At 63.5% G+C, this 54,817-nt stretch carries 54 protein-coding genes, 3 tRNA genes and 2 pseudogenes (1 of these 59 cut by a window edge); 32 read left to right on the forward strand and 27 right to left on the reverse strand.

Going from position 1 to position 54,817, the window contains the following annotated elements; genetic code table 11:
* The first annotated feature begins 360 nt into the window (after positions 1-360).
* Entirely contained in the window at positions 361-1,206 is an 846-nt protein-coding gene (locus tag H0485_RS10810) for an inositol monophosphatase family protein (RefSeq protein WP_226935446.1), read from the forward strand.
* A 64-nt stretch (positions 1,207-1,270) separates the two neighbouring features.
* On the opposite strand, the gene H0485_RS10815 is transcribed toward H0485_RS10810, so the two are convergent.
* The gene (locus tag H0485_RS10815; RefSeq protein WP_226935447.1) at positions 1,271-1,741 is read right to left on the reverse strand and encodes a hypothetical protein; all 471 of its coding nucleotides are present in this window, start codon (positions 1,739-1,741) and stop codon (positions 1,271-1,273) included.
* A gap of 226 nt (positions 1,742-1,967) precedes the next feature.
* Here H0485_RS10815 and H0485_RS10820 point away from each other — a divergent pair, with 226 nt between their 5' ends.
* Positions 1,968-2,282, forward strand: a complete 315-nt coding sequence (locus H0485_RS10820) for a hypothetical protein (RefSeq protein ID WP_226935449.1) — start codon at positions 1,968-1,970, stop codon at positions 2,280-2,282.
* 239 nt (positions 2,283-2,521) lie between these two features.
* Positions 2,522-4,276, forward strand: coding sequence for a divergent polysaccharide deacetylase family protein (locus H0485_RS10825; RefSeq protein WP_226935451.1), 1,755 nt, complete (start codon positions 2,522-2,524; stop codon positions 4,274-4,276).
* Between the two features lie 102 nt (positions 4,277-4,378).
* On the opposite strand, the gene H0485_RS10830 is transcribed toward H0485_RS10825, so the two are convergent.
* The 3 genes from H0485_RS10830 to pyrC form a co-directional block, all read right to left on the reverse strand.
* The gene (locus tag H0485_RS10830; RefSeq protein ID WP_226935453.1) at positions 4,379-5,890 is read right to left on the reverse strand and encodes a replicative DNA helicase; all 1,512 of its coding nucleotides are present in this window, start codon (positions 5,888-5,890) and stop codon (positions 4,379-4,381) included.
* A 263-nt stretch (positions 5,891-6,153) separates the two neighbouring features.
* A complete protein-coding gene (locus H0485_RS10835) occupies positions 6,154-6,831 on the reverse strand; it encodes an orotate phosphoribosyltransferase (protein ID WP_226935455.1) in 678 nt (225 codons plus the stop codon).
* 105 nt (positions 6,832-6,936) lie between these two features.
* The gene (gene pyrC / locus H0485_RS10840) at positions 6,937-7,980 is read right to left on the reverse strand and encodes a dihydroorotase (RefSeq protein ID WP_226935456.1); all 1,044 of its coding nucleotides are present in this window, start codon (positions 7,978-7,980) and stop codon (positions 6,937-6,939) included.
* Between the two features lie 205 nt (positions 7,981-8,185).
* Here pyrC and H0485_RS10845 point away from each other — a divergent pair.
* Positions 8,186-8,602, forward strand: a pseudogene (locus H0485_RS10845) (lysozyme inhibitor LprI family protein).
* Between the two features lie 31 nt (positions 8,603-8,633).
* Here H0485_RS10845 and H0485_RS10850 read toward each other — a convergent pair.
* Entirely contained in the window at positions 8,634-9,641 is a 1,008-nt protein-coding gene (locus tag H0485_RS10850) for a phosphoadenosine phosphosulfate reductase (protein WP_226935458.1), read from the reverse strand.
* Positions 9,642-9,938: 297 nt separating this feature from the next.
* On the reverse strand, positions 9,939-11,159 hold the full coding sequence (locus H0485_RS10855; protein WP_226935460.1) for an acyl-CoA dehydrogenase: 1,221 nt from the start codon (positions 11,157-11,159) through the stop codon (positions 9,939-9,941).
* A 105-nt stretch (positions 11,160-11,264) separates the two neighbouring features.
* On the opposite strand from H0485_RS10855, the gene H0485_RS10860 reads away from it, so the two are divergent.
* The 6 genes and pseudogenes from H0485_RS10860 to H0485_RS10880 all read left to right on the forward strand — a co-directional run bounded on the left by H0485_RS10860 (position 11,265) and on the right by H0485_RS10880 (position 16,468).
* Positions 11,265-12,164 carry a LysR substrate-binding domain-containing protein gene (locus tag H0485_RS10860; protein ID WP_226935462.1) on the forward strand — a complete coding sequence of 300 codons (900 nt, stop codon included), beginning with the start codon at positions 11,265-11,267 and terminating at the stop codon, positions 12,162-12,164.
* 163 nt (positions 12,165-12,327) lie between these two features.
* Positions 12,328-14,193 carry an OmpA family protein gene (locus tag H0485_RS10865; RefSeq protein ID WP_226935464.1) on the forward strand — a complete coding sequence of 622 codons (1,866 nt, stop codon included), beginning with the start codon at positions 12,328-12,330 and terminating at the stop codon, positions 14,191-14,193.
* A gap of 166 nt (positions 14,194-14,359) precedes the next feature.
* Positions 14,360-15,109, forward strand: a complete 750-nt coding sequence (locus H0485_RS10870) for a heparan-alpha-glucosaminide N-acetyltransferase (RefSeq protein ID WP_226935466.1) — start codon at positions 14,360-14,362, stop codon at positions 15,107-15,109.
* Positions 15,110-15,224: 115 nt separating this feature from the next.
* Positions 15,225-15,506 (forward strand): annotated as a pseudogene (locus H0485_RS22005) (IS110 family transposase); the annotation flags it as partial.
* Between the two features lie 25 nt (positions 15,507-15,531).
* Positions 15,532-15,759, forward strand: a complete 228-nt coding sequence (locus tag H0485_RS22010; RefSeq protein ID WP_435531502.1) for a hypothetical protein — start codon at positions 15,532-15,534, stop codon at positions 15,757-15,759.
* A gap of 256 nt (positions 15,760-16,015) precedes the next feature.
* A complete protein-coding gene (locus H0485_RS10880; protein ID WP_226935469.1) occupies positions 16,016-16,468 on the forward strand; it encodes a GNAT family N-acetyltransferase in 453 nt (150 codons plus the stop codon).
* A gap of 176 nt (positions 16,469-16,644) precedes the next feature.
* Here H0485_RS10880 and H0485_RS10885 read toward each other — a convergent pair whose 3' ends face one another.
* Positions 16,645-17,790: a type III PLP-dependent enzyme gene (locus H0485_RS10885; protein WP_226935471.1), complete on the reverse strand. Its 1,146-nt coding sequence runs from the start codon at positions 17,788-17,790 to the stop codon at positions 16,645-16,647.
* A gap of 209 nt (positions 17,791-17,999) precedes the next feature.
* On the opposite strand from H0485_RS10885, the gene H0485_RS10890 reads away from it, so the two are divergent.
* Positions 18,000-18,431, forward strand: a complete 432-nt coding sequence (locus H0485_RS10890) for an Lrp/AsnC family transcriptional regulator (protein WP_226935473.1) — start codon at positions 18,000-18,002, stop codon at positions 18,429-18,431.
* 206 nt (positions 18,432-18,637) lie between these two features.
* Here H0485_RS10890 and H0485_RS10895 read toward each other — a convergent pair whose 3' ends face one another.
* Entirely contained in the window at positions 18,638-19,927 is a 1,290-nt protein-coding gene (locus H0485_RS10895) for a citrate synthase (protein WP_226935475.1), read from the reverse strand.
* A gap of 115 nt (positions 19,928-20,042) precedes the next feature.
* On the reverse strand, positions 20,043-21,449 hold the full coding sequence (gene gltX, locus H0485_RS10900) for a glutamate--tRNA ligase (protein WP_226935477.1): 1,407 nt from the start codon (positions 21,447-21,449) through the stop codon (positions 20,043-20,045).
* A gap of 105 nt (positions 21,450-21,554) precedes the next feature.
* Here gltX and H0485_RS10905 point away from each other — a divergent pair, with 105 nt between their 5' ends.
* Positions 21,555-23,696: a ComEC/Rec2 family competence protein gene (locus tag H0485_RS10905; protein ID WP_226935479.1), complete on the forward strand. Its 2,142-nt coding sequence runs from the start codon at positions 21,555-21,557 to the stop codon at positions 23,694-23,696.
* Here H0485_RS10905 and lexA read toward each other — a convergent pair.
* From lexA to H0485_RS10945, 8 genes are all read right to left on the reverse strand, one after another.
* Positions 23,690-24,442 (reverse strand): transcriptional repressor LexA, encoded by a 753-nt coding sequence (gene lexA, locus H0485_RS10910; protein ID WP_226935481.1) that lies wholly within the window; start codon positions 24,440-24,442, stop codon positions 23,690-23,692. The genes H0485_RS10905 and lexA overlap by 7 nt on opposite strands.
* Before the next feature lie 144 nt (positions 24,443-24,586).
* Positions 24,587-25,753 (reverse strand): molybdopterin molybdotransferase MoeA, encoded by a 1,167-nt coding sequence (locus H0485_RS10915; RefSeq protein WP_226935739.1) that lies wholly within the window; start codon positions 25,751-25,753, stop codon positions 24,587-24,589.
* Between the two features lie 38 nt (positions 25,754-25,791).
* The gene (gene moaC, locus H0485_RS10920; protein ID WP_226935483.1) at positions 25,792-26,271 is read right to left on the reverse strand and encodes a cyclic pyranopterin monophosphate synthase MoaC; all 480 of its coding nucleotides are present in this window, start codon (positions 26,269-26,271) and stop codon (positions 25,792-25,794) included.
* Positions 26,272-26,283: 12 nt separating this feature from the next.
* Entirely contained in the window at positions 26,284-27,102 is an 819-nt protein-coding gene (trpC, locus tag H0485_RS10925; protein WP_226935485.1) for an indole-3-glycerol phosphate synthase TrpC, read from the reverse strand.
* Positions 27,103-27,240: 138 nt separating this feature from the next.
* Positions 27,241-27,966, reverse strand: coding sequence for a uracil-DNA glycosylase (locus tag H0485_RS10930; protein WP_226935487.1), 726 nt, complete (start codon positions 27,964-27,966; stop codon positions 27,241-27,243).
* 2 nt (positions 27,967-27,968) lie between these two features.
* Entirely contained in the window at positions 27,969-28,982 is a 1,014-nt protein-coding gene (trpD, locus tag H0485_RS10935) for an anthranilate phosphoribosyltransferase (protein WP_226935489.1), read from the reverse strand.
* A complete protein-coding gene (locus H0485_RS10940; RefSeq protein ID WP_226935740.1) occupies positions 28,979-29,566 on the reverse strand; it encodes an anthranilate synthase component II in 588 nt (195 codons plus the stop codon). Before H0485_RS10940 ends, trpD begins: the two co-directional genes overlap by 4 nt.
* A gap of 235 nt (positions 29,567-29,801) precedes the next feature.
* On the reverse strand, positions 29,802-30,173 hold the full coding sequence (locus tag H0485_RS10945) for a hypothetical protein (protein WP_226935491.1): 372 nt from the start codon (positions 30,171-30,173) through the stop codon (positions 29,802-29,804).
* 639 nt (positions 30,174-30,812) lie between these two features.
* Between H0485_RS10945 and tauA the strand changes: the two genes are divergently transcribed.
* The 3 genes from tauA (at position 30,813) to H0485_RS10960 (ending at position 33,455) form a co-directional block, all read left to right on the forward strand.
* Entirely contained in the window at positions 30,813-31,799 is a 987-nt protein-coding gene (gene tauA / locus H0485_RS10950; protein WP_226935493.1) for a taurine ABC transporter substrate-binding protein, read from the forward strand.
* 70 nt (positions 31,800-31,869) lie between these two features.
* Complete coding sequence (locus H0485_RS10955) at positions 31,870-32,667, forward strand: taurine ABC transporter ATP-binding protein (protein WP_226935495.1); 798 nt, start codon at positions 31,870-31,872, stop codon at positions 32,665-32,667.
* Positions 32,664-33,455, forward strand: a complete 792-nt coding sequence (locus H0485_RS10960; RefSeq protein WP_226935497.1) for an ABC transporter permease subunit — start codon at positions 32,664-32,666, stop codon at positions 33,453-33,455. Before H0485_RS10955 ends, H0485_RS10960 begins: the two co-directional genes overlap by 4 nt.
* 64 nt (positions 33,456-33,519) lie before the next feature.
* Here the strand turns inward: H0485_RS10960 and H0485_RS10965 are convergent, their stop codons facing one another.
* Positions 33,520-35,133: a trimethylamine N-oxide permease gene (locus H0485_RS10965; RefSeq protein ID WP_226935499.1), complete on the reverse strand. Its 1,614-nt coding sequence runs from the start codon at positions 35,131-35,133 to the stop codon at positions 33,520-33,522.
* Positions 35,134-35,653: 520 nt separating this feature from the next.
* Between H0485_RS10965 and zwf the strand changes: the two genes are divergently transcribed.
* From zwf to pgi, 3 genes are read left to right on the forward strand one after another with little or no spacing between them, the layout of a single operon-like run.
* Positions 35,654-37,108, forward strand: a complete 1,455-nt coding sequence (gene zwf / locus H0485_RS10970) for a glucose-6-phosphate dehydrogenase (protein WP_226935501.1) — start codon at positions 35,654-35,656, stop codon at positions 37,106-37,108.
* On the forward strand, positions 37,105-37,779 hold the full coding sequence (gene pgl, locus H0485_RS10975; protein WP_226935503.1) for a 6-phosphogluconolactonase: 675 nt from the start codon (positions 37,105-37,107) through the stop codon (positions 37,777-37,779). The genes zwf and pgl overlap by 4 nt, the downstream gene beginning before the upstream one ends.
* 18 nt (positions 37,780-37,797) lie before the next feature.
* Positions 37,798-39,402, forward strand: coding sequence for a glucose-6-phosphate isomerase (gene pgi / locus H0485_RS10980; protein ID WP_226935505.1), 1,605 nt, complete (start codon positions 37,798-37,800; stop codon positions 39,400-39,402).
* A 121-nt stretch (positions 39,403-39,523) separates the two neighbouring features.
* Here the strand turns inward: pgi and H0485_RS10985 are convergent, their stop codons facing one another.
* From H0485_RS10985 to H0485_RS10995, 3 genes are all read right to left on the reverse strand, one after another.
* The gene (locus H0485_RS10985) at positions 39,524-39,877 is read right to left on the reverse strand and encodes a RidA family protein (protein ID WP_226935507.1); all 354 of its coding nucleotides are present in this window, start codon (positions 39,875-39,877) and stop codon (positions 39,524-39,526) included.
* A gap of 97 nt (positions 39,878-39,974) precedes the next feature.
* Positions 39,975-40,394: a hypothetical protein gene (locus H0485_RS10990; RefSeq protein ID WP_226935509.1), complete on the reverse strand. Its 420-nt coding sequence runs from the start codon at positions 40,392-40,394 to the stop codon at positions 39,975-39,977.
* A gap of 155 nt (positions 40,395-40,549) precedes the next feature.
* Positions 40,550-41,425, reverse strand: a complete 876-nt coding sequence (locus H0485_RS10995) for a hypothetical protein (RefSeq protein ID WP_226935511.1) — start codon at positions 41,423-41,425, stop codon at positions 40,550-40,552.
* A gap of 353 nt (positions 41,426-41,778) precedes the next feature.
* On the opposite strand from H0485_RS10995, the gene H0485_RS11000 reads away from it, so the two are divergent.
* A tRNA-Thr gene (locus H0485_RS11000) sits at positions 41,779-41,854 on the forward strand.
* Between the two features lie 552 nt (positions 41,855-42,406).
* Here H0485_RS11000 and H0485_RS11005 read toward each other — a convergent pair.
* Positions 42,407-43,336 (reverse strand): IS5 family transposase, encoded by a 930-nt coding sequence (locus H0485_RS11005; RefSeq protein WP_226935512.1) that lies wholly within the window; start codon positions 43,334-43,336, stop codon positions 42,407-42,409.
* Between H0485_RS11005 and H0485_RS21855 the strand changes: the two genes are divergently transcribed.
* Positions 43,324-43,641, forward strand: coding sequence for a DUF4238 domain-containing protein (locus H0485_RS21855; protein WP_226935514.1), 318 nt, complete (start codon positions 43,324-43,326; stop codon positions 43,639-43,641). The two genes, H0485_RS11005 and H0485_RS21855, sit on opposite strands and share 13 nt — an antisense overlap.
* A gap of 134 nt (positions 43,642-43,775) precedes the next feature.
* On the opposite strand, the gene H0485_RS11015 is transcribed toward H0485_RS21855, so the two are convergent.
* The 4 genes from H0485_RS11015 to H0485_RS11030 all read right to left on the reverse strand — a co-directional run bounded on the left by H0485_RS11015 (position 43,776) and on the right by H0485_RS11030 (position 46,163).
* On the reverse strand, positions 43,776-44,438 hold the full coding sequence (locus H0485_RS11015; protein ID WP_226935516.1) for a hypothetical protein: 663 nt from the start codon (positions 44,436-44,438) through the stop codon (positions 43,776-43,778).
* Between the two features lie 76 nt (positions 44,439-44,514).
* Positions 44,515-45,888 (reverse strand): site-specific integrase, encoded by a 1,374-nt coding sequence (locus H0485_RS11020; protein ID WP_226935518.1) that lies wholly within the window; start codon positions 45,886-45,888, stop codon positions 44,515-44,517.
* Between the two features lie 80 nt (positions 45,889-45,968).
* A tRNA-Thr gene (locus tag H0485_RS11025) sits at positions 45,969-46,043 on the reverse strand.
* A gap of 45 nt (positions 46,044-46,088) precedes the next feature.
* Positions 46,089-46,163, reverse strand: a tRNA-Thr gene (locus tag H0485_RS11030).
* 106 nt (positions 46,164-46,269) lie between these two features.
* Between H0485_RS11030 and H0485_RS11035 the strand changes: the two genes are divergently transcribed.
* The 6 genes from H0485_RS11035 to H0485_RS11060 all read left to right on the forward strand — a co-directional run bounded on the left by H0485_RS11035 (position 46,270) and on the right by H0485_RS11060 (position 50,811).
* Entirely contained in the window at positions 46,270-46,461 is a 192-nt protein-coding gene (locus tag H0485_RS11035; RefSeq protein ID WP_226935520.1) for a hypothetical protein, read from the forward strand.
* A 10-nt stretch (positions 46,462-46,471) separates the two neighbouring features.
* Complete coding sequence (gene murA, locus H0485_RS11040; protein WP_226935522.1) at positions 46,472-47,743, forward strand: UDP-N-acetylglucosamine 1-carboxyvinyltransferase; 1,272 nt, start codon at positions 46,472-46,474, stop codon at positions 47,741-47,743.
* An 18-nt stretch (positions 47,744-47,761) separates the two neighbouring features.
* The gene (locus H0485_RS11045) at positions 47,762-48,238 is read left to right on the forward strand and encodes a DUF2948 family protein (RefSeq protein WP_226935524.1); all 477 of its coding nucleotides are present in this window, start codon (positions 47,762-47,764) and stop codon (positions 48,236-48,238) included.
* A 186-nt stretch (positions 48,239-48,424) separates the two neighbouring features.
* Entirely contained in the window at positions 48,425-49,729 is a 1,305-nt protein-coding gene (gene hisD, locus H0485_RS11050) for a histidinol dehydrogenase (RefSeq protein WP_226935526.1), read from the forward strand.
* A 147-nt stretch (positions 49,730-49,876) separates the two neighbouring features.
* The gene (locus H0485_RS11055; protein WP_226935527.1) at positions 49,877-50,356 is read left to right on the forward strand and encodes a UPF0262 family protein; all 480 of its coding nucleotides are present in this window, start codon (positions 49,877-49,879) and stop codon (positions 50,354-50,356) included.
* Entirely contained in the window at positions 50,353-50,811 is a 459-nt protein-coding gene (locus H0485_RS11060) for an arsenate-mycothiol transferase ArsC (RefSeq protein ID WP_226935529.1), read from the forward strand. The genes H0485_RS11055 and H0485_RS11060 overlap by 4 nt, the downstream gene beginning before the upstream one ends.
* Positions 50,812-50,858: 47 nt before the next feature.
* Here the strand turns inward: H0485_RS11060 and H0485_RS11065 are convergent, their stop codons facing one another.
* Entirely contained in the window at positions 50,859-51,257 is a 399-nt protein-coding gene (locus H0485_RS11065) for a winged helix-turn-helix transcriptional regulator (protein ID WP_226935531.1), read from the reverse strand.
* 96 nt (positions 51,258-51,353) lie between these two features.
* Here H0485_RS11065 and H0485_RS11070 point away from each other — a divergent pair, with 96 nt between their 5' ends.
* The 6 genes from H0485_RS11070 to H0485_RS11095 form a co-directional block, all read left to right on the forward strand.
* Positions 51,354-52,187: an SDR family oxidoreductase gene (locus tag H0485_RS11070; RefSeq protein ID WP_226935533.1), complete on the forward strand. Its 834-nt coding sequence runs from the start codon at positions 51,354-51,356 to the stop codon at positions 52,185-52,187.
* 111 nt (positions 52,188-52,298) lie between these two features.
* Complete coding sequence (locus tag H0485_RS11075) at positions 52,299-52,709, forward strand: ketosteroid isomerase-related protein (protein WP_226935535.1); 411 nt, start codon at positions 52,299-52,301, stop codon at positions 52,707-52,709.
* Positions 52,706-53,293, forward strand: a complete 588-nt coding sequence (locus H0485_RS11080; protein WP_226935537.1) for a GNAT family N-acetyltransferase — start codon at positions 52,706-52,708, stop codon at positions 53,291-53,293. Before H0485_RS11075 ends, H0485_RS11080 begins: the two co-directional genes overlap by 4 nt.
* Before the next feature lie 222 nt (positions 53,294-53,515).
* On the forward strand, positions 53,516-53,734 hold the full coding sequence (gene infA, locus H0485_RS11085; RefSeq protein WP_045389309.1) for a translation initiation factor IF-1: 219 nt from the start codon (positions 53,516-53,518) through the stop codon (positions 53,732-53,734).
* 3 nt (positions 53,735-53,737) lie between these two features.
* A complete protein-coding gene (locus H0485_RS11090) occupies positions 53,738-54,313 on the forward strand; it encodes a Maf family protein (protein WP_226935539.1) in 576 nt (191 codons plus the stop codon).
* On the forward strand, positions 54,310-54,817 hold the beginning of the coding sequence (locus tag H0485_RS11095; protein ID WP_226935541.1) for a ribonuclease E/G. It continues 533 nt past the right edge of the window; the window shows 508 of its 1,041 coding nt (coding positions 1-508); its start codon is at positions 54,310-54,312; the stop codon falls past the right edge of the window. The genes H0485_RS11090 and H0485_RS11095 overlap by 4 nt, the downstream gene beginning before the upstream one ends.

Consider the following 54,817-nt stretch of genomic DNA (forward strand, 5'->3'; position numbering starts at 1 on the left):
GGTCGCAACGTCCGGGAATGGTTTGCCGCCCGCAACCAGTTCGCCATAATGTTCGGCGAGCGCTTCGCCGCTTGAGTATCTGAAACCGCATGGACCGGCCCAGATACACAGACTTCAGGACAGTCCCCGGCAGCCCTGGTCAGAACAAAGCCAGGGTGCCGGTCCCACCCGGTCTGATTTCGCAGGGCCTCACCATGCCCGGCCTGACCTGGCTGCTGAGCGCTCTGCGCTGTCAGACGGGGCGGGCAGACAGGGCGGGCACGCCATGCACTTGCAGCCGTTCCCCCGCCTCTCCTCGCTTGACGCAGTCTGCCCTGGCAAGTAGCGGCTGGGCTGAACCGTTTTCAGGAGCGCGCCGCCATGCCCCAGTCTCCCCGCCAGTCTTCAGCCCAGCCGCTCTGCGCTGCCGATCTGTCTCCGGCGCTGATCGATGAGCTGACCACCACCGCCCATGCCCTGGCCGATGCGGCGCGCAAAGCCTCGCTGCGCTGGTTCCGCCATCCCGGGCTGGCGGCGGAGAGCAAGGAAAGCCAGCGCTTTGACCCGGTGACGCTGGGCGATCGTGAGGCCGAGATTGCCATGCGTGAAATCCTCGCCCGGCTGCGGCCGGATGATGCGGTTTTTGGCGAGGAACAAGGCGTGACCGAAGGCAGCAGCGGGCTGACCTGGGTGCTCGATCCGATTGACGGTACCCGGGGTTTTCTCAGCGGCACGCCGACCTGGGGCGTGCTGATCGCGGTCGGCGATGCCTCGGGCCCGCTCTACGGGCTGATTGATCAGCCCTATATCGGTGAAAGATTTGAGGGCGGTTTCGGCCGTGCCCGGCTGCAGGGGCCGCAGGGCGAGCAGCCGCTGGCCTGCCGTGGCCCGCGCGGCCTTGATCAGGCGATCCTGTTCTCGACCTTCCCCGAAATCGGCAGCCCGGCCGAGGCTGCGGCCTTCCAGCGGGTGGCCGGGGCGGTGAAACTGGTGCGCTATGGCATGGATTGCTATGCCTATGCTTTGCTGGCTGCCGGGCAGATCGATCTGGTGATCGAGGCCGGGCTGCAGGCCTATGATATTCAGGGGCCGATGGCGGTGATCCGGGCGGCAGGGGGCATTGTCACCAACTGGCAGGGCGGTGATGCCGCCCAGGGCGGCCAGGTGATCGCGGCGGCCAATCCCGAAATCCATGCTGCAGCGCTGGCGCTGCTGCAGGCCGGCTGAGCGCAGCGGGGCCTGACCTGACCTGACTTGACCTGGCCCGGGCGGCACCTGGCCAGGGGCCGGATCAGCGCCGGGCAAAGCCGGTCAGACCGGCAATGAACAGCAGCAGTGCGCCGAGCGACCATGCCCAGGCCCCATAGCCCATCACATCGGCGGCGAATTTCACGATCTCGCCGCCGTCATTCAGCCCAAGCTCCGGTGGCAGCGGGTTTTTCAGCCCGCCCCTCCAGATCCTGAACCCGCTCCAGAGCATCAGGCCAAGGCCCAGCCCGCCCGCCGCCAGCGCCAGCAGGCGCGAGGGCAGATCGAACAGCATCAGCACCAGGAAAAGCGTGGCCAGGACAAAGCTGGCAAGAAACAGCGTCACCTCCGGCGGCGACTGGCTGATAAAATTCGTCACCCCGGTCAGATCGGGCTGGACCGCTGAGATCAGCTCGCGCGGTGCGAAACTCAGACCCGGCGTGCCCGGGGTGAACCAGGTCAGAAACAGCGATGTCAGCATGGCAAGGGCGGCGAGGATGGCGGTGGCGCGCAAGGGCTCGGCTCCGGTGAGGGGACAGGTTCAGGGATATCTTCCTGTGGTTATGCGTCAAGCCTGATCATCCCGAGATGGCGGGCCGGGGGCGCTGAAATGGCGCTGACATGGCAGAGCGGGGCTGATCGCACGCCCTGCGGCCAAATTCTGTGCCATTCGCCGCCGGATCGCTGCTTTGGCGCCGCGAGGCGATTGAGCCGCCGCCCGCGCGCGGCTATGACAGGGCATGACCCATGATTATGCATATCAGCGCCGTGAAACCTTTGACACTTTCCGCGAGTCGAAAGGGGTGAAACTCCCCGAGCGGGCCGTGATCGATTACGCTTTCTTTGCCGAGATCGAGGCCGCGGATTTCGCTGGACTTGAGAAAGCGCTGCAGGCGAAAGGCTTCCGTACCCAGCGCCTCGATGATGAGACGCTGATCGCCTCGATCGGACCGATTCCGGTCACCGCCGATGACATCTGGAAATATGAGGAACTGGCGACGCGCATTGCTGTCGGCTTTGACTTTTACCCCGATGGCTGGGAGCTTGACACCTGATCGCGGCCGGGCAGGCGGGTGCGCGGGCCCAGTCCATGGCTTTATCCGCCCCGGGGCTAAAAAATACGGGGCTGAAAAAGCGTGAAGCGTGAAAAGAGCAGCGATATAGAAGAGATGTGGCAGCAGCCGGGTCGGGGCGACAGAATCTGCCCTGCGGGCCACCGAGGACAATGGAACGCGAAATCCCGAACGCATAGCGGGTCGTCAGGCCCGAAGGCGTGCTGAGGCAGGAGACGAGAGTGGTCGGCAGGTTTCTTTTGGGGATTGGATTTGGCGGGCTGGTCGGAACCGGGGTTCTGGCTCTGGTCTCACTGATGGCCCAGCCGCCGCGTCAGGCTGCGGACAGCGCTGCAATACCGGCGGCGGTGAAAACGCCGGAAGTGACCCCGCCCGAGAGCAGGCCGGAAGCCATGCCGGTCCCGGACAAGCCTGCCGATCCCGCACCCGCGCGCGATGATCTGAGCGAAGCCCTGGCCGAGCCGGTGATGCCGCCCGGGGCTGAGGCCGGTGCTGCGACAGACATTGCGCCTGGAGCGGGGCCTGAAACCGGGGGGGGCACCGCCCCGGCTGAAAATACCACAGCAGAAAAACCGCCCCAGGTGGCAGACGAGGCCCCGAAAGGGGCCGGATCCGAAACCGCTGCCGCAGATCTGCTGGTGCCAGAAGCCGGGGGAGCAACCGCCCCTCAGGCTCCGCAGGCCCCAGAGGCTCTGCGCGCGCCAGAGGTGGCCGGGCCGCCTGTCGCCGGGGATCTGCCTGTGCCCCCTGCGGCCAGCGCCGCCGGGATGAACAGCTCTGGGACTGAAGGGCCCGGGATCAAAGCCCCTGAGATCAAAGCCCCTGAGGCCAGTGCCGAAGCCCCGGCTGCACCAGAGGCGCCGGGCCAGGCGACGGGGGAGAGGGCTTTGCTGCCGGATCCTCTGACCCTGCCTGAGGCGGGCAAAAAGCTGCCGCCGCCGCAGGAGCTGGCAGAAGAGCGCGCGCCGGAGGTGCTTGCCGATCCCGGCCTGCCGCCGCTGACCCCTGAAGAACAGGCCTTGCTTGAGGCGATCAGTGCCGGTGAGCTGCCCCTGCCCGAACCGGCCCCACCGGCCGCCGAAGCGGCCCCCGACTCTGGCCCCGACTCTGCTCCGGCGGCGGCAGAGCTGGCAGTAGATGAAAACGGCATACGCCGGACGGTGCCCGATGGTGGCGAAACCGCGAGACCGCGCGTTTCCGGCCTGCCGGGCCATACCAGCGAGACCGAGGCCTCGCGGCTGCCCCGGATCGGCGATGCGCCGCCGGTCGCCGCGACTGCTGAGGCACCCTCTGAATCTGGTGACCTGCCGCGCCAGCTTTATGCCCGCGCCTTTGAAAATCCCGGCGCGCGCCCGCTCTATGCGATTGTGCTGATTGATGAAGGCGCGGCGGAGGTGGATCGTGAGGTTCTGGCAAGGCTGCCCTTCCCGGTGACCTTCGCTCTCGATCCGCAGGATCCGGCCACAGCTGCCCGGGCGGCGCTTTACCGCGCGGCGGGCCAGGAGGTGGTGATGCTGGCAAGCTTCCTGCCGAAAGGGGCCCAGGCCAGCGATCTGGAGGTGGCTTTTGCAGCCATGGGCGCGGCTTTGCCCGAAGCGGTGGCGGTGATGGATATGCCAGGACGCAGCTTCCAGAATGACCGCCCGCTTTCGGCGATGATCGTGCCGGTGGTGGCGGGGCAGGGCCGCGGGCTTCTGACCTGGAATGCCGGGCTGAATGCGGCGGATCAGGTGGCAAAGCGCGAGGATCTGCCCTCGGCGGTGATTTTCCGCGCGCTTGATTCTGAGAATGAGGAGGCACCGCTGATCCGGCGCTATCTCGACCGTGCCGCTTTCAAGGCGGTGCAGGATGGCCAGGTGATGGTGGTCGGGCGGGTCCGGGCCGAGACCGTGGCGGCGCTCCTGGAATGGTCGCTGGAGGGCCGGGCGGCATCGGTTGCCCTGGCGCCGGTCACGGCGCTGCTGAAAGCTGACTGAGCCTTTACCTTACCCCGGGCCCTGCGCGCGCCCTGGAGGCCGGACAGAAAAGATAAACCCCGGGCCATGGCCCGGGGTTTTTGCTGGCACAAAGCGCCTTGCTCAGAAACCGGCATCGGGGCCTGCGCCGCCATCCCAGGGGCGGGCGAGGTTGCCAAAGCGGGTGAAGCGACCCTCGAATGACAATTCGACCGAGCCGATCGGCCCGTGACGCTGCTTGCCGAGGATGACCTCGGCCTTGCCATGGGCGCGTTCCATAACCTCTTGCCAGGCCGCCATTTTTTCCAGCTCGTGATCGCCTGGCTTCTCGCGTTCTTTATAATATTCGTCGCGGTAGACGAACATCACCACATCGGCATCCTGCTCGATCGAGCCGGATTCGCGCAGGTCGGAAAGCTGCGGGCGCTTGTCCTCGCGGCTTTCGACGTTGCGCGACAGCTGCGACAGTGCGATCACCGGGATCTGCAGCTCTTTGGCAATCGCTTTCAGCCCCTGGGTGATCTCGGAAACCTCCTGCACCCGGTTCGCTTCCGAGGCCTTGCTCGAGCCTTTCAGCAACTGAAGATAGTCGATCATCAGCACGTCGAGCCCATGGGTCCGCTTCAGACGCCGGGCCCGGGCCGCGACCTGGCTGATCGGCAGCGCCGGGGTGTCATCGATGAACAGCGGGCAGCTTTCCAGCGTTTTGGCAGCATCGACAAAGCGGCGGAATTCGGTCTCGGTCATATCGCCGCGCCGGATCTGCTCGGAGGGCACTTCTGAGGCTTCCGAGAGAATACGCGCCGCCAGCTGGTCGGCCGACATCTCAAGCGAGAAAAAACCGACCACGCCGCCCTCAACCGCGCCCTCGGCCCCGTCGGGCTTGCGGCCGCGCTTATAGGCTTTGGCGACATTAAAGGCGATATTGGTGGCCAGCGAGGTTTTCCCCATCGAGGGACGCCCGGCGAGGATGATAAGGTCGGAATCATGCAGCCCGCCCATCTTCTTGTCGAGATCGGTCAGCCCGGTCGAGATCCCGGCCAGACCGCCGCCGCGCTGATAGGCGGCATTGGCATTATTCACCGCATCGGTGACCGATTTCAGGAAGCTCTGGAAGCCGCGCTCAACATGGCCCTGTTCGCCAAGTTTGTAGAGGCGCTGCTCGGCTTCGGTGATCTGTTCGCGCGGCTCGCTGTCGACCTCAACCTTGCCGGCTTTGGCCGAAATATCGCGGCCCAGCTGGATCAGCTCACGCCGCACCGCGAGATCATAGATCATCTGCGCGTAATCGCGCGCGGCAAAGGCCGAGATTGCCGCCCCGGCAAGGCGGGCGAGATAGGCGGGGCCGCCCAGCTCTTTCAGCCCCTGATCCTCTTCCATGAAGCCCTTCAGCGTCACCGGCGAGGCAAGGGCGTTTTTCTGGATCCGGGCCGAGGCAATCTCAAAGATCCGGCGATGCACCGGATCATAGAAATGCTGGGCCTTAATCGTCGCGGCGATGCGGTCGTAAATGTCGTTATTGACCAGGATCGCGCCCAGCAGTTGCTGTTCGGCCTCAATATTATGCGGAAGGACTTCGGTTTCGGCCGCAGCGGGCGCAGGAAGATCAGTCCGGATTTTCGCGATTTCGCTCATGGATGTCTGCCTCATGTCAGTCTGTGTCATACCCTGCTCAGGCCTGTGACGGCAATTGAGGGCAGATCTGTTGGAAACCCTGTGGATAAGATGGCGAGCGGGACCGGCGCCGCCAGGCCTTGCAGGCGTTCCACCAGATCCAGGGGTGTTCATCGGGAAATATACTCTATCCCTGCGATTCCGCGCAGAGTTTTCCCGAACTTGTCCACAAAATTACCCCCGGGAAATCCCCGGGGGTGCAAGCTCTGCGGGCGGAGTGGCGCTTATTTCGCGCGGGCTGCCTGCCAGGCGCGGGGATCATTGAGGAAGTCCTCAACCCCCGCCAGGGTCTCGGCATCAAAGATGCCCTGGGCGCGGGCCTCGGCCAGCATATCCCACCAGGTGCAGAGATAGCTGAGCTGAATGCCATGCTCGGCCAGCTTTGCCTCGGTCTCTTTGAAAATGTCGTAATAGAAGATGACAGAGGTCCAGCCGCAGCTGGCGCCGGTCTCGCGGATCGCATCGACGAAGCTCAGTTTCGAGCCGCCATCGGTGGTCAGATCCTCGACCAGCAGGACGCGCTGGCCTTCCGACATATTGCCCTCGATCCGGGCATTGCGGCCATAGCCTTTCGGCTTTTTGCGCACATAGGTCATCGGCAGGGCCAGACGTTCGGCCACCAGGGCGGCGAAGGGGATGCCTGCGGTTTCGCCACCGGCGATATTGTCAAAAGCCTCAAAGCCGGCATCGCGCATCACGGTGACCGCCATGAAATCCATCAGCATCGAACGGATGCGCGGATAGGAGATCAGCTTGCGGCAGTCGATATAGGTCGGCGAGGGCAGGCCGGAAGCGAGGGTGAAGGGCTCGCGCGCATTGAAATGCACGGCACCAATCTCAAGGAAGGCGCGCGCGGTCAGGCGGGCAATTTCTTCTTTCGGCGGGAAAGCGGCGGGGATCATCTCATAGGCTCCTTCAGGCTTTTCCCTGATCTGAACAGGCCCGCCGCGAAAGCCTCTGCAGCTGAGGCGCATGGCTGCGGCGGGCATATTCTCATCAGGGAAAAATCAGCTTTCCACCGACCAGAAGACGGGGAAGCCGGGGTTGAACACGGTGACCGGGCCGGCGCCGGTCAGGATTTTTTCGGGGAAGTCCTGGGCCGCCTCGCGTCTGACAAGGCGCAGGCGGCTTTCATTGGCGGGCAGGTGGTAGAAAGCGGGGCCGTTCAGCGAGGCGAAGGCTTCGAGCTGGCCGAGCGCATCCTCTTCCTCAAACACATGCGCCAGCAGCGCCATGGTATTGGTGGCGGTAAAGCAGCCGGCGCAGCCACAGGCATGTTCTTTCAGCGCATCGATATGCGGGGCGGAATCGGTGCCGAGGAAGAAGCGCGGATTGCCCGAGGTCGCGGCCTTGCGCAGAGCAAGGCGGTGCTTTTCGCGTTTGGCAACCGGCAGGCAATAGTAATGCGGCTTGATGCCACCGACCAGCAGGTGGTTGCGGTTGATGATCAGATGATGGGTGGTGATGGTGGCGCCGAGAGTATCGCCCCCCTCTGCCGCATAGGCCACGCCATCCTCGGTGGTGATATGTTCCATCACCACGCGCAGCTCGGGCAGGCGTTTGCGCAGCGGCGCGAGCACGGTGTCGATAAAGACGGCCTCGCGGTCGAAAATATCAACCTCGGGCGTCACCACCTCGCCATGGGTGCAGAGCGGCAGGCCGATCTCGGCCATTTTTTCCAGCACCGGCATGACCTTATCAAGGTTCGCCACGCCGGAATGCGAATTGGTGGTCGCGCCCGCCGGGTAGAGCTTGACCGCTTTGACCAGACCCGAGGCGGCAGCTGCCGCCACATCGGCAGGATCAGTGCCCTCGGTCAGATAGAGCGTCATCAGCGGCTCAAACGCCATGCCCTCGGGCAGAGCGGCGAGGATGCGCTCGCGGTAAGCAGCGGCCTGATCGCCGGTCACCACCGGTGGCACCAGGTTCGGCATGATGATCGCACGGGCAAAATGGCGTGCGGTTTCGGGCAGCACCCCTTGCAACATCGCGCCATCGCGCAGGTGCAGGTGCCAGTCGTCGGGGCGGCGGATGTCAAGATGCTGTGTCATGGCTCCGGCGCTACAGGAAAGCGGCAGGAAATGCCAGTGGCTCTGAGGGCTCTGCCGCCCCTCAGGGATCATGCTGTCACCGCCGTTTTGCGGCCCGCGCGGCGACAGACAATCCAGACCTTTTCGCCCCGGAGTGCACAATTCCATTGCCAATGTGCCAGGGCCTGGGGCTGATGGGAAAGGTCCCGAACTCTATGGAGCTTTCATGTCGCTGCGCGCTCTCCCCCTTGCCCTCCCGTTTGCCCTGGCCTTTGCCGGATCTCTCCCCTGGCCTGCGCTCGCCGCTGACTGTGAGACGACAGTGACCCAGAGCGATATGAATGAATGCGCGGTCGCGGCCTGGGAGGAAGAGGATGCCCGGCTGAACGCGGTCTATCCGCAGGTCATGGCGATGCTGAAAGCCTGGGATGCGGATCTGCCCGAGGCCGAGCGCGGCGGTGCGGAAAAGCTGCGCCAGGCGCAGCGGGCCTAGATCAGCTACCGCGATGCCTCCTGCGAGGTGGCGGGCTGGCCGATGCGCGGCGGCAGTGCCGAGCCTTTGCTGGTCTATGGCTGCATGACCGAGCTGACCCGGGCCAGGACCGGGGATCTCACCACGCTGCTCGAATACAGCGATATGTGAGGCCCAGCCGGGCGCGCGCCCGGGCGGGGCTTCAGCCCACTGAGCGTGAGGGCGCGGCCCCGGTCTGGCTGAGGGGGTGGGTCTCCTCAGCCGGTCTCGCCGCGCTGGCGGATCGGGCTGTGCTGAGCGGGCTGGCCTCGATCTCGGCCAGCCGGCGCAGGAAGCGCGGTGTGCGCAGCCTTTTTGCGGCCGAGCCTACGATGATCTGCTCAAGCCCGGGGCGGCCGCGTGCCAGCGCCAGCGCCATCAGCCCGCGCAGATAAAGCGGGGTATTGCGCCTTGCGCGCCAGGCCTGGTGGAACAGCGCCGCATCCAGATTTCCCTCCATCGCCGCGCCGAGCAGGGCGCCAAGCTGGCCAGAGGCGAGCAGCAGTCTTTCGCTGCGCTCGCCGCTCCAGCGCATGGCAAACTGCGTCACCCAGGGGCGGCGGAACAAAGCGGCATGGGCGGCATCGGGCGGGTTCATCGGGTCTGCAATCAGCCAGACCTTCGCCGCCGCTTCGGTCATATCCGGCGCATAGCCATAGCGGCTGGTGAAATCGAGCCGGCGCTGCGCGCGGTGGCGGCTGTCCCAGGCGGCAACTGAGGGATCAAGCGTGGCCCGCGGAGCGATCAGCAAAGCCGAGGCGCCGGGGGCGCTGACCATATAGCTGGCCGCGGCATAGCCCGCGGGCCCGGCGCCATAGAACAGAACCTGATCGAAATCGTCGAAAAACGCGTCATCGACCATGCGGTCGAAATAGCCCCAGACCTCACGCGCGCGCCAGAAGGTCTCGCCCTCGGCGATCACGCAGAGAAAGGACCAGCCATTGGCCTGGGCATATTCCCAGGCGGGGGGCATTTTGTCATCGCGGGCCCGGATGGTTTCGGCGCGCTCAAAACAGACCAGCAGCTTCGGCCCGGTCTCGGCAAAGAAGACCCGGTGACGCGCGCCTAGCGGATCGAGATAGCCGTCTACCTCGGCGATGCGTTCCATCGCGGCAAGCCAGGAAGGCTCTGCTCCGGAGGCCGCCTGGAATTTATGAGCCTGGTCTTCCATTCTTTCCTCTGCCGGCGCGCCCGGACCGAAGGGCGGGGCATCGTCGCAATATTCCCTGCGATTATCACCGCTCTGCCGCAATTCTCCAAGATAAATCCGGCGCAGATCAGGCGGGGGATTGTGAACAGTCTTATTCCGCTCTGGTGGCGCGGCGCGGGAGCGGGGGCATGAAAACGGCAAGGCCCGCGCCACCGGCAGCGGCCGGGGCGCGGGCTTTTCAGGTTACAGAGAGGGCCCCGCAGGAGCTTTGGGGCGGGGCCCTCGCCGTCATCCGGCCCGTAAAGGGGCCGTCCGATCTCAGAAGAAGGCCTGCAGCCCGGTGATGGCGCGACCGAGGATCAGCGCGTGAACATCATGCGTGCCCTCATAGGTATTGACGGTTTCGAGGTTCACCATATGGCGGATCACCTGGAATTCCTCGGAAATGCCGTTGCCGCCATGCATATCGCGGGCGTGACGGGCGATCTCGAGCGCCTTGCCGCAATTGTTGCGCTTGATGATCGAGATCATCTCCGGCGCGGCATTGGCCTCATCGAGCAGGCGGCCGACGCGCAGGCTGGCCTGCAGGCCCAGCGAGATCTCGGTCAGCGCATTGGCCAGCTTCAGCTGATAAAGCTGTGTACCGGCGAGGGGCTTGTTGAACTGCCTGCGGTCGAGCCCGTACTGACGCGCGGCTTCCATGCAGAATTCCGCCGCGCCGAGCACGCCCCAGGAAATGCCGTAACGGGCGCGGTTGAGGCAGCCGAACGGACCTTTCAGCCCCTCGACATGGGGCAGGAGCGCCTCTTCGCCGATTTCCACATCCTGCATCACGATCTCGCCGGTGATCGAGGCGCGCAGGGAGAGCTTGCCGCCGACTTTCGGTGCGCTGAGACCCCTGGTGCCCTTGTCGAGCACGAAGCCGCGGATCTTGCCGCCATGCGCCTCAGATTTGGCCCAGACCACGAAAACATCGGCGATCGGCGCGTTCGAGATCCACATTTTCGAGCCGTTCAGAACATAGCCATTCGCGGTTTTCTTCGCGACGGTCTTCATCCCGGCCGGGTCCGAACCGGCATCGGGCTCGGTCAGGCCAAAGCAGCCGATCCATTCGCCCGAGGCCAGTTTCGGCAGGTATTTCTTGCGCTGTTCTTCCGAACCATAGGCATAGATCGGATACATCACCAGCGACGACTGGACCGACATCATCGAGCGATAGCCGCTGTCGACCCGCTCGACCTCGCGCGCCACAAGACCATAGGCCACATATGAGGCGCCAAGCCCGCCATATTCCTCGGGGATGGTGACGCCGAGCAGGCCCATCTCACCCATTTCGCGGAAAATTTCCGGATCGGTGGCTTCCTCGCGGAAGGCGGCAATCACCCGCGGCTGCAGCTTTTCCTGGGCATAGGCGCGGGCCGAATCGCGGATCGCGCGCTCTTCTTCGGTCAGCTGCTCATCGAGACGGAAGGCATCGGCATAATCGAACCGGCTCAGATCCGGCGTGTCTTTGGCTTTCAGCTTTGGGCGGTCTGACATTTCAATCCTCACGGGCGCGTTTCGGCTGGGGTTGTCAGGGTTATTGCATGGAAAGGCCCCGGGGGTGTAACGAAACTCTGTCATCAGATTATGAGGAATACTCATATGTTGCCGCGTCGCTATCTGCCCTCAATCGCATCGCTTCTGGCGCTGGAGGCGGTCGGACGCCTCGGCACGGCCTCGGCGGCAGCGACGGAACTGGCGCTGACCCAGGGCGCGATCTCCAAACAGCTGCAGGTGCTTGAGGCGCAGCTCGGCGTGGCGCTGATCAGCCGCGAGAAACAACGCCTCAGCCTGACCCCGGCGGCGCAGGACTATCTGGCCGAGGCGCGTAAGGCGCTGAAAATCCTTTCAGACGCCTCGCTGCATCTGCGGGCCAATCCGGCGGGCGGGGCGCTGAATCTGGCCATTCTTCCCGCCTTTGGCATGCATTGGCTGGCGCCGCGCCTCGCGCGTTTTGCCGCCGCGCATCCGGAGGTGACGGTGAATCTCTCGACCCGGCTGCGCCCCTTTGACTTTGAGGGATCGCATTTTGATGCGGCGATCCATTATGGCCGCGAAGACTGGCCCGGGGTGTCATTCCTCAAGCTCATGGAGGAAGAGATCCAGGCCCTGGCCGCACCACAGCTGCTGAGCCAGCCGCCGGAATCGGTGGCCAGGGTGCTGCAGCTGCCGCTTTTGCAGCTCGAGAGCCGCCCGGGCGACTGGGGCCGCTGGTCGGCGCAAAAGGGGCTGGAGGGGCAGCGCCCGCCCGCGATGCTGTTTGATCAGTTCGCCACTATGGCCCAGGCGGCGGTGCATGGCATGGGAGTGGCCTTGCTGCCGCCCTGGCAGGTGCGGGCGGATCTGGAGGCGGGGCGGCTGGTGCCGGTTTTCGGCGCGCCGGTGGCGGCGAGCGGTGCCTATTATCTGGTCTCGCCCGCCGGGCGTGGCGCGCGCGCGCCGCTGGCCTCGTTCCGGGACTGGCTGGCGAGTGAGACCTGCCAGACGGGTGAGACGGGCTGAGAGCGGGTTAAGGTTGCTGCGCGGGGCGGAACTCTGCCTGCAAACCGACGTTGCTATCGCATAACAACCGGTTCCGGTGCAGCAAATGGGGCGGTAATGCCCCGGAGAAGACGGCGGCCGGGAATCAGCCCGGTGCCTGGCCGGCGGTAAAAAAGGAAGGCCTATGCGGAAAATTCTGATCTCGACCACTGCTTTGTCGGTGGCCCTGACCTCGTTTCAGACCCTGCCGGTCGTGGCACAGGATGTGGCAGAAGACCCGGCAGCGCTGAGTGAACAGCTGCTGCAGGAGCAGGCGGCTCAGGCAGAGGCAGAGGCGGCAGCAGCCGCCGAGGCGGCGGCGCAGGCCGAGGCCGAGGCCCAGGCTGAAGCGGCTGCGGCTGCCGAGGCAGCAGCTCAGGCAGAGGCCGAAGCCCGGGCGGAGGCAGAAGCTGCGGCTCAGGCCGAGGCTGATGCGGCCGCACAGGCTGCCGCTGAGGCCGAGGCAAAGGCCCAGGCCGAAGCCGAATCTGCCGCCGCCGCAGCGACCGAGGCTGCTGCTCAGGCTGAGGCTGAAGCCGCTGCGGCGGAGGCTGCCGCTGCCGAAGCTGCCGCGCAGGCCGAGGTGGAAGCCCAGGCGCAGGCAGAAGCCGCAGCTCAGGCAGCGGCGGAGGCTGCGGCTCAGGCAGAGGCAGAGGCCGAGGCAGTCCCGGCAGAGGAAGCGCCGGTGGAAATGCTTACCGAAACTCCGGCCGTGACCCCGGCCGTGCCCGCAGCTGAGCCGGAGGCGGAAGAGCCCTCGGCGCCGCTGGCCGAAGCTCCGGCAGAACCGGCAGCTGAGCCGGTCGATGCGCCGGTGGTCGAGGCTGAGGCCGCAGAGGTGCTGAGCGGCCTGCTTGCTGAACCGACTGCAATCGAGGCAGGTAACGAGGCCGTCACCGCAGAGGGCAATGCCGCTGAGGCCGGCATTGTCACCGGCCTGCCGGCGGCGGCTGGCTTCCTTGAAACCGGCGCTGCCGGTTCGGCTGAGGGCGCAACCGCCGTGGCCCCGGCCAGCGTGGTCGAAACCCTGATCACCCCCGAGACCGCCCGCAGCTCCGAGCAGGAATTCGCGGCCGCTCCGGTGGAGGTGTCGAAAGGCAAGAAATCCGGTCTCTCTGATCTCGAGAAGGTTGGCCTGGTCGCGCTGGGCGCGCTGGCAATCGGCACGGTGATCAGCTCGGGCAATAAAGCGGAAGAGCGCCGTGTGGTCTCGAACAGCGGTGATCGGGTCGTGGTGGAAAACCCCGATGGCAGCTATGTTGTTTATAAAGACGATGACGCTGTGCTGCGTCGCCCCGGGGTGCGCACCAGCACCGAAAGCTTTAACGATGGTTCGACCCGCACCGTGGTTACCCGTGAGGATGGCACCCAGGTGGTGACGGTGCGCAATGCCTCGGGCCGGGTGCTGCGCCGTTCGGCCTATGACCGGCAGGGCGTTGAGATGGTGCTGTTTGACGATCTCTATGCCGAAGAGCCAATCCGGGTCAGCGAACTGCCCCGTCCGCACCCTGACCGCGTGGTGATCTCGACCTCTGACCGCGATGCGGCGCTGAAGGCCGAACTCGCCGCCGAAGAGGCCGAAAGGCTGGGTCGCAAGTTCAGCCTGCGCCAGATCCGTGAGATCCGCGAAGTGCGTGAACTGGCGGCAACGGTTGAGGTGGACAGCATCACCTTTGACACCGGCTCCTCGGTGATCCGGGCGACCGAAGCGCGCAAGCTGGCCGAGCTTGGCCGCCTGATGGGGCAGCTGCTGGACAGCAATCCGCGCCATGTCTTCCTGATTGAGGGCCATACTGATGCCGTCGGCTCGGCCAGCTCAAACCTGCTGCTTTCGGACCGTCGCGCCGAAAGTCTGGCTCTGGCGCTGACCGAATATTTCGACGTGCCGCCGGAAAACCTGGTGGTGCAGGGCTATGGCGAATCCGAGCTGAAAATCCGCTCGCAGGAGGCAGAACGCGCCAATCGCCGGGTCAATGTCCGGCTGATCACCCCGCTTTTGCGCAAATTCTGAGCGCTGGCTGAGCGAGACTGAAACCGACCGGCGCGGGGCTGTGTGTGACAGCCGCCCCCGCGCCGGTTTTTTATTGCCCGCTGGCTCTCACGCAGATCTGTCTTGCAGCGCTGCCGGTGGCGGGGCAGGTGAGGAGGGGAGAGAGCAATGCAGCGGAGCGCACGGGATGAGCCTTGAGAACAGCAGCGGCAGTGCGCCCCCCCCCCAGCGCTATCTGATCCTCGATCTGGCGCGCAGCCTCGCCTTGCTGGCCATGGTGATATTTCATCTGACCTGGGATCTGGCGATGTTCGGCTATCTGCCGCCCGAGACCCCCGGCACCGGCTTTTTCTGGTATTTCGCCCGGCTGACCGCCGGCAGTTTCATTTTTCTCGCCGGGATCGGGCTCTGGCTGTCGCATGGGGCAGGGATCCGCTGGCCCGCTTTCTGGCGGCGCGCGGCGAAGATCCTCGCTGCAGCGGTTCTGGTTTCGCTCGGCACCAGGATTGCCATGCCGCAGGTCTGGGTGTTCTACGGCATCCTGCATTCAATCCTGGTCTCCTCGCTGCTGGGCCTCGCCTTTCTGCGCCTGCCCTGGCCGCTGGTGCTGGGGATTGCCGCTTTTGTCTTCGCTTTGCCCTGGCTCTATGCCAACCCGGTGTTCGGCGGCGCGCTGATCTGGACCGGCCTCTCGGGCGTCTCGCCCTATACTGCTGATTTTGAGCCGCTTTTCCCGTGGTTTGCGCCCTTCCTTGCCGGAATGGTCGCGGCAAAGCTGATGGGGCGCTATGGTCTCTGGCAGCGGCTGGCGCTGCCTGCAACGCCGCTGCTGCGCCGCCTGGCCTGGCCGGGAAAACATTCGCTGCTGATCTATCTGCTGCATCAGCCGCTGCTGATCGGCCTGCTCAGCGCCATTGCCTGGCTCCGGGCTTTCTGAGCGGTAAATAAAAGATGGGATGATCGGGGGCCGCCCCGCTGCTTCGGCGGCGGGGTGACAGGCCGGCGGTTATCCGGGCAAGCTCCTACTGCTCATGTCTTCAGGAGGCACTGCCATGGATCTGTGTGTCGGCCTGGATGTTTCGGTTCGCACCACGAGCATTTGTGTGATGGATGGCGCGGGTCAGGTTCTGAAGGAGGCGAAGGTCGAAAGTGAACCCTCGGCCATCGCTGCGCTGCCCGGCAATTTTTACGGGCATTATCGCCGGATCGGCCTTGAGGCGGGACCGCTCTCGCAATGGCTCTACAGCGGCCTTGCTACTGCGGGTTATCCGGTCATCTGCGTCGAGACGCGGCCGATGAAGGCCGCACTTTCAGCGCAGATCAGCAAGACCGACAGAAACGATACGCGGGATCGCCCGGATGATGCGTGTCGGCCTGTATCGGCCGGTCCATGTCAAGACCGAGCGCAGCCAGGAGATCCGGATGCTGCTGACGGCGCGGAAGTTCCTGCAATCGAAGATCATCGACGCCGGGAACAGCCTGCGCGGGTTGCTGTGCAATTTCGGCCTGAAGGTTGGTGCTGTCACACGCGCTCAATACGAGGCGCGCGTCATCTTCCGACCCCATCATGAAGCGGCCCAGTGCTGACTTCGGAGAGAAGCAAGGCACCTGCCGGGATCAACCGCCATGGGCGGGTGAGATAATGACCAAAAACAGACGGCCTGCGAACCAGGCCGAAGTAGATTTGAGCCCATTGCGGTCATTGGCATGTATTGCCGGGCGTGCTATGTTTTTCCTGTCCCACAAGGAGATTTATGCACAGAGGCTTCGATTAAACCGCATGTAGCGGCATCGCTCGGCACATAGTTGCCGAACCTTTTTGCATGATTTCTGTGGAGTTCTCATGGAGAACACAAACTTAGTGATCCGACCGTTTGATGCGGCAACGGATCTGAAAAAACTTTCCAGTATCTGGTTCGAAGCCTCGCTGAAGGCACATCCGTTCATCGGTGAGGCAAGGCTTACCGAGCAACGCAAGCTGATCGAAGACGAGTATCTGCCAAAGGCAGAGACTTCAGTGGCTTACCTCGACGGTGAAGTTGTTGGATTCATCAGCCTTCTCGGCAGTTTCGTTGGCGGCATTTTCATTGCGCCAGACCGGCAGGGTTTCGGTATCGGGCGCAAGCTCATCGCCGATGCATTCGCCAGGACGGGGGAACTGTCCCTCGAAGTTTACACCGAGAATGAGCAGGCCGTTCGCTTCTATAGGGGGATCGGTTTCTGCGAGGTTTCCCGACGCGATATCGATGAATCAGGCCTTCCGTTCCCGAACGCGACACTCATCTTGAAGGGGTGATATGTGGTCGGGTGGGGCTTCATTGCTTCGCCCGATCGCCCTGTGCGCGACCGCTTCGTCCCGCAAAGCTGCCACTAAGATCAGAGTGTTTGACAGACATACCCCCAATAGAGAAGCCCCGCGCCGGAAACCGGCGCGGGGCTTCTTGTCAGGGGCGCGCAGCCCGGACTGACTGTTCAGAGCTTTTGCGTCAGCACGGTGGCCATCTGCAGCTCGCCAAAGCCATTAAAGCGACTGTTGGTGACCACCGAATAAGACCCCATGCCATGCCAGGCGACATAATCGCCCTCTTCGATATCGGCAGGCATCAGGATTTCGCCGGGCAGGCGGTCAACGGAATCGCAGGTAGGGCCAAAAGCGATGCGCGGCTGGACCTCGCCATGGCGCAGCTCGCCTGCCGGTGAAAGCACCTGCAGCCGGTCGATCATGCCGATCTGCGGCATTTCATTCAGCATGCCATAGATGCCGTCATTGAGGAAGACATGCTCGCCGTCGCGGATCGCCTTGATACGGGCCATCAGGGTGAAAGCATCACCGCAGAGCGCGCGGCCCGGTTCGCAGACCAGCACCGGTTTATCGGCGCCGAAAGCCTCATCCGCGGTGCGGCCGATCACATCGAAGATGCTCTCCAGCTCGGGCACCACCGCCTCGAGACGGTGGTTCGGGAAGCCGCCACCTACATTGAGGCGCGAGATGCGCACACCGGCCTCAGCCACGATCCAGGCGGCCTTGCGGATATAGGTCTCCCAGGCGGCGGGATCGGTGCATTGCGTGCCGGGATGGAAGGTCAGCGAGGGGGTGAAGCCAGCCTCGGCCACGGTCTTCAGCAGCTCGACGGCCAGCTCAGCCGTGGCGCCGAATTTGGCGCCGAAATTATAGGCGGCTCCACCGACCGGCAGTTTGAACCGCACTGAAATTTCGCAGCCTTCAGCCGGGACATGCGCAATCAGCTTGGCGAGTTCCGATGCGGAATCAACGCTGTAGCTTTTGACTTCGTGGGATACGGCATGGGCGATCTCGGCCAGCGAGCGCACCGGATTGTGATAGTGAATAGCGGCCTCGGGCACGAGGCGGCGAATCAGATCAATCTCGAAAGGCGAGGCGCAGTCGAAACCGGTGATCCCGGCAGTGGCGAGATTCGAGATCATTTCCTCGCCCGGATTCGATTTGACCGCATAGGTCACCAGGCCGGGGAAGCCAGTGATAAAGCGGCGGGCGGCGGCCTGAGCGACCGTGGGTGCAAAGAACAGCACCGGATTTTCCGGCTGGTGCAGCCGGATGAATTCGGTCGGATTGTTCCAGATCGTTCGTGAAAGTCCCATCGGCGTTTCCCTTTCTGCCAATAGAACGCTTCGCCCTTCCCTTAGTTCCTGGGTCGGGCACCTGCGTGGTCTGAAGAAACCAGGCCAGGTGCGTATGAGCCGCCCTTTTCCTGCAAGAAGGATGCTGCATATGTGCGACAATTTCACCGGACAAAACTATATATCTGCCAGAATTGATCGTTATAATGACGAAAAAGGAAGTCATATTGATGGATGATCTCGATAAAAGTCTGATTGGCCTGCTCAGCGCCGATGCCAGGATATCGGTTGCGACCCTGGCACGGCGGCTGAAAGTGGCACGTTCGACGATTCAGGCCCGGCTGGAACGGCTGGAAACCACTGGAGTTATTGCTGGTTACACGCTGAAACTGGGCGAGGCCGCGCGCGAGGGGCGGCTGCGCGCCTCGGTGCTGCTGACCATAGAGCCACGCGGTCAGGCGGCGATTCTGACCCGGCTGAAATCGATCCATGAGGTGGAAAAGGTCTTCACCACCTCCGGTCGATTCGACCTTTTGCTGCAGATCTCCTGCGAAAACACCCGTTTACTGGATGAAGTGCTTGATCAGATCGGCGCTTTGACCGGGGTGAAAAGTTCCGAGAGTCTGATCCATCTCTCGACCCGGATCGACCGCGCGGTGTGATACCGGGGAAAGCAAGGCCCCGGGCGGGGATATTTTCAGACCGATGAAAACCTGGGGTGCATTCATCTGTCCGTTAAATATCCCCGGGAAGGCCCCTGCAGGGGCCGGGGGGCGCCCCCCTCCTTCGCGTAAAACCAACGTGAAAAACCAAAAAAGGGGGCGCGCCGATGGCACGCCCCCTTTTTTTACCGATCCGGTGCCGCGCCTCAGCGCGCGCGCAGATCGAGATAGTCGCGTTTCAGCGGGCCCACATAGAGCTGACGCGGGCGGCCGATCTTGCCGGTCGGGTCCGAGATCATCTCTTTCCACTGTGAAATCCAGCCGATGGTGCGCGAGATCGCGAAGATCGGGGTGAACATCGAGGTCGGGAAGCCCATCGCCTCAAGGATGATGCCCGAGTAGAAATCGACATTCGGATAGAGTTTTTTCGAGACGAAATATTCGTCCTCCAGCGCAATACGCTCCAGCTCTTTGGCGACTTTCAGGGTCTCGTTATTCTCGATTCCCAGCAGGCCCAGGACCTCATCGGCCGATTCTTTCATCACTTTGGCGCGGGGGTCAAAGTTCTTATAGACGCGGTGGCCGAAGCCCATCAGGCGGAAGGGATCGTTCTTGTCCTTGGCGCGGGCGATGAATTCCGGGATCCGGTCAACGGTGCCGATCTCGCGCAGCATCTCGAGGCAGGCCTGGTTGGCGCCGCCATGGGCCGGGCCCCAGAGGCAGGCGATGCCGGCCGCGATACAGGCGAAGGGATTGGCGCCCGAAGAGCCTGCCAGACGCACGGTCGAGGTCGAGGCATTCTGCTCGTGATCGGCATGGAGCATCATGATGCGGTCCATGGCTTTCTCGAGGATCGGGTTGACCACGTAATCCTCGGCCGGAACGGCGAAGCACATGTTCAGGAAATTGCCGGCATAGGACAGCGAATTTTTCGGATAAACGAAGGGCTGACCGACCGAATATTTATAGGCCATTGCGGCGATGGTCGGCAGCTTGGCGATCATGCGGATCGAGGCGACCTCGCGGTGCCATTCGTCATTGATATCAAGGCTGTCGTGATAGAAAGCCGACATCGCCCCGACCACGCCGACCATGGTGGCCATCGGATGGGCATCACGGCGGAAGCCACGGAAGAACTGATGCATCTGCTCATGCACCATGGTGTGACGGGTCACACGATTGGTGAAATCATTGAGCTGGGCTGCGGTCGGCAGCTCGCCGTTCATCAGCAGATAGCAGGTTTCGAGATGGGTGGATTTCTCGGCCAGCTGCTCGATCGGATAGCCGCGATACAGCAGCTCCCCCGCGTCACCATCGATAAAAGTGATCGCGCTTTCGCAGGATGCCGTCGAGGTGAAGCCGGGGTCGTAAGTGAAAACATCGGCCTGGCCGTAAAGCTTGCGGATATCAAGCACATCCGGGCCGATATTGGGCGAGAGCACCGGAAGGTCAAATTCCTTGCCATCCAGCGTCAGCGTCGCTTTTCTGTCTGCCATTCTTACACTTCCCCCGTGTAGCAGGCCGCGCGCGGGCTGGCGGGCGACCCTCAGCTTTGGTCTCTGCCCCGGCAGGGCCGGGGCAACGCAGGGCTCGGGGGGGTGCGGGCGGCGGTTAAGCCGCGGCCTCCGAGAGCCTCGCGATCGTTTCATCCTGACCGATGACCAGCATCATGTCGAAGACGGATGGAGTAGCACTGCGACCCGCCAGGGCAGCGCGAAGCGGTGCGGCGAGTTTGCCGAATCCGATCCCGTTATCGCTGGCAGCCTGGTTCAGAATGGTCTCAAGTGCTTCCTTCGTCCAGCTAGCATTTTGCAACTGCGGCGTCAACGAAGTCAGTATACTACGGGATACCGTATCGAGCGAAGCCGCAGATTTCTCATCGGGCTGCACCGGGCGCGAGATCAGGGCAAAATGCGCCTTATCAAGCAGTTCGGGGAAGGTCTTCGCGCGATCCTTCACGCAATACATGGCTTTTTGCAGCCGATCAGCCTGCGCTTGTGACAAAGCGGCTTTGCCGGCAGCGCTCAGATAGGCCTGAAGTTCATGCAGCAGTGCAGCGTCATCCCCCATGGCGATATGATGGCCGCAGGTGTTCTCGAGCTTTTTGAAATCCAGCCGCGCCGGGGCCTTGCCGATGCCTTTGAGGTCAAAGACCTCCATCGCCTCAGCCGAGGTAAAGATCTCGAGATCGCCATGCGCCCAGCCCAAACGGGTGAGATAATTGCGCATTCCGGCCGCCGGATAGCCAAGCGCCTGATATTCCTCGAGTCCGGTGGCGCCGTGGCGCTTGGAGAGTTTCTTGCCATCCGGGCCGTGGATCAGCGGAATATGCGCCCATTGCGGCACATCCCAGCCCATGGCGGTATAGACCATCTGCTGGCGCGCGGCATTGACCAGATGGTCATCGCCGCGGATCACCAGGGTCACGCCCATATCATGGTCATCGACCACAACCGCCAGCATATAGGTCGGCGTGCCATCCGAGCGCAGCACGATCATATCGTCGAGCGTCTCATTTTTAATCACCACCTGGCCCTGGACCTGATCCCCGATCACCGTCTCGCCCTCGCGCGGGGCTTTCATGCGGATGGCAAAGGGCTTGTCGGCGGGGAAACTGGCGGGATCCGCATCGCGCCAGGGGCTCTGGAACACGGCATATGAGATGCCCTGAGCCTCCTGCGCCGCTTTCCAGTCAGCGATTTCCTCTGGCGTGGACCAGCAGCGATAGGCGGTGCCGCGCGCCAGCATTTCGTGCGCCACTTCGGCATGACGCTCCTTGCGCTCAAACTGGCTGACCACATCGCCATCCCAGTCGAGGCCGAGCCAGGTCAGACCTTTGAGAATGGCCTCGGTCGCCGCGGGGGTTGAACGTTCGCGGTCGGTGTCTTCGATACGCAGCAGAAATTTGCCGCCGCGGCCCCGGGCATAGAGCCAGTTGAACAAAGCAGTGCGTGCGCCACCGATATGCAGAAAGCCGGTGGGCGAGGGGGCGAAGCGGGTCACGACCGGCTTGGACATGTCGAAATTAACCTTTCGGAAACCATGCCGGGCGAGGATCACGCCGGGCGCAGGTGGGGCAGGGATCTGGGCTGCATTTACCCGCGAGGCAGGGGGGAGGGCAAGGTGGCTGAGCTTTTGCCGCAGCCAGAGGGGCAGGCGCCGCGCATCGGGCTGCGGGCGGCTTTTCTGGGCCTCGAGGCGGCGCGGGGCCGTTTGCTGCCGCTGGGCTTTGGCCTGTTCGCCAGCGGGATCGCCCTGTGGTTCGGGCTGGAGCACGAGCCGGGGGCGGGGCACTATCTCGGCGCTGTGGCTCTGGCTGCGCTCGGGCTTCTGGCCGCCTGGCGTCTGCCCGATCCCTGGAAACTGGCGGGGCCGGGGCTGAGCCTGCTGGCGCTTGGCTTTCTGATCACCGGGCTGCGCGCCCATCTGGTGGCGGCGCCGGTGATCGGCTGGCGCTATTACGGCGCGATTGAGGGGCGGGTCAGCGAGATTGACCGCTCGGCCAGCGATGCGCTGCGTCTGACGCTGGAGGATCCGGTGCTGGAGCGCATGGGGCCGGAGGAAACCCCGCGCCGGATCCGGATCTCGCTCTCGGGGGCGCGGCTCTGGCATGATCCGCGCCCGGGTGAGCGGGTCATGCTGACCGGCCATCTGGCCCGCCCCGAAGAGCCTGCCGCGCCGGGCGGTTTTGATTTTCGCCGCATGGCGTTTTTTGACGGTCTGGGGGCGGTGGGCTATAGCCCCAACCCGGTGCTGCTGCTCGAGCCTGCCGCTTCGGGCGAGGCCTGGATTGGCCGGCTCAGGCTCTGGCTTTCGGCAGGGATCCGGGCTTCGATCGGCGGCGAGGCCGGGGCCTTTGCCGCAGGCGCGATGACCGGCGATCGTTCGGGCATTTCGCGCGCAACGATCGAGGCTTTGCGTGATTCCTCGCTGGCGCATATTCTGGCGATTTCGGGGATGAATCTGGCCTTTCTGACCAGTTTTCTGTTCGGGCTGATCCGGGGCGGCATTGCCTGCTGGCCGCGCCTCGCCCTGCGGGTCAATGCAAAGAAGATTGCGGCGCTGATTGCGCTGCCGGTCGCGTTTTTCTATCTGCTGCTCTCCGGCGCGAATGTGGCGACTGAGCGGGCCTTTGTCATGGCAGCGGTGCTGCTGCTGGCGGTGCTGCTGGACCGGCGCGCGCTCAGCCTGCGTCCGGTGGCGCTGGCCGGGTTTCTGATACTGATCTGGCGCCCCGAGAGCCTGGTGCAGCCGGGGTTTCAGATGTCGATGGCGGCGACGCTGGCGCTGACCGGCGGCTTTCAGGCCTTGGACGGGCTGTTGCAGCGCGGGCGGCTGCCGCGGCTGGTTCTGCCGGTTTTCGCGCTGATCGCCTCATCGCTGATCGGCGGGCTGGCCACAGCGCCCTATGCGGCGGCGCATTTCAGCCGCTTTGCCGATTATGGCCTGCTGGCCAATCTTCTGACCGTGCCTGCCATGGGGGTGCTGATCATGCCGATGGGGGTGCTGGCCTTTCTGCTTGCCCCCTTTGGCCTTGCCTTCGTGCCGCTGTGGCTGATGGGGCTGGGCGCGGAATGGATCCTCTTTGTGGCCGCTTGGGTGGCGGCGATGGAGGGGGCGGTCATCGGCATTGCTGCGCCGCACTGGCTGGCGCTGCCACTGATCTCGCTGGGCGGGCTCTGGCTGATCTGCTGGCCGGGCCGGGCGCGGCTGGCCGGAGCCGGGCTGATCCTTGCCGGGCTGATCTGCTGGCCGCTGGCCGGGCGACCGGATCTGCTGATCGCCGCGGATGGGCGGCTGGCCGGGCTGCGGGGGGCGGGATTGCTAGGGGCGGGCGAGCTGGCCCTGTCATCGCCCCGTGGCAGCGCTTTCGCGGCCGCAGACTGGCTGGAGCGTGACGGCGATCTGACCCCGCCGGCAGAGGCCGCGTTGCGACCGGGGTTTTCGGGTACAAAGGCGGCGCGGGAATTCAGCTTCGCCGGGCTGCGGGGGGTGATGCTGCAGGGCGAGGCGGGGCTTGCACAGCTGAGCCAGGCCTGTGCGCGTTATGATCTGGTGGTGCTTGCCGCGCGGGCCAGAGCGGCCCCGGTGCGCTGTCCTTTGCTGGATCAGCGCCTGCTCAGCCGGACCGGCGCGCTGGCCTTTTACCGTGAGGGCGGAGGCATCCGCCTGCGTCAGGCGCTGCGGCCACGGATCTGGAGTGGCAGGCCAGAGGCAATCCCCTGGCCTGATCTGCCGTTCCTGGCAGCGCCGCCCGATCAGTAGCTGCGGATCAGCCCGACGAGACGGCCCTGGATGCGCACCCGGCTCTCGGGGAAGACCCGGGTCTCATATTCGGGGTTGGCCGCTTCGAGCGCGATCATCGTGCCACGGCGGCGGTAGCGTTTCAGCGTCGCCTCCTGTTCCTCGATCAGCGCCACGACGATATCGCCATTATCGACCACATCCTGCTCGCGGATCACGACGATATCCCCGTCATTAATCCCGGCCTCGATCATGGAATCGCCCTTGACCTCAAGCGCATAGTGATTGCCGCGGCCCGAGAGCATGGCACCGGGCACGGCGATGTTATGCGAGGCCTCGGAGATTGCCTCGATCGGCACACCGGCAGCAATGCGGCCCATGACCGGCAGTTCCAGCGCATAGACCGGATCGGCCTGGGGCGCCTCCCTGCGATCGCCTTCGATCACCCGGGGCGTGAAGGCGGGGTCTTTTGCGGCGGCCGCCGGGGCTTGTTCCGGGGCAGGGGCGGGGGCTTTGGCAGTGATGCCAGCAGAAGCTGCCCGTTTCTCGACGGCTTCGGGCAGGCGGATGATCTCAAGCGCCCGGGCGCGATGGGCGAGGCGGCGGATGAAGCCACGCTCTTCCAGCGCGGTGATCAGCCGGTGAATGCCGGATTTTGAGCGCAGATCCAGTGCCTCTTTCATCTCGTCAAACGAGGGCGGAATGCCATCGGCTTCCAGACGGTCACGGATGAAGGTCAGAAGCTCCAGCTGTTTGCGTGTCAGCATCTTTCAACTCCCGGGAACAAAGCGCAGATCAGAAGCCCTCAGGGGGCGTTGGTATTATGTTCTGCCCGTGTTCCCGGTTTGTGTCAAGTGTGACGCGCAGTGCCAGGCAATGCAATCCTGAGCTGTGCTGGTTCGTGCTCCGGTTCAGAGCGCGATCCAGTCGACCAGATCGCCGGCCTGGCGTGCAGGATCACCGACCGGCCGGACCATGAGCGCATTGGCCTCGGCCAGCACGGTCAGCAGCGCGCTGTCCTGACGGCCAAAGGGGGTAATCTCGCCGCCGGGGCTGACTTTGGCGCGCATATAATGGGCGCGCGGGCCATTTTCCGGCAGATCCGTGGCAAGGCGGGCCTGCTGCAGACGCGGGCGGGGGCTCGGGTCGCCCTGCATATGGCGCAGCAGCGGCAAGAGGAACAGCTCGGCGCAGAGAATGGCAGATACCGGATTGCCAGGCAGGCCCAGAAAGGCCGCGCCAAACAGTCTGCCTGCCATCAGCGGCTTGCCAGGACGCAGGGCAACTTTCCAGAACCCTGCCTCCAGCCCGAGGCTTTTTGCCACCGGCGCGACCAGATCATGATCGCCGACCGAGGCTCCGCCGGAAGTAACGATGACATCGGCGCCGCGGGCCAGCTCAAGCACCTGGCGCAGCGCGGGCTCAGTGTCGCGCGCAATGGGCAGGAGCCGGGTCTCGGCTCCCTCGGCTTCGGCCATGGCTTTGATGGCAAAAGAGTTTGAGGCAATGATCTGATCGGCGCGCGGGCTTTCTCCGGGCATGACCAGCTCATCGCCGGTGGAGAGGATGGCCACCACCGGGCGGCGGCGTACCGTGACCTTTGCCACATTCATCGAGGCGATCAGCGCCAGGTCCGAGGGGCGCAGGCGGCGCAGACCGATCTGATCACCGATGCGGAAATCCTGGCCGCGCGGGCGGATATTGCTGCCGGAATCGCGGTCGGTGATGGTGATAAAGGCGCCGTCCGGGGCGGTGTTTTCCTGAAGGGTCACATGGTTTGCGCCATCGGGCACCGGCGCACCGGTGAAGATGCGCACAGCCTGACCCTCGCCGATCACGCCGGTGAAAGCATGACCCGCGCCCGCCTCGCCAATGACGCGAAACCGTGCGCCGGGCTCGGGGGCACAGGCCAGAGCATAGCCATCCATAGCCGAGGCATCAAAGGGCGGCTGGTCGCGCTCTGCGGTCACGGCGCGCGCCAGCCAGCGTCCGGCGGCTGCGGCAAGGGGGATCTCCTCATGCGCCAGCTCCGGGGCCAGCGCCATGATCCGCGCCATGGCCTCATCCACCGGCATCAGCGGGCCGGGGTTGCGCGGGCCGGGCTCTGCGGGCGCGCTCATGCGCTGGCCTCAAACAGGCCGGATTTGCCACCCTCTTTGCGCAGCAGGCGGATGCCGTCGATGCGCATCGCCTTTTCGGCGGCTTTGAGCATGTCATAGATCGTCAGCGCGGTGACCGAAGCGGCGGTCAGCGCCTCCATCTCGACCCCGGTCTGGCCTGCGGTTTTCACCATAGCCTCAATCCGCACCCCTTTGCCCTCTGTCGGCTCAAGGCTGATGGTGACTTTGGTGATCGGCAGCGGATGGCAGAGCGGGATCAGATCGGCGGTGCGTTTCGCCGCCATGATCCCGGCCAGTCGCGCGGTGCCGAGCACATCGCCTTTGCCCGCCCGGCCTTGGGTCACCAGCGCCAGCGTGGCGGGTTCCATCAGCACCCAGGCCTCGGCAACAGCGGCGCGTGAGGTCACCGGCTTGGCCGAGACATCGACCATATGCGCCTGGCCCTGATCGTCAAAATGGGTGAGCGGGCTCGACATCGGATCAGCCTCTTAAAGCGGCATGCCGCCCTGGGCGGTCAGCGGCGCGGCCAGGATCTGCCGGGTGGCGGCGGTTACATCTTCCTGGCGCATCAGGCTTTCGCCGATCAGGAAGCAACGCGCGCCATAGCGGGCCAGATCGGCCAGATCCGCGGCGGTATAAAGGCCGCTTTCGGCGACGATCAGCCGGTCTTCCGAGACCCGGCGCGACAGGCGGCGGGTGGTGTCGAGCGTCACGTCGAAATTATGCAGATTACGGTTATTGATGCCCATCAGCGGCGATTTCAGCCGGTGGGCGCGCTCCAGCTCGGCCTCGTCATGTACCTCGAGCAGCACATCCATGCCCCATTCAAAGGCCGCAGCCTCCAGCTCGGCGGCCTGACCATCCTCAAGCGAGGCCATGATCAGCAGGATGCAATCGGCGCGCAAAGCGCGGGATTCGACGATCTGCCAGGGGTCATAGATGAATTCTTTGCGCAGGCAGGGCAGTTTCACCGCATCATGCGCCGCCATCAGGAAAGCATCATCGCCCTGGAAAGAAGGGCCATCGGTCAGCACTGAAAGGCAGGTCGCGCCGCCTTCCTCATAGGCTTTTGCCAGCGCCGGCGGATCGAAATCGGCGCGGATCAGGCCTTTGGAAGGGCTGGCTTTCTTGATCTCGGCGATCAGGCCATAGCCATTCTGCGCCGCATTCTGCAAAGCACTGGCAAAGCCGCGCGGCTGGGGTGCAGCCTTTGCCGCCTCCTCCAGATCGGTCAGCGGGCGAAGCGCTTTGCGGGCGGCAACCTCTTCCAGTTTATAGGCTTTGATACGGTCGAGAATGGTGCTCATCTGGCCGGCCTTTTCTTCCTGCAGCGTCTCTGGCCCGGGATCAGCCGGGCAGCTCCTTATTGCGCAGCCCCGGCAAAGATCGGGGTCAGGGCAAGGGATGGAAGATTTGTAGCGCGGGGGGGCGGCAAAGGAAAGCCGTCAGGCGGCCCAGTCGATGGCGGACTGGCCCTGGGCGGCAAGCCAGTCATTGACCGCCGAGAAGGGGCGCGAGCCAAAGAAACCGCGATAGGCCGAAAGCGGCGAGGGATGGGCCGAGGCGTGAAACAGATGGCCCTCGCGCGGCAGTTTCGCGCAGAGCTTTTGCGCCGGCGCCCCCCAGAGCAGGAAAGCGCGCGGCCCGTCCGTCGCTGTGGCCGCAAGGATCTGGCTCACCAGCCCGGCCCAGCCCCAGGTTTTATGCCCGAAAGCCTCTCCCAGCGGTACGGTGAGGGCGGTGTTGAGCAGCAGCACCCCCTGTTTTGCCCAGGCGCTGAGATCGCCATCCATCTTCAGCGCACCAAGATCGCTGCCGAGTTCGGTCAGGATGTTTTTCAGCGAGTCACGCGGGGCCTCGCCCTTTGGGAAAGAGAAGGCGAGGCCCTGGGCGCGCCCCGGGGTGTGATAGGGATCCTGGCCGAGCACCACCACCCGCACCTGATGGCGCGGCGTCAGGGTGAGGGCGCGGAAAATATGCCCGGGTTCCGGCTGCCAGGGCGCGGTGGCGGCCCCGAGCCTCGCGTGCAGCCGCTCCCATGCGGTCAGGCCTTCCTGGTCGGCGTCGCGGAAAAACCCCAGATCAGCCCATGACGGGCGGCCCGCGCCCTCTGGCCCGGGGCCGGGGATCATCGCGGCGGCAGCGGGCAGGGGGAGGCGGGATGCTGTCATGATCAGCGGTTCGAGACCTGGACCAGGGCGGCGAGCTTTGCCTTTGCCGCACCGCTGTCGAGCGAGGCGCGGGCCTGTTCTACACCGTCTTTCAGATCATGGGCTTTATCGGCCACGACCAGGGCGGCGGCGGCATTGAACAAAACGGCATCGCGGTAAGCGCCGGTCTCGCCATCGAGCAGCCGCTTCAGCGCCAGGGCATTCTCCGCCGGAGCGCCGCCGAGCAGGTGTTCAAACGGATGCCAGGGCAGGCCGGCATCCTCGGGATGGAGGGTGAATTCGCGGATCTCGCCGCCTTCCAGCGCCACGACCTTTGACGGGGCGGCGATCGAGATTTCATCCGTGCCATCGCCGCCATGCACCAGCCAGGCCCTGATGCTGCCAAGCGCGCGCAGGGTCTCGGCCATCGGGCGCAGCAGATCGGCGCTGAAGGCCCCGGTCAGCTGACGGCGCACGCCTGCCGGATTGGTCAGCGGCCCGAGGATGTTAAAGATGGTGCGGGTGCCGAGCTCGGTGCGGACCGGGCCGACATGGCGCATTGCCGGATGGTGCATCGGCGCCATCATGAAGCCGATCCCGGCCTCTTCGAGGCATTTTTGCACCTGAGAGGGGCTGATCATCACATTCAGCCCCAGCTCGGTCATGGCATCGGCCGCGCCGGATTTCGACGAGAGATTGCGGTTACCATGTTTGGCCACCACCACGCCCGCGCCCGCCACGACAAAAGCGGTGGCGGTCGAGATATTCAGCGTGCCTTTGCCATCACCGCCGGTGCCGACAATATCTATCGCCCCTTCGGGCGCGCTCACGGCATGGGATTTGGCGCGCATCACCCGGGCGGCGGCGGCATATTCCTCGACCGTTTCACCCCGGGTGCGCAAAGCCATCAGCAGCCCGCCCATCTGGGCCGGGGTGGCCTGGCCCTCAAACAAAGCATCAAAGGCGGCTTCGGCCTCGGCTGTGGTCAGCGGGCGGGTGGCGGCGATACCGATCAGCGGTTTCAGCAGATCACTCATGCGCTGACTTTCACCCCCGCGCTGTCGAGGAAGTTCTGCAACAGCCTGTGGCCATGCTGCGAGGCGATGCTCTCGGGGTGGAACTGCACGCCCTCGATCCGCTTTTCGCGGTGGCGCAGCCCCATGATGGTACCGTCTTCCAGCGCCGCAGTGACTTCGAGACAATCGGGCAGGCTTTCGCGCTCGACGATCAGGCTGTGATAGCGGGTGGCCTCAAAGGGATTGGGCAGGTCGCGGAACATGCCTTTGCCCTCATGATGCATGATGCCCATCTTGCCATGCACGATTTCATGGCAGCGGATCACCTTGCCGCCGAAAGCCTCGCCAATGGTCTGATGACCAAGGCAGACGCCGAGCAGCGGAACATCGGCCTCAGAAGCGGCGCGGGTCAGCGGCAGGCAGATCCCGGCCTGGGCCGGATCGCAGGGGCCGGGCGAGAGCACGATCGCCTCGGGCTGCATTGCCAGGGCCTCCTGCACTTCCAGCGCATCATTGCGGCGCACCACGACATCGGCCCCGAGCTCTCCGAAATAATGGACGAGGTTCCAGGTGAAACTGTCATAATTGTCGATCAGCAGCAGCATGTCAGGCTCAACCCTCCAGAATGACGGGGTTCCTGCCGTGGTCAACTGCCCTGTACCGGGAGGCGCGGGAGGCTTTCACCCCCCCCGTGGATCCGGCCGGTTTCGGCCCCGAGGAACTTCGGCCCCGTTATGACTTATCTGTTTTGCCGGGGCAACCGGCCCGGAGAATAGCAAAACCCGTCCCTGGGTAGAGGGACGGGCTTCATGTCTGGCTTCGGAAAACAGTCCCGGCGGCTCAGTCTTTGGTATTGACCAGACCGCCGCCCAGACCGAAATCGATCACCTGGTCATACATGCTATAGCCGAAATTGGCTTCGCCATAGAGACGGTCGCCCATATAGGCAGCGCCGAGCGTCGGGCGGAAGCTGGAGGTGGCGAAATGGTAATCAACCCCGAGCGTGCCTGCGATCTCGTTCTTCTCGCGCGAGGAAAACAGTTTCACACCGGCGGCAAGACCCTTGCCGCTGTGCTGGCCAAACACCCAGGAAAGGCCGAAGCCGACACCGGGATTATCAGCGCGGGCGGCGCCGGTCAGGGCCAGCGAGGCGGCGAGGGCGCAGGCGGCAAGGCGGGGCAAAGTGGCAATTTTCATGTCATGTCCTTCCATGGCGACCGCTCTGCTCGAAAGGGCCGCTCTTGATCTGTGGATCAAGGATACACCGGAAATTGCTGCGGGGAAACCATTGAACCCTGGCAGAGAATCACCCGGCGACAGCTTGCCTGGGGGGAGGGGCTGCAGGCCTGAGGATTATTCCCTGCCGGATGTACAGAAAACAGCGCAGAAGCCCGGCCCTGTCTCCACCCCTGACCCCCCCGGGCTCGGGCGCAGGCGGGCAGGGCGCTCGGGTAAGGCGCTCGGGCAAGGTGGGCCGGTGCCAGGAACCGTGGCGCAGATTTCCGGGCGGACAGAGGGGGTGCGGGAGGGCGCGGGGATGGGCAGCCCAGGGCCAGCTTCCCGGCGAGGGGGATGGTGGTGCGGGTGGCGGCCCGCCCGTCAGGCGAAAGGCTCCGCGAATTCCGTACTGCCGTATTCAGCCTGGTTTTGCGCCCCGTACGGCAGTTCCGCCCGGCCTGCGGTCAGCTGAGAGAAAAACCTTCTCCTCTGCGGGCTTTGTCCGGGCGCAGTCCTGCTGCGGCAGGGGGGATCTTCAGAATGGAGATCAGATGAAATCCCGTCCAGTCTTATCGTGAATAAGGCGCCGCTGTGAGAGCGGGCCGGACAGGATCAGATCAGAGAGATTTTCAGATGTCGCTTCGCACCTTCACCGCCACCGTGACCCTTGCTGCTGTGCTGGGCGGCACGGCTTTTCCCACCCTTGCTGAAACTCTGCGTATTGGCTGGCAGCAGATTGTTGAACCCTCGCGCATTCCCCAGGCCGATAAAACCTATGACAGCGCCACCGGCGCCACGGTGGAATGGAGCCTGTTCGGCGGTGGGGCGGATGTGATCGCGGCGATTGCCGCCGGTTCGATTGATATCGGCTATGTCGGCTCCTCGCCGCTGACCGCTGCCGCCTCGCAGGATCTGCCGGTTGAGGTGATTTATATCGTCGGCACTATTGCCGGGGCCGAGGCGCTGGTCGTCAAAGGCATCGACAGGCCCGGGGATCTGAAGGGCAAAAAAATCGCCACCCCCTTCGTCTCGACGGCGCATTACGCGTTGCTGACCGCGCTGGGCCACTGGGGTATCGATGCCTCCGAGGTCAGCCTGCTGAATCTGCGGCCGCAGGAAATCGCCGCTGCCTGGGAGCGCGGTGATATTGATGGCGCTTATATCTGGGATCCGGTGCTGAACCAGATCAGGACCACCGGCGGCACTGTACTGGCCGACAGCACCGATGTCGCGGGCTGGGGTGGCCCGACCTTTGATGCCTGGATCGTGCGTAAGGCATTTGCCGAGGCGCATCCGGATATCGTCACCGCTTTCGTGAAAGTCACCGGCGAGGCGAGTGATGCCTATCTGGCCGATCCCGCCGCCTGGGGCGCGGAAAGTGAGCAGGCAAAGAAAATTGCTGAACTGACCGGCGCGCCGGTTGCGGATGTTCCGGGCCTGCTGAGCGGCTATGCCTTTGCCGGGCTGAAAGATCAGACCTCGGAGGCTTTCCTCGGCAAAGCCACGGCTGAGGCGATCCGCAACACTGCCGCCTTCCTGGCCACTCAGGGGGCTGGCAGCGCGAAAGAGGATTACAGCGCCTTTGTAAACAAGGGCTTTGCCGAAGCCGCCCTGAAATAAGCCCGGGCGGCCTGCCCATCTGCAGCCGGCCGGTCCCCCTCCGGGGGCCGGTTTTCCGATCGGAACACCTATGACACAGCTTTCTCTCTCGCAGGTCTCTCTGCATTATGGCTCTGACCCCGGCGCGCCTGCGGTGCTGCAGGATATTTCGCTGACGCTGAGGCGCGGCGAATTCATCTCGGTGATCGGGCGCTCCGGCTCGGGCAAAACCTCACTGCTCAACCTCGCGGCGGGATTTATCGCCCCGAGTGCCGGGCGGGTCAGCATGGCGGGTCGCCCGGTGTCGGGTCCTGGCCCTGAACGCGCCGTGGTGTTTCAGGAGGATGCGCTTCTGCCCTGGAAAAGCGTGCTGGAGAATGTCGCTCTGCCGCTGAAGCTGGCCGGAATGGCCAGGGCCGGGCGACGGGATAAAGCCCTGCACTGGCTGGCGGCGGTGGGGCTGGAGGATCAGGGCGGAAAACCTGTCTGGCAGTTGTCCGGCGGGCAGCGCCAGCGGGTGGGGATTGCCCGGGCCCTGGCGGCGGATCCGGCATTTCTGCTGATGGATGAGCCGCTTGGCGCGCTCGATGCCATGACGCGCGATCAGATGCATGAGCTTTTGCTCCGGCTCTGGCGGGCCAGCCATGCCGGGGCGCTGCTGATCACCCATTCGGTCGAGGAAGCTCTGTTTCTCTCCACCTCGGTTGTGGTTCTGGCACCTGGCCCGGGGCGGATCACCCTGACCGAGCCCTGCAGCTGGGGGCGGCGTTTCCTTGCGGGCGAGGATCCGCGGGCGCTGAAATCCGAGGCGGGCTTTATTCTGGCGCGCGAACGTCTGCTGTCGGCGATCCGGGAAGGGCGCGATGATCCGCGTGCGGTGGCAGCATGAGTGCGGGCATTCCATCGCCGCACCGGTTGCCGGGATGGCTGATCGGACTGGCTACCCTCGGCGCACTGGTCGGGTTCTGGGCGCTGGCCTCGGCCAGGGGCTGGGCCTCGCCGGTGTTTCTGCCCGGGCCGGAGCGGGTGCTGGCGGCGCTGATCCGGGCCGGAAGCGAGGGTTATGCCAATGCCACGCTCCGGGCGCATATCGGGGCGAGCCTCTGGCGGATCTTTGCCGCTTTGCTCGGTGCCATGGCAATCGGTGTGCCTTTGGGGCTGATCATTGCCAGCTCGCGCCTGGGGCGGGCGATTTTTGACCCGCTGATCGAGTTTATCCGCCCTTTGCCGCCCCTGGCCTATCTGCCGCTGATCATCATCTGGTGCGGTATCGGCGAGGCCTCAAAAGTGCTGGTGATCGGCATTGCCATGCTGGCCCCCATCGTCATTTCAACCGTCTCCGGCGTGCGCGCGGCTTCAGAAAGCCAGATCCGCGCCGCGCGGGCCTTTGGCGCCTCAAAAACCGCGCTGATGTGGGAGGTGATGCTGCCCGCGGCTTTGCCGTCGATTTTCACCGGCATGCGGATCGCTCTGGGCGCGGGCTGGACCACGCTGGTTGCCTCTGAACTGGTCGCAGCGACGCGGGGGCTGGGCTATATGATCCAGTCGGCGGCGCAGTTCCTGGTGACCGATATGGTCATTGCCGGGATCCTGGTTATCTCAGCCCTGGCAACGATTTCTGAAGTGATCCTGCGCCAGATTGAGAAACGCTTCCTGCCCTGGATCGGCCGCAGCTGAGGCGGCGAAATCGAAAAAGGGCGGGGAATTCCCCGCCCTTTGTCTTTGTGATCTCCCGGCCTCGTCAGAGGGTGAAGACGTAATTTGACACCGCCGCCACCGCCACCCCGGCGGCGAGGACCAGATAGGGCAGCATCCCGGCCTTGCGCTGATGCAGCTGACCGGCGCTGACGCCCAGATCTTCCAGCATCCGCTCGGGGAAATGGCCCTTATCGGTGACATAATGGCGGAAAGCGAAGACCGGCAGGATCAGCGCCGCGGCGATGATCCCCGACATCAGCGTGCCCGATCCCCAGACATTCGCCCCGGCCCCGAGCAGAACCATATTCACAAAGCTCAGCATCACGCCGGCCACCATCAGCGGGGTGGGGCAGCGCCAGGGCCGTGCCACCGCGGCATTATCGATGCGATGGATCCAGCCGGAATTGAGGTTGAGGAAGTTGAAGATCAGATAGCAGCAGTTCGAGACCGCCAGCACGAAGAGATAATCCGACATCATCAGCAGGATCAGGTTGAAGGCCAGATCGGTCCACATGGCTGAGGTCGGCGCGCCATGCGAATTCACCCGGCTCAGATATTTCGGCAGCCAGCCATCGACCGAGCCCTGATAGAGCGTGCGCGACGAACCCGCCATCGAGGTCATGATCGCCAGCATCGTGGCAAGGATCAGCATCACCACCATCAGCTTGGTGATTGCCGGGCCGCCACCGACCATCTCGCCCATCACACCGGCCACCGCCGTGCCATCGACGATGCCGGGCTGCAGGATGCCCTCAACCCCGAGATAGCCCTGGAAGGCAATCGGCACGAGGGTGAAGATCACCACGCAGAGCAGGCCCGAATAGAGGATCGCCCGCACCGTATCATGTTCGGGGCGTTTGAACTCGGAAGTGTAGCAGATCGAGGTCTCAAAGGCATAGGTCGACCAGGCGGCGATAAACAGCCCGCCGAGGAACAAGGTGATGCCCTCGCGGTTCCAGATGCCATCGGTCACCGCGCCAGCTTCATCATAGGCGATCGGGACCAGCGGGAAGAGGTTCTCGCTGTTCACATTGCCGATCAGCAGCGGCACGATGCCCACGACCAGCAAAGGCACAATCACTGCAACCCCGATGATGGTCTGGATTTTGGCGGTGGAGAGAATGCCGCGATGCTGGATCGCGAAAACCACCAGCAGCACCGCCACACCGATGAAGAAGGTCGAGTTTATGCGCAGTTCAACCCCTTCTTTCAGGAAGCTCAGATCGGCGAAAGTGATCTGCCAGGTGAGCACGGCACTGTCGGCCGGGATGAAGGCATTGAGGATATAGCCTGCCGAAAGACCGGCACCGATCGCCAGAACCGGGGTCCAGGCCAGCCAGTTACACCAGACCGACAAAGGCGCGATCAGCTTGGAATAGCGCACCCAGGCCGAGGCGCCATAGACCGAGGCTCCGCCGCTTTTTGACGGGAACAGCCCGGCGATCTCGGCATAGATATGCGCCTGGATAAAGCCGAAGCAGACCGAGATGATCCAGATGATCCAGGAGGGGGTGCCGACGGTTGCCGCAATCCCTCCGATAGAAAACAGGACGAGTGCCGGCACACCTGCAGCCACCCAGAAGGCAGCAGGCCAGCCAATAACCCGGTGCAGTCCTCCGGCCTCGCTGCCGGACGAATGATGATCTTGAATACTCACTTGACCCTCCCTGGTCTTTAGCGGAACGCCCGTGGTTTTTTTAATCGGGCTGTTTTCCGGTGAAGTGAGCGGTGCCGGTCTACGTTCCGGCACCACCTGACGCGGGCAGCTGGCCCAGGCTGCGCTGGAGTGACCGGGGAGAGCTGGACGGGTGGTTTCGTGTACCGCGTGCGGAAATTGTCATTTCTGCCCTCTCCGGAAATCGCAGCGAAGCCTCAGGGCTGATGCGGCCAATTGTCGCGATGACACTGCGCGGCTTTCAGCGATTCGCCTAGCAAAATTCCTGGTGGGAAATTTTCTATCCCTTACTGAAATGCGGCTTTGCCCGATCTGTGAAGCAAAATGCCGGCTGCAGCGGTTTTTACCCATAAGCCATCAAGGTTTCGCCAAATCAAAACCGGTGCTAGACAGTTCCGGGGGGGAGGGCTAGAACCCGGGCAAGGGCTTCGTTAGCGCTAACAAATGCTGCGACCCCCGGCTGTTACGACAGCAGGGGCGCGGCGCAACCGACGAGGGAATAATGGCTTCGCGCGTCATTCCGGTTGAGGTGTTCGACCTCGTGATTTTCGGCGGTACCGGCGATCTTGCCCGGCGTAAAATTCTGCCGGGCCTGTATCTGCGCTGGCTGGCCGGGCAGATCCCGGCTGAGGCCCGCATCATCGGTGCGGCCCGTGGCGAGCTGGACGATCAGGGTTTCCGTGATTTCGTCGCCGCCTCGATCGAGGAATTCGTCGCCCGCGACCGCAAGGATAAAGCGGCGATCAAAGGCTTCCTCGAGCGTCTGCATTACGTGGCGATTGATGTCACCGGCGAGAAGGGCTGGAAGGATCTGAAAGCGCTGGGCCGTGAAGGCGCGGTTCAGGCCTTTTACTTCTCGGTCGCGCCCGCGCTGTTTGGCGCCATCGCCGAGCGGCTGAGAAGCTATGAGATTGCCGGGGCTGAGGCACGGATCGTGGTGGAAAAGCCCTTCGGCCGCGACCTCGCCAGTGCCAGAGCGCTGAATGCCACGCTGGCGCAGCATTTCGAGGAAGGCCAGATCTACCGCATCGACCATTATCTCGGCAAAGAGACGGTGCAGAACCTGATGGCGGTGCGCTTTGCCAATATCCTGTTCGAGCCGCTGTGGAAGTCGGAATATATCGACCATGTGCAGATCACCGTCGCCGAGACGGTGGGGGTAGAGGGGCGCGGCGCCTATTACGACAAATCCGGCGCGATGCGCGATATGGTGCAGAACCATATCATGCAGCTTCTGTGTCTGATCGCGATGGAGCCGCCCTATCACTTTGACCCGGATGCGGTGCGTGATGAAAAGCTGAAGGTGATCCGGGCCCTCGATCCGGTGAAGCCCGAGGATATCGTGCGCGGCCAGTATCTCGCCGGGGCGGGCGAGGGCAGCTATCTCGAGCATTCCGGCAATAAAGACAGCCGCACCGAGAGCTATATCGCGCTGAAAGTGCATATTTCAAACTGGCGCTGGAAGGGCACGCCCTTCTATCTGCGCACCGGCAAGCGGCTGCGGGCGCGCGAATCCGAGATTGCCATCACCTTCCGCGAGCCGCCGCATTCGATCTTTGATGATCACTCGGGCTGGCGCGAGAATGTCCTGGTGATCCGGCTGCAGCCCGATGAGGGGATGAACCTTAAAGTCATGATCAAAGAGCCTGGGCCGGGCGGGATGCGCCTGACCCAGGTGCCGCTGGATATGTCTTTCGCCGAGGCCCTGGCCAATACGATGGAAGATGTGCCCGATGCCTATGAGCGGCTGATCATGGATGTGATCCGGGGCAATCAGACCCTGTTCATGCGTGGCGATGAGGTCGAGGCTGCCTGGGCCTGGACCGATCCGATCATTCAGGGCTGGGAAGCACGCGGCGACCGGCCCCAGGGCTATGATCCCGGAACTTCAGGTCCCGAGGATGCATTGATGCTGATGCATCGCGACGGACGACGCTGGCGGGGGATCGGGCAATGACCTTTATCGAATATCCGGATCGTGACTTTCTGCATCTGCGGCTCGCGGATGCCATTGCCGGCCAGCTGGCCGAAAGCCTGCGCCGCGATGGCCGGGCGACGCTTTCGGTGCCGGGCGGAACCACCCCGGCTCCGGTCTTTGAAATTCTCTCCGGGGTCGATCTCGACTGGGGGCTGATTTCGGTGGTGCTGAATGACGAGCGCTGGGTGCCCGAGCATTCCGACCGCTCCAACACCCGGCTCCTGCGCCAGCATCTGCTGAAGGGCAAAGCCGCCAAAGCCCGGCTGATCCCGCTTTATGAGGCGGGCCATGACCAGCCCGAGACGGCGCTGCCGGGCCTTGCGGCCGGGCTCGAGCCGCATCTGCCGGTCTCGGTTTTGCTGCTTGGCATGGGTACGGATATGCATACCGCCTCGCTTTTCCCGGGGGCGGACCGGCTCGAAGAGGCTCTGGCCGCCGATGCGCCGCTTTTGCTGCCGATGCGGGCGGAGGCGGCGGTCGAGCCGCGTATCACCCTGACCGCGCCGGTTTTGCGCGCGGCGATCCGCATCCATGTGCTGATCACCGGTGCGGCCAAGCGTGAAGCCATCGAGCGCGCTGCCAGCCTGCCGGTCGAGCAGGCACCGATCCGCACGGTTTTAGACCAGGCCGAAGTGCATTGGGCCGAATGATTTAAAGGGTTCTGCAAAATGAGCAAATGGACGGCGCTGAAAGCCCATCACGCCAGGGTGGCAGACCGCAGTATTCTGTCGCTGTTTGAGGCCGATGCGGCCCGGGCCGGGGATTTCTCCACCCGCGCCGGGGGGCTGCTGTTTGACTGGTCGAAGACCAATATCGATGCTGAGGGCCGGGCGCTGTTGCTGGCGCTGGCCGGGGCCTCTGGCCTGGCCGGGCGCCGCGCTGCGATGTTTTCGGGCCAGAAGATCAACGAGACCGAAGACCGCGCCGTGCTGCATATCGCTTTGCGCGCCGGCGAAGACCAGCGGATCCTGGTTGAGGATCAGGATGTGATCCCGGGGATCAGCGCCGGGCGCAGGGCCTGTGCGGCTTTTGCTGAGGCGGTCCGCTCGGGCGGCTTCCAGGGCCAGGGCGGGAAGATCACCGATGTGGTCAATATCGGCATCGGCGGCTCGGATCTGGGCCCGGCCATGGCGGTGCTGGCGCTGGCGCCGTTCCATGACGGGCCGCGCGTGCATTTCGTCTCGAATGTCGATGGCGCGCATATCCATGACACGCTTGCGGGGCTGAACCCCGAAACCACCCTGGTGATCGTCGCCTCCAAGACCTTCACCACCATCGAGACCATGACCAATGCCGATACGGCAAAGCGCTGGATGGCGAAACGGGTCAGCGATCCCGGCGCACAGTTCGCCGCCGTCTCGACCGCCGCTGATAAGACCGCTGGCTATGGCATTGCGCCCGAGCGGGTCTTTGGCTTTGAGGACTGGGTCGGCGGGCGCTATTCGCTCTGGGGGCCGATTGGTCTGGCGCTGATGATCGCGGTCGGGGCCGAGGATTTCGGCCAGTTCCTCGCCGGTGGTGCGGCGATGGATCAGCATTTCCTGACCGCGCCCGATGCGCAGAATATGCCGGTGGCGCTGGCGCTGGTCGGGATCTGGCATAATCAGCTTTGTGACTACGCCACCCGCGCGGTGCTGCCCTATGAACAGCGCCTGTCGCGCCTTCCGGCCTATCTGCAGCAGCTGGAGATGGAGAGTAACGGCAAATCGGTGGCGCTTGACGGCTCGGCTCTGACGGTTCAGTCCGGCCCGGTGGTCTGGGGCGAGCCCGGCACCAATGGCCAGCATGCATTTTACCAGCTGATCCATCAGGGCACCCGGGTTGTGCCCTGCGAATTCATCGTCGCGCGTCATGGTCATGAGCCGGATCTGGCGCATCAGCATCTGCTGCTGGTGGCAAACTGCCTGGCCCAGTCTGAGGCCCTTCTGCGCGGCCGTTCGCTGGACGAGGCGCGCGCCATCATGGCGAAAAGGGGGCTGAGCGGCGCCGAGCTCGAGCGTCAGGCCCGCCACCGCGTCTTCCCTGGAAACCGCCCGACGACCACCCTGGCGATGGAGCGGCTGACCCCCTTCAGCCTCGGCCAGATCATCGCGCTCTATGAGCACCGGGTCTTTGTCGAAGGGGTGATCCTTGGCATCAACTCCTATGATCAGTGGGGGGTTGAGCTCGGTAAGGAACTGGCTCTGGCCCTGCAGCCGGTGCTGGAGGGCAGAACCGGCACTGAAGGCAAAGACGGCTCGACCGCCGCCCTTGTTGAGTTCCTGAAAGCCTGACCGGCTCTTCATCTGTCGGAAAATATCCCCGGGGGAGAGGGGCAGGCAGCCCCCTCATCTGCTCCCAAAACAAAAAAGGCGCCCGATCGGGCGCCTTTTTCCGTCAGTCCGGCCGGGTCGCTTATTTCAGCGCCGCGGTGACGATCACCTCGACTTTATACGCCGGGGTCGCCAGTTTGGCTTCGCCGGTGGCGCGGGCCGGGGTATGGCCCTGGGGCACCCAGGCATCCCAGACCGCGTTCATCTCGGCGAAATCGGCCATATCGGCCATCCAGATCTGGGTCGAGAGGATGCGGGTCTTATCGGTACCGGCCTCAGCCAGGATCCGGTCCACTTCTGCAAGGCAGGTCCGGGTCTGATCGGCGACGCTGTCGCCCGGATTTCCGACCTGGCCTGCCAGCCAGATGATGCCATTGTAAGACACGCCTTCCGACATGCGCGCGCCAACATTATAGCGTTTGATTTCCGAGCTCATTTTGCCACTCCCTGTGCGGATTTTGCGATTTCCCCAAAGGGATAGCGGCGCGGTGCGGAAATGAAAAGGTCTGGTGCAGCGGTGGCGGGGCTGTTCTTCACCGCGCCTTTCGGCACAGGAAAGAATCGCCGCTGACCGGGGAATACCAGGTCATGCTGCCATCAGGGTTCATCGCCAGTGACAGCTGATAATCCTGAGCGAAGGTGAGGATGAAAGTATCGCCCTCGGCCGCGATATCGAGGATCGGCATGGGTTGTTCGCCCGGATCATAAAGCGCGGCACTGAAGTGAAACTGCCGCCGCTCGCAATCCCAGGAGCCTTCAAAGGGCCAGGGCTGGCTCCGGGCGGCGGTGGGGGTGGCAAGACCCGCGCTGACGGCGGCGCAGAGCAGGGCGAGTGTCCAGCCCTGCCAGGGCCTCGCCTGCCGGGCGGGATGGAAGGGCTGCGCCGGGGTGCCAGCAGAGCAGCGCGGCTCCTGGTGGCAGATCCTGTGGGTAACCTCGGTCATAAGTCGCAAACGCACCTCCTCCGGCCCGTCCCCTCGGTGGGGATGTGATGCGGCAGGGGGCATCTGGCTGCCCTCCCGGCCGCAGGGCCGTTCCGGATACCGAGCATGGGCGAGAGGCGGGGCAGCTGGCAAGGGCGGCGTGGGGGCTGGTGCGAGAAGCGGCCTCAGGGACGCAGCAGGGTCACACCTGGCATGGCGGCGATCCGCCCGAGATCCTCGTGATAGCTCTGGCTCATGGCGCTGACCCTCGCCTGATCCCAGCCAGGCAGGCTGAACTGCATCTCAAGCTTTTCCGGCACTGCGAATTCCGCAAGGAAAGTCGAAACCACCTGGCGTGCGCCGGCGGTGGAGGCGGGGGGCTGGCTGGCCAGACGGGCCTGCATCCGGGCGAATCCCTCGGGCGACATGATCAGCGACAACAGCTCATCGGTATCGCTGAGCGGCGTGCCCGGGGCATGGCCGGCCACCGCCTGCAGCACCTCTGGCCAGATCAGCGGCGTATCCTCGTCACACCAGATGGTCATCGGGATGTCGGGATTCAGCGCGCGGATCCGGGCAATCACATCCGACCAGAGCAGGCTTTCCGGATCGGTCTCGCCGATAAAGGCGGCGTAATCGCGCGGCTCTTTCTGCTTCTCAAACAGCACCGGCAGCAGCGTCGCCGGATTGCGCAGCCCAAGGCAGAATTCGGCGCTGGCCGAGGGGAAGATCCGGGTGAAAGCCAGCAGCCGCTCGCCGGCGAATTCGTAGAGCCGTTTGCGCAAAGCCCATTGCGGGAAAGACAGGAAACTGTCCCAGCTCAGCACCAGACGCTCTGGCCGGTCTTCTTCCAGAATCTGCTCAAGGATCAGCTGTTCGCTCTCCGGCGAGGCTTTGGCCCCGCGCAGCTGCACCGCGGTATCGCGCAACAGCCGCCGGTAGCGGGTCGGGGCAGGCACCGCGATACCCTGATCGGCCAGCAGGGCGCGGTTTTTCAGCAGGCACCGGATCAGCCGCTCCTCATCAGTGCCATGGGCACCCAGATGATAGACAATATGCATGACTATGACTGCCCGTTCCTGCCGCGCTTACCGGCGCCCCGGGCGTTTTCGCCTGAGGGGCCTTTCACATGATATAGGGGGTTTTGGCATCAGGAACATGGCTTTCCTCTGGCGCGGTTATGGAAAATCCTGGTCCTTGGCGCGCGCGGGGGACAGCCAGTCTGCCATGGGCGGCGCAAAGCCCTGCCAGAACCGCCCGGCTGAGCGCGCCGGGAGATTGCGGGCCGAAAACAATCATGTTAGTCAGTCCGGGCTGGTCGCTATCTGATCTCTTTGGGGGATTCAGGAACGGCGGGACGGCAGATGGCAAAGACCGCGTCAGGGTGATTTTCCGCTCTGAAACCGCAGACGGCGCCCCTATAGCTCAGCTGGTAGAGCACCTGATTTGTAATCAGGGGGTCGGGGGTTCGAGTCCCTCTGGGGGCACCATTTTAACCTATAAAAAACAATGTGTTGCGCGATGCGGCCTCGAATTCTCGAGAGTCGCTTATGTTTCTGTCAGACATATGGCAGACATCATGCAGCGTCCACAGGCGGGCCGTGAAGCGTTGCAGTGTGGCAGCACGGCCCGATCAGGCACCCCGTAAGACGCTGTTCTGTCTGCGAAAATTCTGAACCAGCAGAAAACCCGGACGAAAAATCGCCGCATATGTAAGTCGAGTATCCGGGGAGGACCTGCCCCCCACCCCCACCTACCTAGGGGGTCTCGGGTCGCATCGGCCTGCCTTGATCATACAAGACCACCGACCGCCTCGCACCACCAAAGGTCGAAACAATCGGATTCGGCACAGCGGACAGTCAAGCAGACAGCCGACCGCCAGAATCAGACATGACGTGATACCTGGATTTCAGCGCCGTTGACGTGCGCCTGATTCACGACATGCGACGACACGCGACACGCGCGCAAATCCGTGTCACAGTGCGACGAGGCGCTGTTGCGTAAATCGACTTTTGGGTAAACAACCCCTTTCCCCCGAGAAGTCATGCAACGGCAGCGGTAATCGGCGTTCCGAGGGCTGTGAAGCGGTTAAGGATAGCGACGCGAACTTGAACCTCAGCGACTTGCCTGTCGAAGGCTTTCGCCATGAGGCGCTGCCCGAGTTGCTTGATACAGTTCATTTTGGTTTCCACACGGCTACGGCGATGATAGCGGCTCCAGTTTCGCCAAATGGATCGACCGAGCCGTTTGCATGTTCGCAAGGCTTCATTACGCGCTTTTGCTCCATCACTGGATGGTTTCCAAAAGCGAGCATTCTTGCGCGGCGGAATGACTGCCGTGGCCCCTCTGGCGGCGATGGCATCGTGACAGGCGCGCGTATCGAATGCTCCATCCGCAGTCACGCTGGAGATGCTGTCACTGGGATCAATTTGATCTAACAGCTCAGGTAGGATCGGCGCGTCGCCAATGGCACTCGACGTGACCTCAACGGCACGGATCTCCAGCGTTTCCTCATCAATCGCGATATGGATCTTGCGCCAGACCCTGCGCTTGGAGCCGCCATGTTTGCGGCGCTGCCACTCACCTTCACCCTCTGCTTTGATCCCTGTGCTGTCGATCAAAAGATGAAGGTTCTCTCTGCGACGGTAAGGGATTGCGACGTTCAATGTCTTCTGGCGGCGGCTGAGAGTGCTGAAGTCAGGCACCGACCACGGCAAACCGGAAAGATTTAGCAGGCTTTCCATGAAACCAGTGGCCTGTCGCAAAGGGAGTCCGAAGAGAACCTTCAGCGTTAAGCAGGCTTGAATGGCGGCGTCACTATACGCTTGCTGACGGCCACGTTTGCCGGACGGTCGAGCTTCCCACTCCATGTCCGCATCAAGCCAGACGGTCAGCGAACCCCGTTGCTTCAGGGAATGGTTGTAGGCACGCCAGTTGCTTGTCTTGTAACGGGGCTTCGATGGATAAGTCATGCCAAACGCTTACCACGACCCGGCAACATCATGAATCCCAATCGATTTACGCAACAGCGCCAATGGGGACCACAGTGATATTCCCACTTAGCCCTAGCGTTTTGCTTATTGGGACATTTGAGGGCATTCCAGACAAAATTGACCACTCATACGAACAAGTGACTAAAGTTAACACCCATATTGCAAATCATTCGGTCAAGCAGATATACGCCCGCGACGACAGCTTCCCCATACACCTCAGAGACAGATTGTTTGTGAGGGGTGCCGACCTATCGCGGCTAGTGTCGCAGAGGGCGATTAGGTGATTGTTGTGCGACGCCGAAATACCGCCCCTACACGCGCTGTCTCACATCGACGCGCCCGTTAGCGCCCCGAATGCAAAACGCGCTGCAATATAGGTTACAGCGCGTGTGCGGGGCGGTGTGACGCGGCAGGGGCGCTATTCGCGCGTCCACTCTGCATCGGGACTGTCGTTCCAGTCGTGATGCCTGACTTTGAGGTAGACGAGGAACAAGCCCCGCGCATCTTGCAGCGGTGGCAAGTCCAACACCCGGCAGGGTTCGGCAGGCTGGCCCCCAACCGACAAGCGCGATAGGCGGGAGGGTCCAGAGGCGATGACCTTGAACACTCGGCCCGGCTGCGGCCCCTTATTGCCTATCCGCACGTTGTTCCGGTTGAAATGCTCGACCAAGGCCGTAACGCGGACGACCCACCGATGCCCGTCAAAGTGCGAACATCTGGGGAGACGGCCCGCCTCCAAGAAATCGCGCAACACTCGATCCGGCCCGACGACCGACTCCAGCTTCTGTTTGTCCTTCGCATCGGTGCTGGGAATGTCGCCTGCCCGAAACCCGGAAATGTCGCGGGTGCGCAGGATGTGCATGAAGGCTTCCAACTCCTGTGGATATTGCTGGTGGAACAGCGTCCACATGGGGTCCGCCCGGCCATTCTTGCTGGCGTGTTTGGCCGACACCCGCAGAACGAGGTGCCTGCGGTCGTGCCGATTGACATGGGCGACATGCTCTTGGTTCGAGGTCATAAACACGCGGGCGAAGTTTCGTGCCTGCATCACGTCAACGCCCTTGCGCTCATGCCCGCCCATCCTCGTGGCCAGTGATCGCGTCGGAGTACTCGCGGTCTATCTTCGCATCGCGGGCCGCGGTCTTGAAGCGATGACGTCAGAAGTGATTTGGCTGCGCTCTCGGATCTGTAATCCCGACCACCTTTCGCACCCACTGGCCGACCTTGGCACCGGCAGACTGGGCGCGCTCGACTGGATCGGCGGGCTTCCCCCGGACAGGTGCGGTCGAATAAAAGACCGGCCCATCGGGCAAAGCGCGGATCATCTCGGGCAATCCCATCTCCAGAAGCTGGGGATGGATCGGCACTATGCGATAGGCGCCGGTCTTGACCGATCCGGCTTCCGGTGTGATCCGCAGACACAGGATACCGCGATTCTCGATCAGATCTTCCGTGCGAAGCTGCATCGCTTCGGTGATCCTTGCGCCGGAGAAGGCGCAGATCCATGGTCCCCAGCGGATCGCCCGCATGTTCTCTGGGGTGCGCCGACCAAGTTCCGCCGGGTCGACCAGAGCAGCGGTTAGAATGGCCTTTGCCTCATCGTCGGTGAAGCCCTTTTCCCGTGCCCATCTCGGTTTGGCGAACCTGACGCGGTTGTCTTCGGCTGGATTTTCTTTGAGCTTCCGCTTCTCGACCGCGACGCCGAACACCAGCTTGGTCACTGCCAAGTATTTCTGACTTACAGTGCGCGCGGCCAAGCCCTGCTCGTGGAGCAGATGATCGCACCAGTCGGAAATGCCTTCTGAAGTCACCTGCCTGGCATCGTCGTGATCCAGATACTCGATCAGCGACTCGATCTTCTGACGGAAGTCGCCCACCGTCCGTGCGGACTTGCCGTTCGCCAGATGGTCTCGTTCCCAGAGCTTGAACAGAGCGCGGATCGTCAGCTTCTCCGGGCTCGGCCGCGTGGTTACATTCGGTCCCATGACGGTCGGAAAGCGGTTTGCGCGGGGATCGGGGCTGTAGTCACCTTCCGAACATTTCAACTGCTGTTCCGCCACCTGCCTGTAAGCCCGGTCAGCTTCCTGTATCAAGCGGCTGCGGCTCGCGGCGTCGGTGACGATCCCGCGCTCGAGCAGGAGATTGTCAACGGTCGCGGCATACCAGCGCTCCGTCGCGTCAGGGTCGGCTGCCACACGGTCGAGAAGGGCCAGCGTCTCGGTCCAGACCTTCGGCGAGCCAGGCTCAAGTTCCATCGCAGCCATGTGGTCTCGGTAGAGGATGCCGGACAGCGCGACGATTTGCTGGTGGGGCAGGGGTTCGGGACGCTTCCGCAACGCAGCCCAGATCAGCTCTTGCTTCCTGACCTCATCGACGTTGCGCAACTTGGCTTCGTGGGGGTCTTTCGTTCGGAGCGAACGGCTGACCTCTTTCCTGCGGAACACGGTCACCAGATCGGCAGGTGTTTTCTGGCGGAAGTAGTAGACGCCGGACTTCGGATTCTTGTGCGGGCGGCTCATCTGCAAAACCATGGTGTAGAACCTCGGTGTAGAACCGAAGGCAATCCAAACCCTTGATAGCTTGCATCTTTTTGATCTGTAAGGGGAAAAGATGGTGCTGCAAGAGAGGATTGAACTCTCGACCTCTCCCTTACCAAGGGAGTGCTCTGCCACTGAGCTACTGCAGCTTTCTTTTCACTGAACGGCCAGAGCGGTTCCGCAAAGAGGATCGATGGTGCTGCAAGAGAGGATTGAACTCTCGACCTCTCCCTTACCAAGGGAGTGCTCTGCCACTGAGCTACTGCAGCACCGTTTCGATGAGCGGGGATTTAGACTCAAACATTTAACTCTGCAAGCCCCCAATTTCGCCGATGCTCTGGACCCTTAGCCTGAGGCGCTGTAATTCTTACGCCCATGTGTAAAGAAACTTCCGAAAAAAATGCCGGACCGCCGAAACCCGCCGCTGTCACACAGCGCGAGGGCCTGCTGAAATCGGCATTGAAAGCCAATATGGCGAAGCGGAAGGCCCAGGCACGGGCGAGAGCAGCGCAAAATTCTGCGGTTGAGACGGCGACCCCCGAGGCGCCGGGCAGCGAAAAAGGGTAAGAGGCGGGTTATGGATTCGATTCTGGTGAAGGGTAATGGTCCGCTGCAAGGCGTGATCCCGATCGCAGGGGCGAAAAACGCCTGCCTGACGCTGATGCCGGCGACGCTGCTCTCGGAAGAGCCGCTGACGCTGACCAATGCGCCGCGCCTCTCGGATATCCGCACCATGACCCAGCTGCTGGAATCGCTGGGCGTTGAGGTCTCGGCTCTGCAGGCCGGTAAAGTGATCACAATGTCCTCGCATGGTCAGATCAGCCCGGTTGCGGATTATGAGATCGTGCGCAAGATGCGCGCCTCCAACCTGGTGCTGGGCCCGCTGCTGGCGCGCTTTGGTCATGCGGTGGTCTCGCTGCCGGGCGGCTGCGCCATTGGCGCGCGGCCGATGGATATTCATATCGACGCCCTCGCCGCGCTCGGTGCCGAAATCGAGCTGCGCGACGGCTATCTGCATGCGAAAGTGGCAGGCGGCCGTCTGCAGGGCGGGGTGCATGAGATGCGCTTTGCCAGCGTCGGTGCCACCGAGAACTTCCTGATGGCGGCGGTTCTGGCCAAGGGCACCAGTGTGCTGAAAAACGCGGCGCGCGAGCCGGAGATCGTCGATCTGGCCGATTGCCTGCGTAAAATGGGCGCGCAGATCTCGGGCGATGGCAGCCCGACCATCGAGATCCAGGGCGTGGACCGTCTGCATGGCGCCACCCATCCGGTGGTCACCGACCGCATCGAGCTGGGCACCTATATGCTGGCCCCTGCGATCTGTGGCGGCGAGGTGGAATGCCTTGGCGGTAAGATCAGCCTGCTCGCCGCTTTCTGCGAAAAGCTGGACGAGGCCGGTATCTCGGTGACCGAGACGGAGCGCGGGCTGAAAGTCGCACGCAAAAACGGCCGGGTGAAGGCGGTGAATGTGGTGACCGAACCCTTCCCGGGCTTCCCGACCGATCTGCAGGCGCAGATGATGGCTCTGCTCTGCACCGCCGAGGGCACCTCGGTTCTGGAAGAAAAGATCTTCGAGAATCGTTTCATGCATGCGCCTGAGCTGATGCGCATGGGCGCGAAGATTGAGGTCCAGGGCGGCCATGCCACGGTGCATGGTGTTGAAAGGCTGAAAGGTGCGCCGGTGATGGCGACCGATCTGCGCGCCTCGGTCTCGCTGATTCTGGCGGGGCTCGCGGCCGAGGGCGAGACGGTGGTGAGCCGGGTCTATCACCTCGATCGCGGCTATGAGCGGGTCGAGGAAAAACTGCTGGCCTGCGGCGCGCATATCGAGCGTATTCAGGGCAACTGAACCGAAACGGGGGCAAGGATGGCGGATGCACGGTTTGAAGATGGCGAAGAGGGGCCTCTGAAGCTGATCGCGCTTGGCGAGGCAGATCTCAGCGTGTTCTCGGCTTTGCTCCAGGATGCGGTGCTTCCGGCCTCGGAAATGCGCTATGAGCGCCGCGCCCGCCGTTTCGTGGCTCTGGTGAACCGGCTGCGCCATGAGGATCTGGCGGCTGCCCGCCGCTCCGGCCGCCCGCCCGAACGGGTGCAGAGCCTGCTGACCGTGCGCGATGTGCTGGAAGTGGCAAGCCAGGGGATCACCCCAGGCAATGCAGATCAGATCCTGTCTTTGCTCTCGCTGTCCTGGGAGCCGGGCGATGAGGGCAGTGGTGCCCTGACCCTGATCCTCGCCGGGGATGGGGCGATCCGGCTCAGGCTGGAGACGCTGGAACTGCAGCTTGAGGATGTGACGCGGCCCTATATTGCCCCCTCGCGCAAAGTGCCCGATCACGGCGCCTGAGGCTGGTGGCTGAGGCCGGCGGCTTTTGCCTCGGGCGGGGATATTTCAGGACAGATGAAACCCGGCGGCTTTTCATCTGCCTGAAAATATCCCGGGGGCGGGGGCGCAGCCGCCGGTGGCAGCGCCCCTCTTTACGGGCTCAGCTGCGGGCGTTATGCCCCTCGCGACCCTGCAGGAGGCCCGCGCATGCCCATTTTCCTTTCGACGACTGATGCTGGCTTCGAGCAGGATTTCATCAGCTTCCTTGGCATGAAGCGCGAGGATGCGCCGGAAGTCGATGATGTGGTCGCTGCGATCATCGCTGATGTGCGCGCGCGCGGTGATCAGGCGGTGATCGATTATACCGCGAAATTTGACCGGCTGGAGCTGACGCCTGAGACGCTGTGCTTCTCGCCCGAAGAGATCGAGGCGGAATGTGCCAAAGTATCGCCCGAGGATGCGAAAGCCCTGACCCTCGCCGCCGAACGGATCCGCGCCTATCACGCGCGGCAGATGCCGCAGGATCAGAGCTGGACCGATCCGGAAGGGGCGATGCTGGGCTGGCGCTGGACCCCGGTCTCGGCCGCTGGCCTCTATGTGCCGGGTGGACTTGCCTCTTACCCTTCCTCGGTGCTGATGAATGCGGTTCCGGCCCGGGTTGCCGGGGTGGAGCGTCTGGTGATTGCCTGCCCGACCCCGGGCGGCGCGGTCAATCCCTTGGTGATCTTTGCCGCCCGCCTCGCCGGGGTCGATAAGATCTGGCGCATCGGCGGCGCCCAGGCGATTGCCGCCCTTGCCTATGGCACCGAAACCATCCAGCCGGTCGATAAGATCACCGGCCCGGGCAATGCCTTTGTTGCCGCCGCCAAGCGCCGGGTCTTTGGCAAGGTCGGTATTGATATGATCGCCGGGCCGTCGGAAATTCTGGTGATTGCCGACAGTAGTGCCGATCCGGACTGGGTGGCGCTCGATATGCTGAGCCAGGCCGAACATGATGCCTCGGCCCAGGCGATCCTTGTCACCCCCGATGCCGCTTATGCGCAGCAGGTGGTGGCGGTGCTGGAAAAACGGCTGGAGAGCCTGGAGCGGCGTGAGATTGCCGCTGCCTCCTGGCGTGACAATGGCGCGGTGATCATCACCCGCGACCTGGAAGAGGCGGCGGCTTTGTCGAACCGTGTGGCCCCCGAACATCTGGAGATCTGCACCGAGGATCCGGAGGCGGTTTCGGCCCGGATCACCCATGCCGGCGCGATCTTCCTCGGCCAGTGGACCCCGGAGGCGATCGGCGATTACATCGGCGGGCCGAACCATGTGCTGCCGACCGCGCGTTCGGCGCGGTTCTCCTCGGGGCTGTCGACGCTGGAATTTCTCAAGCGCAGCACGATTGCGAAAATGAGCCCGGGCGCTTTGCGTGACATTGGCCCCGCGGCCGAACGGCTGGCGATCTCGGAAAGCCTTGAGGCGCATGGTCTCAGCGTGCGGGCCCGGCTCGACCGGCTCAATCAGGGCTGAGCCGCCGGGCGGCTGCGCCCCGGACCAGTGTTCGGGCCAGGGTTCAGTGCCCGGGCCAGGGTTCGGGCGCGGCAAGGTCAGGGGGAGCTTGCATCGCTGCGGGCGCTCGGGCATCAAGATGTAACGTCTTTTTCGCCGGACCTGCCTATGACCAACCGCCTTTGCCATATTGAGATTGATGAGCGCGGGCTGATCCGCCCGACCCCGGAAATCGAGCAGGAGCGCAAGGTCGCGATTTTTGACCTGCTGGAAGAAAATACCTTTGGCCTGCCGGTGCGTGAGGGCCGCGAGATCCCGCCTGGCCCCTACCGCCTCGGCCTGTCGATCCGCGAGGGGCGGCTGGTCTTTGGCATCTCGCGTGAGGATGAGAGCCCGGTTTCCGAATTTCACCTTTCACTCGGGCCGTTTCGCCAGGTGGTGAAGGATTATTTCCAGATCTGCGAAAGCTATTTCGAGGCGGTCAAACGCCTGCCGCCCAGCCAGATTGAGGCGATTGATATGGCGCGGCGCGGTATTCATAACGAGGGGGCGCGGGTACTGCAGGAGCGGCTCGAAGGCAAGGCCGAGGTTGATGGAGCCACGGCGCGGCGGCTGTTTACCCTGATCTGCGTGTTGCACTGGGGGTGACTTTGGCGGCTTTCCCGCAGTCTGTTCTCTTTTGCTGTGACCATAATGCGGTCCGCTCGCCTATGGCGGAGGGGCTGATGAAAAAGCTCTATGGCCAGAAGGCCTATGTGCAATCGGCAGGCGTGCGCAATGATATGGAGATCGACGGCTTCTCGATCGCAGTCTGTCAGGAGATCGGTGTCGAGATTGAGCGGCACCGCTCGCGCTCGTTTGAGGAAATGCAGGAATGGGGCGATGATCTGGGGCAGTTTGACCTGATCGTTGCCCTTTCCCCCGCCAGCCAGCGCCAGGCGCTGGAGCTGACGCGCTGGCATCATCTTGAGGTTGAATACTGGCCGATCCTTGATCCGACCGGCCTTGGCGAAAGCCGGGAGGCCCGGCTTGCCGCCTATCGTCAGGCGCGAGACCAGATCCGCGACCGGATGCTGGCGCGTTTCGGCCCGCCCGAGGCCTGATCGCGCTGCCGGACGGACGCCCCGGCATTCCCACGGCCCTTAGCGTTTCAGGCGGCCTTCTCCCCGGCCGTTTCCCGGATTTTCGTCAGATTTCCCTCGATCCAGCCGACCAGCCTGGTCACATGCACTGCCGCCTCCTGGCCCAGTGGCGTCAGGTCGTAATCGACATGCGGCGGCACGACCTGATGCGCGGTGCGGCGGACAAAGCCATCCTGTTCCAGCTCGCGCAGGGTCTGCGCCAGCATCCGCTCACTGACCCCGTTCACCCGGCGGCGCAATTCGGCAAAGCGGTGGGTGCCGGTGGAAAGTGCCACCATCACCAGCGTGCCCCAGCGGCTGGTCAGATGCTGCAGGATCTGGCGCGAGGGGCAGTCTGCCGCCAGCACATTGCCCTGCGCCCAGCCGCTGAGCAGCGCTTCGGCCTGATCGCTCTGGCTTTCCTGCATGGTCGGAACTTTCTTATACTTACAAAAATGTGCGTACTTCCTTTTTGTAAGTACATGCTCCAGATTGCTCCTGTCAATAAAACATGGAGATCTGTGATGAGTATCGCCGTTACCGGAGCCACCGGCCAGCTGGGCCAGCTTGCCATCGAAGCGCTGCAGGCCCGGGGTGTCCGCCCTGTGGCGCTGGCGCGCAGCCCGGAAAAACTGGCCGGGACCGGGCTAGAGGCCCGCGCCTTTGACTATGAAAAAGCCGATCCCGCTGCTTTGGCCGGGATTGAGACCCTGGTGCTGATCTCATCGAGCGAGGTGGGCCGCCGTTTCCCCCAGCATCAGAATGTGATCGCCGCGGCGAAGGCTGCCGGGGTGAAGCGCATCCTCTATACCTCACTGCTGAAGGGCGATGCCTCGCCGATGCAGCTGGCGGCCGAGCATATCGGGACCGAAGCCGCGCTGCAGGCCTCGGGGCTTGCGGTCACCGTGCTGCGCAATGGCTGGTATAGCGAAAACCTGACCGGGGCGCTGGCGGCGGCGATTGAGCATGGCGCGATCATCGGTGCCTCGGGCGAGGGGCGCTATTCGGCAGCGGCGCGCAGGGATTATGCCGAGGCGATTGCCGTGGTCGCGACCACACAGGGGCATGAGGGCAAAGTCTATGAGCTGGCCGGCGATGACAGCTTTACCGGCGCCGGTCTGGCGGCTGAGGTCACGGCGCAATCGGGCAAACAGGTCGCCTGGGCGCCGCTGAGCGAGGCGGAATATGCCAGAGCGCTGGAAGGTTTCGGCCTGCCTGCGGCTTTTGCAGCCATTCTGGCCGATAGTGATGCGAAAGCCGCTGAGGGTGCGCTGGAAGACAACAGCCGCACCCTGTCGCGGCTGATCGGCCGCCCGACCACGCCTTTGCGCGATGTGGTGGCAGCGGCTCTCGCCTGATCTGACCCGCGTCCGCCCCGGGTGACGCTCTCATACCAAAGGCGGACGCATTTCGACTTTCCAATCGGACTTAAAGCATTATCTTTCCTGATAAAATGGAAAGGGAGTGCCATGTCTGCCAGTGAAACGCGCCAGCTGATCGAGAGCTATTACAAGGCTTTCAATGCGCTGAAGCCCCAGGAAATGACCGCTCTGGTCAGTGATGACATCGAGCACCGCGTCAATGAGGGTGCGATCCGTCTCGGGAAAGAGAAATTCGCGGAATTTGGCTCGCATATGGGCGTGTCCTACCGCGAAGAGCTGAAAGACATTGAGATTTTCGTCAATGCGGATGGCAGCCGGGCGGCTGCGGAATTCATCGTTCATGGCGAATATCTGCAGACCGATCCGGGCCTGCCCGAGGCGAAGGGGCAGAAATATATCCTGCCTGCCGGTGCCTTCTTTGAGGTGAAGGGTGGCAAAATTGCGCGCGTCACCGTGTTCTATAATCTCAATGACTGGATCGCGCAGGTCTCGGCATGAGCTTTGAGGTCAGGGCTTTGCGCGGGGCCGAGCTGGAGGCCGCGCTGGAGGATATGGCGCGGCTCCGCATCACCGTGTTTCGCGCCTGGCCCTATCTCTATGATGGCACGCTCGATTATGAGCGTGCCTATCTTCAGGCCTATCGCGAGAGCGAGGGGGCGCTGCTGGTGGCGGCGATTGACGATGGCAAAATCGTCGGAGCCTCGACCTCGGCGCCGATGGAAGATCATGCCGGTGAATTTGCCGAGCCGATGCATGACAGTGGTGTGGCGCTGGAAAAGATCCTTTACGGCGCAGAATCTGTGCTGCTGCCGGAGTATCGGGGCAGGGGCGTCGGGCATCGCTTCTTTGATCTGCGCGAGCAACATGCCCGCAGCCTTGGCCGCAGCCATGTCGCTTTCTGCTCGGTGATCCGCCCGGCAGATCATCCTTTGCGCCCCGAAACCTATCGCACCAATGATGTCTTCTGGACCAAACGCGGCTATGCGCCGCTCGAAGGGGCGATTGCGCGCTTTTCCTGGCGCGATCTCGATCAGAAGGATGAGACCGAGAAACGGCTGCAGTTCTGGATGCGCGCGCTCTGAGCCCGGGCTCATCGCGCCCGGCCACAGGATTTCTGAGCGCCCCGCCGGCTGATCTGCCGGGCGGGGCGGTTTTGTTTCGGCAAAGGCCTTACCAGGTCGCAGGTCCGGGCCCTGCCGGGCCATCCGGGCCGATTGTGCTTGAAAATCCTTGCATGAAAGCGCATATGCCGCCTCAGAAGTGCCTGCGGCTCCCCGCGGGCTCAAACGCTATTCGGAGCAGACATGGCTAAGGAAGACATTCTCGAATTCCCAGGTGTCGTTAAGGAACTCTTGCCGAATGCGACATTCAAGGTCGAACTCGATAATGGCCATGAACTGATCGCGACCATGGCAGGCAAGATGCGCAAGAACCGTATTCGTGTTCTGGCAGGCGACAAAGTCCAGGTCGAAATGACCCCCTACGATCTGTCCAAAGGTCGTATTAACTATCGCTTCAAGTAAGCTTTGCGCCTGATCCTAGGTTCAGCCTCACCGCGCCGGAAAGAGCTTCTGGCGCAGCTTGGCATTGCCCCCGACCTGATCTCGCCGCCCGATATTGACGAAGAGCCGAAAAAGGGCGAGCTGCCTCGCCCTTATGCCGCGCGGCTGGCGCGGGAAAAGGCCTTCGCAGTGGCTTCAGAGCCCGATGATATCGTGCTTTGCGCCGATACGACCGTGGCGCTGGGGCGCCGTATCCTCGGCAAACCCCGTGATGTAACCGAGGCAGCCAGCTTCCTGACCCTGCTCGGCGGGCGGCGCCATGAGGTGGTCACCGCGATTGCTGTGCGGCGCGGTGAGCGGCTCTGGACGCGTGAAAGCGTTTCTTTCGTGAAAATGAAACGGCTCTCGGATGCTGAGCTGAACTGCTATCTCGCCAGCAATGACTGGCAGGGTAAGGCAGGCGGCTATGGGATCCAGGGGGCAGCGGGCGCGTTTCTGCCGTGGATCTCGGGCAGTTACAGCGGAATTATGGGCCTGCCGGTTGCCGAGACCGCAGCGCTTTTGACAGCGGCCGGATTTCCGGTCTGGAGGCAGGAATGACGGGCAGAGTGGTTCTGATGGACCGGCTGGGCGAGCGCGAGGTCGCCGCTTTGCTGGTGGATGGACGGATTGAGGAAATCGCCATTGATTCAGAGACGTCAGAGCTTGTGCCTGGCGCGATCTGCCGGGTGGTAGCCAATCGTCCGGTCAAAGGCCAGGGCGGCATTTTCGTCAGGCTTCCGGGCGGCGAAAGCGGCTTTTTGCGCCAGATCTCGGGCATTGCGCCCGGCCAGCGCCTGATCGTTCAGGTCTCGGGTCCGGCGGAAGAGGGCAAGGCCGTGCCGGTCACCACCCGCCTGCTGTTCAAATCGCGCTATGTGATCTTCACCCCCGGTGCGCCCGGCGTGAATATCTCACGCCAGATCCGCGATGAAGAGACCCGTGAGGCGCTGGAAGCCCTGGCGGGCGAGGGCATGGCGGGGGCCGATCCGACGCTTGGCCTGATTCTGCGCTCTTCCTGCAGCGAGGCAGAGAGCGGTGATATCGCGGATGATCTGCGCAATA

It is taken from the genome of Pseudogemmobacter faecipullorum (assembly GCF_020539525.1).
GTDB lineage: Bacteria > Pseudomonadota > Alphaproteobacteria > Rhodobacterales > Rhodobacteraceae > Pseudogemmobacter > Pseudogemmobacter faecipullorum.

What these genes read in the sequence shown, in the direction of transcription:
- H0485_RS10810 (WP_226935446.1), top strand. Translation starts at nt 361, where the DNA reads ATGCCCCAGTCTCCCCGCCAGTCTTCAGCCCAGCCGCTCTGCGCTGCC.
- H0485_RS10820 (WP_226935449.1), top strand. Translation starts at nt 1,968, where the DNA reads ATGACCCATGATTATGCATATCAGCGCCGTGAAACCTTTGACACTTTC.
- H0485_RS10830 (WP_226935453.1), bottom strand. Translation starts at nt 5,890, where the DNA reads ATGAGCGAAATCGCGAAAATCCGGACTGATCTTCCTGCGCCCGCTGCG.
- H0485_RS10835 (WP_226935455.1), bottom strand. Translation starts at nt 6,831, where the DNA reads ATGATCCCCGCCGCTTTCCCGCCGAAAGAAGAAATTGCCCGCCTGACC.
- pyrC (WP_226935456.1), bottom strand. Translation starts at nt 7,980, where the DNA reads ATGACACAGCATCTTGACATCCGCCGCCCCGACGACTGGCACCTGCAC.
- H0485_RS10850 (WP_226935458.1), bottom strand. Translation starts at nt 9,641, where the DNA reads ATGGAAGACCAGGCTCATAAATTCCAGGCGGCCTCCGGAGCAGAGCCT.
- H0485_RS10855 (WP_226935460.1), bottom strand. Translation starts at nt 11,159, where the DNA reads ATGTCAGACCGCCCAAAGCTGAAAGCCAAAGACACGCCGGATCTGAGC.
- H0485_RS10860 (WP_226935462.1), top strand. Translation starts at nt 11,265, where the DNA reads ATGTTGCCGCGTCGCTATCTGCCCTCAATCGCATCGCTTCTGGCGCTG.
- H0485_RS10865 (WP_226935464.1), top strand. Translation starts at nt 12,328, where the DNA reads ATGCGGAAAATTCTGATCTCGACCACTGCTTTGTCGGTGGCCCTGACC.
- H0485_RS10870 (WP_226935466.1), top strand. Translation starts at nt 14,360, where the DNA reads ATGAGCCTTGAGAACAGCAGCGGCAGTGCGCCCCCCCCCCAGCGCTAT.
- H0485_RS22010 (WP_435531502.1), top strand. Translation starts at nt 15,532, where the DNA reads ATGATGCGTGTCGGCCTGTATCGGCCGGTCCATGTCAAGACCGAGCGC.
- H0485_RS10880 (WP_226935469.1), top strand. Translation starts at nt 16,016, where the DNA reads ATGGAGAACACAAACTTAGTGATCCGACCGTTTGATGCGGCAACGGAT.
- H0485_RS10885 (WP_226935471.1), bottom strand. Translation starts at nt 17,790, where the DNA reads ATGGGACTTTCACGAACGATCTGGAACAATCCGACCGAATTCATCCGG.
- H0485_RS10890 (WP_226935473.1), top strand. Translation starts at nt 18,000, where the DNA reads ATGGATGATCTCGATAAAAGTCTGATTGGCCTGCTCAGCGCCGATGCC.
- H0485_RS10895 (WP_226935475.1), bottom strand. Translation starts at nt 19,927, where the DNA reads ATGGCAGACAGAAAAGCGACGCTGACGCTGGATGGCAAGGAATTTGAC.
- gltX (WP_226935477.1), bottom strand. Translation starts at nt 21,449, where the DNA reads ATGTCCAAGCCGGTCGTGACCCGCTTCGCCCCCTCGCCCACCGGCTTT.
- lexA (WP_226935481.1), bottom strand. Translation starts at nt 24,442, where the DNA reads ATGCTGACACGCAAACAGCTGGAGCTTCTGACCTTCATCCGTGACCGT.
- moaC (WP_226935483.1), bottom strand. Translation starts at nt 26,271, where the DNA reads ATGTCGAGCCCGCTCACCCATTTTGACGATCAGGGCCAGGCGCATATG.
- trpC (WP_226935485.1), bottom strand. Translation starts at nt 27,102, where the DNA reads ATGAGCACCATTCTCGACCGTATCAAAGCCTATAAACTGGAAGAGGTT.
- H0485_RS10930 (WP_226935487.1), bottom strand. Translation starts at nt 27,966, where the DNA reads ATGACAGCATCCCGCCTCCCCCTGCCCGCTGCCGCCGCGATGATCCCC.
- trpD (WP_226935489.1), bottom strand. Translation starts at nt 28,982, where the DNA reads ATGAGTGATCTGCTGAAACCGCTGATCGGTATCGCCGCCACCCGCCCG.
- H0485_RS10940 (WP_226935740.1), bottom strand. Translation starts at nt 29,566, where the DNA reads ATGCTGCTGCTGATCGACAATTATGACAGTTTCACCTGGAACCTCGTC.
- H0485_RS10945 (WP_226935491.1), bottom strand. Translation starts at nt 30,173, where the DNA reads ATGGAAGGACATGACATGAAAATTGCCACTTTGCCCCGCCTTGCCGCC.
- tauA (WP_226935493.1), top strand. Translation starts at nt 30,813, where the DNA reads ATGTCGCTTCGCACCTTCACCGCCACCGTGACCCTTGCTGCTGTGCTG.
- H0485_RS10955 (WP_226935495.1), top strand. Translation starts at nt 31,870, where the DNA reads ATGACACAGCTTTCTCTCTCGCAGGTCTCTCTGCATTATGGCTCTGAC.
- H0485_RS10960 (WP_226935497.1), top strand. Translation starts at nt 32,664, where the DNA reads ATGAGTGCGGGCATTCCATCGCCGCACCGGTTGCCGGGATGGCTGATC.
- zwf (WP_226935501.1), top strand. Translation starts at nt 35,654, where the DNA reads ATGGCTTCGCGCGTCATTCCGGTTGAGGTGTTCGACCTCGTGATTTTC.
- pgl (WP_226935503.1), top strand. Translation starts at nt 37,105, where the DNA reads ATGACCTTTATCGAATATCCGGATCGTGACTTTCTGCATCTGCGGCTC.
- pgi (WP_226935505.1), top strand. Translation starts at nt 37,798, where the DNA reads ATGAGCAAATGGACGGCGCTGAAAGCCCATCACGCCAGGGTGGCAGAC.
- H0485_RS10985 (WP_226935507.1), bottom strand. Translation starts at nt 39,877, where the DNA reads ATGAGCTCGGAAATCAAACGCTATAATGTTGGCGCGCGCATGTCGGAA.
- H0485_RS10995 (WP_226935511.1), bottom strand. Translation starts at nt 41,425, where the DNA reads ATGCATATTGTCTATCATCTGGGTGCCCATGGCACTGATGAGGAGCGG.
- H0485_RS21855 (WP_226935514.1), top strand. Translation starts at nt 43,324, where the DNA reads ATGGATAAGTCATGCCAAACGCTTACCACGACCCGGCAACATCATGAA.
- H0485_RS11005 (WP_226935512.1), bottom strand. Translation starts at nt 43,336, where the DNA reads ATGACTTATCCATCGAAGCCCCGTTACAAGACAAGCAACTGGCGTGCC.
- H0485_RS11015 (WP_226935516.1), bottom strand. Translation starts at nt 44,438, where the DNA reads ATGGGCGGGCATGAGCGCAAGGGCGTTGACGTGATGCAGGCACGAAAC.
- H0485_RS11020 (WP_226935518.1), bottom strand. Translation starts at nt 45,888, where the DNA reads ATGGTTTTGCAGATGAGCCGCCCGCACAAGAATCCGAAGTCCGGCGTC.
- H0485_RS11035 (WP_226935520.1), top strand. Translation starts at nt 46,270, where the DNA reads ATGTGTAAAGAAACTTCCGAAAAAAATGCCGGACCGCCGAAACCCGCC.
- murA (WP_226935522.1), top strand. Translation starts at nt 46,472, where the DNA reads ATGGATTCGATTCTGGTGAAGGGTAATGGTCCGCTGCAAGGCGTGATC.
- H0485_RS11045 (WP_226935524.1), top strand. Translation starts at nt 47,762, where the DNA reads ATGGCGGATGCACGGTTTGAAGATGGCGAAGAGGGGCCTCTGAAGCTG.
- hisD (WP_226935526.1), top strand. Translation starts at nt 48,425, where the DNA reads ATGCCCATTTTCCTTTCGACGACTGATGCTGGCTTCGAGCAGGATTTC.
- H0485_RS11055 (WP_226935527.1), top strand. Translation starts at nt 49,877, where the DNA reads ATGACCAACCGCCTTTGCCATATTGAGATTGATGAGCGCGGGCTGATC.
- H0485_RS11065 (WP_226935531.1), bottom strand. Translation starts at nt 51,257, where the DNA reads ATGCAGGAAAGCCAGAGCGATCAGGCCGAAGCGCTGCTCAGCGGCTGG.
- H0485_RS11070 (WP_226935533.1), top strand. Translation starts at nt 51,354, where the DNA reads ATGAGTATCGCCGTTACCGGAGCCACCGGCCAGCTGGGCCAGCTTGCC.
- H0485_RS11075 (WP_226935535.1), top strand. Translation starts at nt 52,299, where the DNA reads ATGTCTGCCAGTGAAACGCGCCAGCTGATCGAGAGCTATTACAAGGCT.
- H0485_RS11080 (WP_226935537.1), top strand. Translation starts at nt 52,706, where the DNA reads ATGAGCTTTGAGGTCAGGGCTTTGCGCGGGGCCGAGCTGGAGGCCGCG.
- infA (WP_045389309.1), top strand. Translation starts at nt 53,516, where the DNA reads ATGGCTAAGGAAGACATTCTCGAATTCCCAGGTGTCGTTAAGGAACTC.